This is a genomic window from Mesorhizobium sp. B2-6-1 (assembly GCF_006440475.1).
Taxonomy (GTDB): Bacteria; Pseudomonadota; Alphaproteobacteria; order Rhizobiales; family Rhizobiaceae; genus Mesorhizobium.
Genome location: NZ_VFUH01000004.1, coordinates 399030 through 452231 on the forward strand (window position 1 = coordinate 399030; position 53202 = coordinate 452231).

General features: G+C 63.8%; 48 protein-coding genes. 29 read left to right on the forward strand and 19 right to left on the reverse strand.

Features of this window, described 5'->3' with window-relative positions:
* Positions 1–44: 44 nt before the first annotated feature.
* Positions 45–1154, reverse strand: coding sequence for a TRAP transporter substrate-binding protein (locus FJ443_RS12250; protein ID WP_140501135.1), 1110 nt, complete (start codon positions 1152–1154; stop codon positions 45–47).
* A gap of 244 nt (positions 1155–1398) precedes the next feature.
* On the opposite strand from FJ443_RS12250, the gene FJ443_RS12255 reads away from it, so the two are divergent.
* Positions 1399–2190, forward strand: a complete 792-nt coding sequence (locus FJ443_RS12255; protein ID WP_224647246.1) for a gamma-glutamyl-gamma-aminobutyrate hydrolase family protein — start codon at positions 1399–1401, stop codon at positions 2188–2190.
* On the opposite strand, the gene FJ443_RS12260 is transcribed toward FJ443_RS12255, so the two are convergent.
* From FJ443_RS12260 to FJ443_RS12280, 5 genes are all read right to left on the reverse strand, one after another.
* A complete protein-coding gene (locus tag FJ443_RS12260; protein ID WP_140501137.1) occupies positions 2191–2595 on the reverse strand; it encodes a hypothetical protein in 405 nt (134 codons plus the stop codon). It abuts the gene before it with no gap.
* An 86-nt stretch (positions 2596–2681) separates the two neighbouring features.
* On the reverse strand, positions 2682–3665 hold the full coding sequence (locus FJ443_RS12265; RefSeq protein WP_140664201.1) for a 2-hydroxyacid dehydrogenase: 984 nt from the start codon (positions 3663–3665) through the stop codon (positions 2682–2684).
* Positions 3662–4684, reverse strand: a complete 1023-nt coding sequence (locus tag FJ443_RS12270; RefSeq protein ID WP_140501249.1) for a LacI family DNA-binding transcriptional regulator — start codon at positions 4682–4684, stop codon at positions 3662–3664. Before FJ443_RS12270 ends, FJ443_RS12265 begins: the two co-directional genes overlap by 4 nt.
* 66 nt (positions 4685–4750) lie before the next feature.
* The gene (locus tag FJ443_RS12275; RefSeq protein WP_181172188.1) at positions 4751–5635 is read right to left on the reverse strand and encodes a DMT family transporter; all 885 of its coding nucleotides are present in this window, start codon (positions 5633–5635) and stop codon (positions 4751–4753) included.
* A gap of 172 nt (positions 5636–5807) precedes the next feature.
* Complete coding sequence (locus FJ443_RS12280) at positions 5808–6215, reverse strand: DUF2000 family protein (protein ID WP_140664203.1); 408 nt, start codon at positions 6213–6215, stop codon at positions 5808–5810.
* Positions 6216–6264: 49 nt separating this feature from the next.
* Between FJ443_RS12280 and FJ443_RS12285 the strand changes: the two genes are divergently transcribed.
* Entirely contained in the window at positions 6265–7134 is an 870-nt protein-coding gene (locus FJ443_RS12285; protein WP_140664206.1) for an AraC family transcriptional regulator, read from the forward strand.
* A 16-nt stretch (positions 7135–7150) separates the two neighbouring features.
* Here FJ443_RS12285 and FJ443_RS12290 read toward each other — a convergent pair whose 3' ends face one another.
* Positions 7151–7621 (reverse strand): MarR family transcriptional regulator, encoded by a 471-nt coding sequence (locus FJ443_RS12290; RefSeq protein ID WP_140525594.1) that lies wholly within the window; start codon positions 7619–7621, stop codon positions 7151–7153.
* A gap of 411 nt (positions 7622–8032) precedes the next feature.
* On the opposite strand from FJ443_RS12290, the gene FJ443_RS12295 reads away from it, so the two are divergent.
* From FJ443_RS12295 to FJ443_RS12315, 5 genes are all read left to right on the forward strand, one after another.
* On the forward strand, positions 8033–9082 hold the full coding sequence (locus FJ443_RS12295) for a GTP-binding protein (RefSeq protein WP_140580609.1): 1050 nt from the start codon (positions 8033–8035) through the stop codon (positions 9080–9082).
* Between the two features lie 119 nt (positions 9083–9201).
* Positions 9202–10176, forward strand: coding sequence for a WD40 repeat domain-containing protein (locus tag FJ443_RS12300; protein ID WP_140664209.1), 975 nt, complete (start codon positions 9202–9204; stop codon positions 10174–10176).
* 98 nt (positions 10177–10274) lie between these two features.
* Positions 10275–11648, forward strand: coding sequence for an aspartate aminotransferase family protein (locus FJ443_RS12305; protein WP_140664212.1), 1374 nt, complete (start codon positions 10275–10277; stop codon positions 11646–11648).
* 47 nt (positions 11649–11695) lie between these two features.
* Complete coding sequence (locus FJ443_RS12310; RefSeq protein WP_140664249.1) at positions 11696–13081, forward strand: glutamine synthetase family protein; 1386 nt, start codon at positions 11696–11698, stop codon at positions 13079–13081.
* A complete protein-coding gene (locus FJ443_RS12315; RefSeq protein WP_224647248.1) occupies positions 13078–13815 on the forward strand; it encodes a UdgX family uracil-DNA binding protein in 738 nt (245 codons plus the stop codon). The genes FJ443_RS12310 and FJ443_RS12315 overlap by 4 nt, the downstream gene beginning before the upstream one ends.
* Positions 13816–13824: 9 nt before the next feature.
* Here the strand turns inward: FJ443_RS12315 and FJ443_RS12320 are convergent, their stop codons facing one another.
* The 4 genes from FJ443_RS12320 to FJ443_RS12335 all read right to left on the reverse strand — a co-directional run bounded on the left by FJ443_RS12320 (position 13825) and on the right by FJ443_RS12335 (position 18404).
* A complete protein-coding gene (locus tag FJ443_RS12320) occupies positions 13825–15090 on the reverse strand; it encodes a glycerate kinase (RefSeq protein ID WP_140525599.1) in 1266 nt (421 codons plus the stop codon).
* A gap of 184 nt (positions 15091–15274) precedes the next feature.
* Positions 15275–15781, reverse strand: a complete 507-nt coding sequence (locus FJ443_RS12325) for a heme-degrading domain-containing protein (RefSeq protein ID WP_140664215.1) — start codon at positions 15779–15781, stop codon at positions 15275–15277.
* An 89-nt stretch (positions 15782–15870) separates the two neighbouring features.
* Entirely contained in the window at positions 15871–17184 is a 1314-nt protein-coding gene (gene guaD / locus FJ443_RS12330) for a guanine deaminase (RefSeq protein WP_140664218.1), read from the reverse strand.
* A 2-nt stretch (positions 17185–17186) separates the two neighbouring features.
* Positions 17187–18404, reverse strand: a complete 1218-nt coding sequence (locus FJ443_RS12335) for a urate hydroxylase PuuD (protein ID WP_140501161.1) — start codon at positions 18402–18404, stop codon at positions 17187–17189.
* A gap of 138 nt (positions 18405–18542) precedes the next feature.
* On the opposite strand from FJ443_RS12335, the gene FJ443_RS12340 reads away from it, so the two are divergent.
* The 3 genes from FJ443_RS12340 (at position 18543) to FJ443_RS12350 (ending at position 21808) form a co-directional block, all read left to right on the forward strand.
* Positions 18543–19463 (forward strand): LysR family transcriptional regulator, encoded by a 921-nt coding sequence (locus tag FJ443_RS12340; RefSeq protein ID WP_140558761.1) that lies wholly within the window; start codon positions 18543–18545, stop codon positions 19461–19463.
* 108 nt (positions 19464–19571) lie between these two features.
* Complete coding sequence (locus FJ443_RS12345) at positions 19572–20555, forward strand: LLM class flavin-dependent oxidoreductase (protein WP_140558762.1); 984 nt, start codon at positions 19572–19574, stop codon at positions 20553–20555.
* Positions 20552–21808, forward strand: coding sequence for an LLM class flavin-dependent oxidoreductase (locus tag FJ443_RS12350; RefSeq protein WP_140558763.1), 1257 nt, complete (start codon positions 20552–20554; stop codon positions 21806–21808). Before FJ443_RS12345 ends, FJ443_RS12350 begins: the two co-directional genes overlap by 4 nt.
* Positions 21809–21821: 13 nt before the next feature.
* Here the strand turns inward: FJ443_RS12350 and xdhC are convergent, their stop codons facing one another.
* The 4 genes from xdhC to uraH all read right to left on the reverse strand — a co-directional run bounded on the left by xdhC (position 21822) and on the right by uraH (position 27096).
* On the reverse strand, positions 21822–22829 hold the full coding sequence (xdhC, locus tag FJ443_RS12355) for a xanthine dehydrogenase accessory protein XdhC (protein ID WP_140664222.1): 1008 nt from the start codon (positions 22827–22829) through the stop codon (positions 21822–21824).
* A 62-nt stretch (positions 22830–22891) separates the two neighbouring features.
* Positions 22892–25237 carry a xanthine dehydrogenase molybdopterin binding subunit gene (gene xdhB, locus FJ443_RS12360; protein ID WP_140658494.1) on the reverse strand — a complete coding sequence of 782 codons (2346 nt, stop codon included), beginning with the start codon at positions 25235–25237 and terminating at the stop codon, positions 22892–22894.
* Entirely contained in the window at positions 25237–26718 is a 1482-nt protein-coding gene (gene xdhA / locus FJ443_RS12365; protein WP_140658467.1) for a xanthine dehydrogenase small subunit, read from the reverse strand. The genes xdhB and xdhA overlap by 1 nt, the downstream gene beginning before the upstream one ends.
* A 3-nt stretch (positions 26719–26721) precedes the next feature.
* Positions 26722–27096, reverse strand: a complete 375-nt coding sequence (uraH, locus tag FJ443_RS12370; RefSeq protein ID WP_140501174.1) for a hydroxyisourate hydrolase — start codon at positions 27094–27096, stop codon at positions 26722–26724.
* A 201-nt stretch (positions 27097–27297) separates the two neighbouring features.
* On the opposite strand from uraH, the gene puuE reads away from it, so the two are divergent.
* The 14 genes from puuE (at position 27298) to FJ443_RS12440 (ending at position 43367) form a co-directional block, all read left to right on the forward strand.
* Positions 27298–28722 carry an allantoinase PuuE gene (gene puuE / locus FJ443_RS12375; RefSeq protein WP_140658468.1) on the forward strand — a complete coding sequence of 475 codons (1425 nt, stop codon included), beginning with the start codon at positions 27298–27300 and terminating at the stop codon, positions 28720–28722.
* Positions 28723–28732: 10 nt separating this feature from the next.
* Complete coding sequence (locus FJ443_RS12380) at positions 28733–29596, forward strand: bifunctional allantoicase/(S)-ureidoglycine aminohydrolase (RefSeq protein ID WP_140664225.1); 864 nt, start codon at positions 28733–28735, stop codon at positions 29594–29596.
* A complete protein-coding gene (locus FJ443_RS12385; RefSeq protein WP_140512809.1) occupies positions 29593–30096 on the forward strand; it encodes an ureidoglycolate lyase in 504 nt (167 codons plus the stop codon). The genes FJ443_RS12380 and FJ443_RS12385 overlap by 4 nt, the downstream gene beginning before the upstream one ends.
* A complete protein-coding gene (locus FJ443_RS12390; RefSeq protein ID WP_140501182.1) occupies positions 30096–30689 on the forward strand; it encodes a nucleoside deaminase in 594 nt (197 codons plus the stop codon). Before FJ443_RS12385 ends, FJ443_RS12390 begins: the two co-directional genes overlap by 1 nt.
* A 92-nt stretch (positions 30690–30781) precedes the next feature.
* A complete protein-coding gene (locus tag FJ443_RS12395) occupies positions 30782–32767 on the forward strand; it encodes a CocE/NonD family hydrolase (RefSeq protein WP_140658474.1) in 1986 nt (661 codons plus the stop codon).
* A 153-nt stretch (positions 32768–32920) separates the two neighbouring features.
* Positions 32921–34507 (forward strand): ABC transporter substrate-binding protein, encoded by a 1587-nt coding sequence (locus FJ443_RS12400; RefSeq protein WP_140512805.1) that lies wholly within the window; start codon positions 32921–32923, stop codon positions 34505–34507.
* Positions 34508–34522: 15 nt separating this feature from the next.
* Positions 34523–35482, forward strand: coding sequence for an ABC transporter permease (locus tag FJ443_RS12405; RefSeq protein ID WP_140512803.1), 960 nt, complete (start codon positions 34523–34525; stop codon positions 35480–35482).
* A gap of 11 nt (positions 35483–35493) precedes the next feature.
* Positions 35494–36318 carry an ABC transporter permease gene (locus FJ443_RS12410; protein ID WP_140512801.1) on the forward strand — a complete coding sequence of 275 codons (825 nt, stop codon included), beginning with the start codon at positions 35494–35496 and terminating at the stop codon, positions 36316–36318.
* Complete coding sequence (locus FJ443_RS12415) at positions 36318–37973, forward strand: ABC transporter ATP-binding protein (RefSeq protein ID WP_140501254.1); 1656 nt, start codon at positions 36318–36320, stop codon at positions 37971–37973. The genes FJ443_RS12410 and FJ443_RS12415 overlap by 1 nt, the downstream gene beginning before the upstream one ends.
* A gap of 114 nt (positions 37974–38087) precedes the next feature.
* Positions 38088–39671 (forward strand): ABC transporter substrate-binding protein, encoded by a 1584-nt coding sequence (locus tag FJ443_RS12420; RefSeq protein WP_140558767.1) that lies wholly within the window; start codon positions 38088–38090, stop codon positions 39669–39671.
* An 81-nt stretch (positions 39672–39752) separates the two neighbouring features.
* A complete protein-coding gene (locus FJ443_RS12425; RefSeq protein WP_140558768.1) occupies positions 39753–40592 on the forward strand; it encodes an alkaline phosphatase family protein in 840 nt (279 codons plus the stop codon).
* Between the two features lie 126 nt (positions 40593–40718).
* Positions 40719–41285, forward strand: a complete 567-nt coding sequence (locus FJ443_RS12430; RefSeq protein ID WP_140512795.1) for a sigma-70 family RNA polymerase sigma factor — start codon at positions 40719–40721, stop codon at positions 41283–41285.
* Positions 41282–41950, forward strand: a complete 669-nt coding sequence (locus FJ443_RS12435; RefSeq protein ID WP_140558770.1) for an anti-sigma factor — start codon at positions 41282–41284, stop codon at positions 41948–41950. Before FJ443_RS12430 ends, FJ443_RS12435 begins: the two co-directional genes overlap by 4 nt.
* Positions 41940–43367, forward strand: a complete 1428-nt coding sequence (locus FJ443_RS12440) for a S8 family serine peptidase (protein ID WP_140658482.1) — start codon at positions 41940–41942, stop codon at positions 43365–43367. Before FJ443_RS12435 ends, FJ443_RS12440 begins: the two co-directional genes overlap by 11 nt.
* 74 nt (positions 43368–43441) lie before the next feature.
* On the opposite strand, the gene FJ443_RS12445 is transcribed toward FJ443_RS12440, so the two are convergent.
* The 3 genes from FJ443_RS12445 to FJ443_RS12455 all read right to left on the reverse strand — a co-directional run bounded on the left by FJ443_RS12445 (position 43442) and on the right by FJ443_RS12455 (position 46221).
* Entirely contained in the window at positions 43442–44788 is a 1347-nt protein-coding gene (locus tag FJ443_RS12445) for an FAD-binding oxidoreductase (protein WP_140664228.1), read from the reverse strand.
* A gap of 169 nt (positions 44789–44957) precedes the next feature.
* On the reverse strand, positions 44958–45980 hold the full coding sequence (locus FJ443_RS12450; protein WP_140501204.1) for a substrate-binding domain-containing protein: 1023 nt from the start codon (positions 45978–45980) through the stop codon (positions 44958–44960).
* Positions 45981–45996: 16 nt separating this feature from the next.
* Entirely contained in the window at positions 45997–46221 is a 225-nt protein-coding gene (locus tag FJ443_RS12455; RefSeq protein WP_140501206.1) for a hypothetical protein, read from the reverse strand.
* A gap of 122 nt (positions 46222–46343) precedes the next feature.
* Here FJ443_RS12455 and FJ443_RS12460 point away from each other — a divergent pair, with 122 nt between their 5' ends.
* From FJ443_RS12460 to ugpC, 5 genes are all read left to right on the forward strand, one after another.
* The gene (locus tag FJ443_RS12460) at positions 46344–47699 is read left to right on the forward strand and encodes an ABC transporter substrate-binding protein (protein ID WP_140501208.1); all 1356 of its coding nucleotides are present in this window, start codon (positions 46344–46346) and stop codon (positions 47697–47699) included.
* A 263-nt stretch (positions 47700–47962) separates the two neighbouring features.
* Positions 47963–48976, forward strand: coding sequence for a sugar ABC transporter permease (locus tag FJ443_RS12465; protein WP_140501210.1), 1014 nt, complete (start codon positions 47963–47965; stop codon positions 48974–48976).
* Position 48977: 1 nt separating this feature from the next.
* Positions 48978–50132: a carbohydrate ABC transporter permease gene (locus FJ443_RS12470; RefSeq protein ID WP_140501212.1), complete on the forward strand. Its 1155-nt coding sequence runs from the start codon at positions 48978–48980 to the stop codon at positions 50130–50132.
* A gap of 4 nt (positions 50133–50136) precedes the next feature.
* Positions 50137–51801 (forward strand): alpha-glucosidase, encoded by a 1665-nt coding sequence (locus FJ443_RS12475; RefSeq protein ID WP_140512788.1) that lies wholly within the window; start codon positions 50137–50139, stop codon positions 51799–51801.
* A gap of 25 nt (positions 51802–51826) precedes the next feature.
* Positions 51827–52939, forward strand: coding sequence for a sn-glycerol-3-phosphate ABC transporter ATP-binding protein UgpC (gene ugpC / locus FJ443_RS12480; protein ID WP_140501216.1), 1113 nt, complete (start codon positions 51827–51829; stop codon positions 52937–52939).
* 87 nt (positions 52940–53026) lie between these two features.
* Here ugpC and FJ443_RS12485 read toward each other — a convergent pair.
* A partial coding sequence (locus tag FJ443_RS12485; protein ID WP_140664231.1) for a DUF680 domain-containing protein occupies positions 53027–53202 on the reverse strand: 176 nt, incomplete at its 5' end.

Here is a 53202-nt window from a genome sequence, read left to right on the forward strand (position 1 = left end):
CCGGACTACCGAGTCCGGGGTCTTCGAAATAAGGCAGAAAAACCTTACAGCTTGCCGTTGCGCTGCTGGACCATCATGAAGGTGTCGTAATTGTACTCGGCCACCTGCGCCCAGAGATAGTGCTCCTTACGGAAGCCCTTGATCGAGTCCCAGATCTTCTTGAACGGCGCGTTCGAGGCTTCCATTTCGGCGTAGACCTCATTGGCCTTCTCGAAGCAGGCGGACATGATCTCCTGGCTGAACGGACGCAGTTTGGCGCCGCCGGCCACCAGCCGCTTCACCGCCGCAGGATTGAGATAGTCGTATTTCTGCAGCATGTTGGCATCGGCGGCTTGCGCGGCGGTATGCAGCAGCGACTTGTAAGTCGGCGAAAGTTCTTCGTATTTCGCCTTGTTGAACATCAGGTGGACGGTCGGGCCGCCTTCCCACCAGCCTGGATAATAGTAGTAGGGCGCGACCTTGTAGAAGCCGAGCTTCTCGTCGTCATAGGGGCCGACCCATTCGGCTGCGTCGATGGTGCCCTTTTCAAGCGCCGGGTAGATGTCGCCGCCGGCGATCTGCTGCGGCACGACGCCGAGCTTCTGCACAACCTTGCCGGCGAAGCCGCCGATGCGCATCTTGAGGCCGGAAAGGTCGGCCACCGTGTTGATCTCCTTGCGGAACCAGCCGCCCATCTGCACGCCGGTATTGCCGCCAGGCAGGCCGAACAAGCCTTGCGTGGCGAGAAATTCGTTGAACAGGTCGATGCCGCCGCCATGATAGTGCCAGGCATTCATGCCGCGCGCGTTGAGCGAGAACGGAACCGCCGCGCCCAGCGCCCAGGTCGGATCCTTGCCCCAGTAATAATATGCCACCGTGTGGCAGGCCTCGACCGTGCCGGCGGTCGTGGCGTCGGCCGCCTGAAGGCCGGGCACCAGTTCGCCAGCGGCGAAGACCTGGATCTGGAAATTGCCGTCGGTGGCTTCCGAAAGCATCTTTGAGAAGACCTCGGCGCCGCCATAGATCGTGTCGAGCGATTTGGGAAAGGACGACGCCAGCCGCCAGGTCACCTTTGGATTGGACTGGGCTATGGCCGGCGCGGCGAGCGTGGCGGCGGCCGCGGCGGCGCCAACGCCGGTCGTCCCGGCCTTGCGGATGAATGAACGACGATCCATGAAGTCCTCCCTTTTGGATCAACAAACCGACGTGCGGCGCATGCTCGATGTCCCGCACGGCTGGGCGAAACAATACACGGGCAAGGAGTCGAGTCCAGCGTGGCGGCCTGATTTGACGGCGTGTGCGCAGGGCCTTGCAACTATAGTCTAACGGGCCGTTTGGTGGCCCATCCGACAGACCGAAACTTGTCATGGAAAAATGTGCTGGGATCGCCTATTTTGAAGGCAGGATTCCCCGGCCCAGATGGAAAACAAAGCCAAAATGCAGCAGCCGCTCGTCGCCATATCGACCGACGTCCGTCAATTCGACAACTACACCTGGCATGCCGCTCCACAGCAATATCTGGAGGCGGCGATAGCCGGCGCCGGCGTGTTTCCGGTGCTGGTGCCTTCGTTCGGCGAGCGGCTCGATTTCGATGAGCTGCTGTCGTCGGTCGACGGCGTCATGCTGACCGGCTCGAAATCCAACGTCGACCCCTCGCTCTATGGCGGCGATGCCAGCGAGGCGAACGGCCCGTATGATCCGGCACGCGACGCCACCACCTTGCCGCTGATTCGCAAGGCGATCGAGCGTGGCGTGCCGCTGCTTGCCATCTGCCGCGGCATCCAGGAGATGAACGTGGCGCTGGGCGGCACGCTGGGCACCGAAATCCAGGAGCGTGAAGGCTCGCTCGACCACCGCGCGCCGGTGAGCGACAATCAGGACGAACGTTTCGCGATTCACCAGACCGTTTCGATCAAGGCGGGCAGTTGCCTGGCCGGTGTGTTTGGGGCCGGCGACATGAAGGTCAACTCGTTGCACCGCCAGGCAATCGGCCGGCTTGGTTCGAAGCTGCAGATCGAAGCCGTGGCCGACGACGGCACCGTCGAGGCGGTCTCTGTAAAGGATGCCCGCGCTTTCGCGGTCGGCGTCCAGTGGCATCCCGAATACTGGGTCAAGTCGGATAGTAACTCGGCCAAGATCTTCCGGGCCTTCGGCGACGCGGTTCGCCTGCATGCGGCTGCCAAAGCCGGCGCCCGCGCGGCGGCGGAGTAATCAGTCGTCGGTGCTCGGGTCCCCGGCGGCCGCCAGCGACAGCAGCGGCAGTGCGGGAGCGTAGGATTCGAATCCGTCGCCATCGGCGACCGCGAAGGTGACGATCGGATCGACGCCGTTGACGCTGAAGGCGACCGTGCCGTCCTCCTGCTCGCGCCAGAATTTCGCCCGCTCGATGCCTGGCATGAGTCGGCTACAGTTCGGAGCCACCGTCAAAAGCGACAGGCCGTCCGAGACGGTGGCGCCGCGTTTGATTGCGCAAACCCCCTCATCACCATTGGCGACCAGCCTGTAGGTGTCGGGCGGCGCGGCCTCTTCAGCGACGCTTTCACCAGTGCCGCCATGAAACAGCTGAACGCCGCCAAACAGGGCGGCGGCTCCGATCAGTACGGAAAGCGTTTTCATGGTGATCCTCATCCATGCGTACGGACAGGATGAAGAATGATTTCAAAGGGTTAAGCTGACGTTAATAAATATGGCAGCCCGACCGCTCAGCAGCGCGCCTTCACATGCGCGGTCTCGGGCACAGGTGTGATCGACCGGCGCTCGCTGAACCAGGACACCAGATTGTCGACGCACAGATCCGCCATGGCGCGACGTGTGTGCTCCGACGCCGAACCGACATGCGGCAACAGACTGGCATTGGTCGCGTCAAGCAGCGCCCGCGGCACGTTCGGTTCGTCGGCGAAGACATCGAGCCCGGCGGCGGCGATAGTGCCCTTGGCGAGGGCTGTCGCAAGCGCCGCCTCGTCGACCGTGCTGCCGCGCCCGATATTGACGAAGACGCCGTTGGCGCCAAGCGCCGACAGGATCTCGGCATCGACCGCCTTTTCCGTCGAGGCGCCGCCCGGGACCACCGAAATCAGCGTGTCGACTGCTTCGGCGAGGCCCTTCAGCGTCGGATGATAGGGATAGGACAGGCCCTCGACCCGGCGCCGGTTGTGATAGGCGACGGGCAATCCGAACGCCTCCAGCCGGCGGGCAATAGCGAGCCCGATGCGGCCCATGCCGAAAATGCCGGCGCTGCGGCCGCGCAAGGTAAGCCGGCTCAAGGGATAGTTGCCCTTGCGCTGCCAGCTGCCGTCGCGCAGCCAGGTTTCGGCGCGCGGCAGGTCGCGCACGGTGTTGATCAGCAGGCCGATGGCGGTGTCGGCGACCTCCTCGGTCAGCACATCCGGCGTGTTGGTGACCATGATGCCGTGATCGCCAGCGTGGCGGGCATCGACCGAATCATAGCCGACGCCGAAACTGGCGACGATCTCAAGCTTCGGCAATGCATCCATGAAGGCCGCGCTGATGCCGCCGAACGAGGCGATGGCGCGCACGTTGTCGCGCATATCATCGGTGACCAGGGACGGCTCGGCGCGCTCGATCCCGACACGCCTGAATGTCCGGTCGATGCGCTCGACCGCGTGGTCGTTGAAATGCCCCGGCACCAGGATGGCGACGGTTTGCAGTTGCTCGGGCCTCGTCATGCACGCTCCACCGGCTTGCCGGTCGACTGTCGCACATGCAGTTCCGGCTTGATCAGTTCCTGAGAGGGCCGCACCGTCTGCCCGTTCAGCTTGTCGAGCAGGGCGCTGGCGGCGCGGCGGCCAACCTCGCGCTGACCGTTCCACACGGTGGTCAGCGCCGGCGTGGCGATTGCCGCCTCCTCGAGATCGTCGTAGCCGGTGACCGATATGTCTAGGCCGGGCACCAGGCCGGCGCGCGCGATGCCGTTCATCAGGCCGATGGCGACGAGGTCGTTCCAGCAGCAGGCGGCTGTCGGCTTGTCCTTCAGGGCCAGAAACTGTCCGGCGGCCTCGAAGCCAGCCTGCTTGGTGCGCGGGCCGGGGATGCGCCAGGCCGGCCGCACTTCCAGCCCGGCGGCCTCCATGGCGTTGACATAGCCCTGGTAGCGATCGCGGCCGGTCGAGGTCTGGTCGGTGCCGCCGATCATGGCGATGCGCTTGTGGCCGAGCGAGATCAGGTGATTGGTGGCAAGCCCCGTGCCATAGGCATCGTCGCCGCGAAAAACCGGCACGTCGGCGCCCTCGACGGTGCGCGCGATCAGCACCGCCGGCAGGCCGTTTTCCTCGGCCATCAGAATATCCGAGGCCGGAGTGCCGATGGCCGGCGACATGATGACGCCGTCGGCGCCGAGCTGCAAAAGCGTGTCGATGAAAGTGCGCTGCTTCTCGAGCTGGTCGTAGTGATTGGACAGGATGAAGGTCTGGCGGCTGCGGTCGAGCTCGCTTTCGATCGAGCGCAGGATCTCGGCGAAGAACGGGTTCATGATGTCATGCACGACGACGCCGACAATGCCCGAACGCGAGGTACGCAGGCTGGCGGCACGGCGGTTGTAGATGTAGCCGATGGCGCGGGCATGTTCCTTGATGCGGTCACGGGTGCCGCCTGCCACCAGCGGGCTGTCGCGCAGCGCCAGCGATACCGTGGCCGTGGACACGCCGAGCGCATCCGCGATCGTCGACAGCTTGATCTTCTGTGCCAGCCTTCCCCTCCCCCGTCGTTTTTTAAACTGTTTAAAGGCGGCCTTATGCCACCCTTCGAGGCTAAATCAAAGTTTTTTTGCCAGCGCTTCCGCCTCGACGTCCAGCACCGCACGATTGCGCAGGCGCAGCCGGTGCTCGCGATGGACGATGTAGAGACCGCTGGCGACGATGACGGCGGCGCCGACGAGCGTCCAGCGGTCGGGGAACTGCTTGAAGACGATGAGCCCGGAAAGGATCATCCACACCATCTGCGAATAGGGATAGGGGGCGAGCGCGGTGGTGGTGGCCATGCGATAGGCCTGCACCAGAAGCCAATGACCGACGCCGCCAAAGACGCCGAGCATGAGCAGGATGAACCAGTGCCAGCCATCATGCGGCAGGGAAAACGAGAACGGCAGCATGGGCAGGAGCACCACCGCCGGGGCCAGTGCCGAAAACAGGATGAGGCTTTCCGATGTCTCGGTCGCCGACATGCGTCGGGTCATGATCACATAGAAGCAGTTCGACAGCATCGAGCCGAGCGCGAACAAATGACCGATGCCGAAAACGCCGACCCCCGGCCTTGTGATGATCAGAACCCCGGCGAACGCGGCCAGGATCGCCAGCCACCGCCGCCAGCCCGCCCATTCGCCAAGCAGCGGGCCGGCAAGCGCGGTGATGACCATCGGCCCGAAGAAATAGATCGATGTCGTCTCGGCCAGTTGCAGGGACCGCAGCGCCAGCACGTTGCAAATGGTCGAGCCGAACAGGAACAGCCCGCGCAGGACATGAGCCGGCAGGTTGGCCGGACGGAACCGCGCCGGTTCGCGCCAGCCGCGCAACAGCGCGCCGACCAGCACGACATGCACGGTAAAGCGCACCCAGGCGACGACAAGCGCGGAGACGCCGGCTAGGACGAGGTATTTGCTGCTGGTGTCGAGAAAGGTGAAGAAGACATAGGTGGAAAGCATGCACAGGATCGCCACCGGCGGCGTCGCGCTTTCTGAAGATGTTTGGGGAGCACTCACTTGCAGGCCGAATGGAAAGCTGGGCTGAGGCCCACCTTTGCGGCAATTGCGGGCGTGCGGCAAGCCAAAAGCGGCTGGCACAACAAGAGCTGCGGACAGGCTCAGGCCCGGGTCGTCAGGGATGCATGCGAGCGCCCTTGGTGATCTTGTCGACCGTCTTCTTGTCGGCGCGCAATGCGATGCCGACCACCTTGGCGTCTTCCGGCGCGAATTCGGCGAAGACGGCGCGGTTGGCGGCGTCGAACCCGGTCGAGAACATCTCCTCGATATAGAGCGAGCTCGTTACTCCGCGCTCCAGGGCGCGGCTGTGGATTGCGCCGAGTGTCGCCTGGTCGGCGGACAGCACGATGACGGGCTGGATCGACAGCGGGTTGTAGACATTGCCGGCGCGGTCACGATAGGGCTCGCCGATGATATCGGGGAACTGCGCGACGACGCCGCTGGTCAGGAATGCGGTGACGTTGAGCTTTTGCCAGACCGGCAGATCATCCCTGAGCACGATTGCAAATTTCGTATCGAACATGAGACAGTGACCATTCGGGGTTGTGCCCCTTTCAAGGCGAAAGGAAGCGATGTCGCTCGATCTAGGCAGCCAGGCGTTCCAGGGTCTTGGACGTTTGTGCGCGGAGGCTGCGGAAAACTGCATCATTGCCGCCCGCGACCCCGCCGGCATGGAGCGCATCGAGGCGCGATTCCACGGCAGCGCCTTCGACCTGCATCGCCACGACACCTATGCGATCGGGGTGACGCTGCAAGGCGTGCAGAGCTTTCGCTATCGCGGGGCCGCGCGGCATAGCCTGCCCGGCCAGATCATCGTCCTGCATCCCGACGAACTGCATGATGGCGGCACGGGAACCGAGGACAGGCTGCGCTACAGGATCCTCTATCTGGAACCGTCGCTGATGCTGGACTGCCTCGGTGGCGCATCGTTGCCTTTCGTCAGGCAAGCCGTGGTGGCGGACGAACGCCTGCGCGCGACCTTGCTTTCGGCGCTGGGTCCACTGGAGGAGGAACTCGACGAGCTGTTCGTCGCCGACTTCCTGGCGCAACTGCTGCAAGGGCTCGCCCGCCATGCCGGCCAGCCGGCGAGAGCGGTGCCGGGAACGGCCTGGCGGGCGGCCGCTCTGGCGCGCGACTATCTCACGGAAAACTCTGCCCGGCCCGTGCGATCCGACGAGTTGGAGGCGGTTACCGGGTTCGACCGCTATGCCTTGTCCAGGCATTTCCGCGCCGCTTTCTCCACCAGCCCGCATCGTTTCCTTTTGATGCGCCGGCTTCAGCGCGCGCGGCGCATGATCGCCGCCGGCGAGCCGCTGGCACAGATCGCGGCCGAGGCCGGTTTCAGCGACCAAAGCCACTTCAACAGGCAATTCAAGAAGGCATTCGGCATGACGCCGGGACGCTGGTCTTCGCTGATCCGTGGGTCCGCCGCGGTGGCCTGATCACCGCAACCGGCGGTCAGTCGTCCGACTCGGCGTCGTCGTCGATCAAGGCCAGGTCTTCGTTCGAAAGATTGGCCTCGATGCGGGCAAGAAATTTGAACAGTGCCTTCTGGTCCTTCTTGTCGAGGCCCTTCAGCGCCTGCTTTTCGGTCTTCTTCACCGACTTTTCGATGGCGCGGATGGTCTCGCGACCGGTGTCGGTGAGAAAGATATGCGCCTGGCGGGCATCGGCGTCGGAGGCGCGCTTTTGCAGAAAGCCCTGTGCCTGCAGCCGATTGATGGTTTTGGTGATGGTGGGCGGGCGCACGCCGAGCCGGCCAGCCAGATTGCCCGGGGTCTGGCCGTCCTCGCGGTCGAGCGCCAGCATGATCTGGTCCTGGCCGGCATAGAAGCCATGCGCCAGCAGCCGTGCCGCAAGCGCTGTTCTTGCCAGCCTTGCCGCCGAATGCAGCCGGCTCATTGTCGCAGTCTTGTCCGCCTTGGCCATGGTCATCCCTCTTCGGCCATACCGGTGCGGGCAGCATAGACGCAGCCGGCCGGTTGGCAATCGACGATCAAAAAAGATTCCGGCGCCTGAAACAGCTTTGCCGGCAAGCATTGCGGTACCCGCCGTGGCTAATGCCAGATGATTATTTCAGTTAGATGACAAACGACTTTTCGCGAAAGCGATTGCGGTGGATCGGCCCGCCGTGGCCGTCCACAGGCTCTTTTTGCGCACCGGTACTGCATGGCCTGCAGGGCGCCGCCAGCCGCCTAGTTCGACGAGACGCTGGCCTATGGATTGGACCGCAGCCATTCGCGGTTTGCCTCGTGCAAAAGCCCGCCGCGCATCCTATATGGAGCCGACAATCCCTTTCGAGGCCGAAATCTTTCAAGGCCCATCCATTCGAGGCAAGCCATGAGCGACGCACAGACGCAGATCCCCGTAACCGTTCTGACCGGCTATCTCGGCGCCGGCAAGACGACGCTGCTCAACCGCATCCTGTCGGAAAACCACGGCAGGCGCTACGCCGTCATCGTCAACGAATTCGGCGAGATCGGCATCGACAACGACCTGATCGTGGAATCCGACGAGGAAATCTACGAGATGAACAATGGCTGCGTCTGCTGCACGGTGCGCGGCGACCTGATCCGCGTCGTCGAGGGCTTGATGCGCCGGCCCGGCCGCTTCGACGCCATCGTGGTGGAGACCACGGGTCTCGCCGATCCGGTGCCGGTGGCGCAGACCTTCTTCATGGACGACGACGTGCGCTCCAAGACCAAGCTCGACGCCGTGGTGGCGCTGGTCGACGCCAAGCACCTGCCGCTCAGGCTGAAGGATTCCAAGGAAGCCGAGGACCAGATCGCCTTCGCCGACGTCGTCGTGCTCAACAAGACCGACCTCGTCACACCAGAAGAACTCGCCAAGGTGGAAGCGACGATCCGCGCCATCAACCCGGCCGCAAGGATCCATCGCACCACCCGCGCCGGCGTGGCGCTGTCGGAAGTGCTCGACCGCGGCGCCTTCGACCTGTCCAGGGCGCTGGAGAACGACCCGCATTTCCTCGAGGCGCATGACGACCACCATGATCATCACCACCACGATCATGACGGGCACGATCATGACCACGATGGGCACCACCATCACGCGCACCCATCCGACATCCATGACGTCACGGTGCAGTCGGTTTCGCTGCGCGGGGGCGAGATGGATCCGAAGAAATTCTTCCCCTGGATCGAGAAGGTCACCCAGATGGAGGGGCCGAACATCCTGCGCCTGAAAGGCATCATCGCCTTGAAGGGCGACGACGAGCGTTACGTCATCCAGGGCGTGCACATGATCATCGAGGGCGACCACCAGCGCGCCTGGAAAGACGGCGAGAAGCATGAGAGCCGGCTGGTGTTCATCGGTCGCGAACTGGACGCCGAACGGCTGAAGAAGAGCTTCGAGGCCTGCCAGGCCGCTTGATTTCCGGACTTTATGGCGGTAGCGCTGCCCGCTCTTCCTTCTCCCCTCGCGGGAGAGGGTGGGGCCTTGCTGGCGGCTCCCGAGACGACCAGCAACAATCTGGAATGGACCTGTCCTACATGCCGACCGTCGCCCCGCTTGATCTCGAAGGCCATTGCCTTGCCGCCGTCTTCCTCGGCGACGTGCCGCATTTCGCGCTGGCCGACGGCACCGTCCATCGGCTCGACAATGGCCACAAGACGGTGCAGGCCAATGACGGGCTGCTCGCGGCCTTCCACGATGCCGCCAATGACCGGCTGCTCACCGGCGGCGAAGACGGCAAGGTGTTTGCGGTGAAAGCGGGCGGCGAGGCCAAGGAATTGGCGAGCGCGGGCAAGAAGTGGGTCACCAGCGTCGCCGCTGGCCCGCAAGGTGCCATCGCCTACGCTACAGGCAAGACCGCCTATGTGCGCTTTGCCGACGGCCGCACAAAAGAGTTCGCCCATCCGCGTTCGGTCGAGGGGCTGGCATTTTCGCCCAAGGGCATGCGCTTCGGCGTAGCGCGCTACAATGGCGCGACGCTGCATTTCCCGGCCGCCGAGGGCAAGCCGGTGGAGCTCGAATGGGCCGGCGCCCATACCGGCATCACCTTCTCGCCGGATGGCGCCTTCCTGGTCACCACCATGCAGGAAAACGCGTTGCACGGCTGGAAGCTGGCGGACGGCAAGCACATGCGCATGAGCGGCTATCCCGCCAAGGTCAGAAGCCTGTCATGGAGCGTGAAAGGCAAGTGGCTGGCGAGTTCCGGCGCGCCGGCGGCGATCGTCTGGCCGTTTTCAGGCAAGGACGGGCCAATGGGCAAGGCGCCGCTGGAACTCGGTACGCGCGGCAATGCGATGGTGACCTCAGTCGCCTGCCATCCGAGCCAGGATGTCGTCGCCATCGGCTATGAGGACGGCATGGTGATGGCGGTGCGTTTTTCCGACGCCAAGGAAGTGCTGTTGCGCCGCCCCGGCAAGGGCGCCATCACCTCGATGATGTGGGACAGGGAGGAACGGCGCATCGCCTTCGGCAGTGCCGCCGGCGACTGCGGCGTTATCGACATCACGGGTTAGGGGAGTAGGGGAGTAGGGCAATATGGGAGCGGGTTTAGAGCATCCGGGCCGTTGAGCGCCTACCCCACTACTCCACTACTGCGCCAAAGAGGGGTTTCATGCACAGCGCCCACACGTCCATTGGCGGCGTCAGCCGCGACCGCATTGCCGCATTGCGGGATACCGAAGGCGCCAGCTTCCGCAAGGCGCGGCCGAAATCGCAGGCCAAGGCCGGCAACGGCCTGCCCGGCTTCTTCGGTGGCGTGCCGATGCACTGGATGAACGACTGGCCGACGCCGTTTCCGATCCTGGTCGAGAGCGCCAAAGGCGCTACGATCACCGACATCGACGGCAACAGGCTCGACGATTTCTGCCTCGGCGACACCGGATCGATGTTCGGCCATTCGCCGCCGGCGATAGCGCGCGCCATCCGCCGGCAGGCCGGACGCGGCCTGACATACATGCTGCCTTCGGAAGATGCGCTCGCCATTGGACCGCTGCTGCAACAGCGCTTCGGCCTGCCGTTCTGGCAGATCGCCACGACGGCGACCGATGCCAACCGCTTCGCGCTGCGCGTTGCCCGCGCCGTCACCGGGCGAGAAAAGATATTGGTTTTCAACGGCTGTTATCACGGCTCTGTCGACGAGACGATGGTGCGGCTGATCGACGGCAAGCCGGCCAACCGGCCCGGATTGTCCGGAGAATTCCGCGACCTGACCCGCACGGCCAAGGTCATCGAGTTCAACGACGTTGCCGCGCTGGAGGCAGCGCTCAGGGACAAGGATGTCGCCTGCGTCATCGCCGAACCGGTGCTGACCAATTCCTGCATGGTGCTGGCCGATCCCGGTTTCCACGAGGCGCTGCGAAAGCTGACCCGCGCGGCCGGCACGCTGCTTCTGATCGACGAGACGCATACGATCTCGACCGGACCGGGCGGCTATTCCGCGAAATACGGGCTGGAGCCGGACCTGTTCGTGCTAGGCAAGCCGATCGCCGGTGGTGTACCGGCAAGCGTATGGGGCATGAGCGAAGAGGTTGCCTCGCGCTACGCCGACTACAACAGGACGAAAGAGCCGGGTTATTCCGGCATGGGCACGACGCTCTCGGCCAATCCTCTGCAATTCGCCGCGATGCGCGCCGCGCTCGAAGAAGTGATGACGGCCGAGAACTACGACCGCATGGATCATCTGGCGCGGCGGCTCGATGCCGGGCTGACCACGGTCATCGACCGCTACCGCCTGCCATGGCATGTCGCCCGCGTCGGCGCCCGCGTCGAATTCATCTGCGCGCCGGGCCCGCTGCGCAATGGGGCGGAGGCGGAGGCCGCGCACGCGCCGGAACTCGAAGCCGCCATCCATGTCGCGCTGGTCAATCGCGGCGTGCTTATCGCGCCCTTCCACAATATGATGCTGATCTCTCCGGCGACCACTGGCGCCCAGGTCAACCGGCTGATCACCGCCTTCGGCGCAGTTGCGGCGGAGCTTGCGGCATGAGACAAGCCACCCAACAGACAGGCGCGCAAGCCAGGCCGGGCTCCATCATGACTTCACCTTCGGGCTCGACGCCCACCGAGGCGCAGGCCTTTCTCGACGCCCATCCTGAGATCGAAGCCTTCGATATCGTGCTGACCGATGCCAACGGCGTCGGCCGTGGCAAGATCGTGCGCCGGCACGAGCTGAAAGCCATCTTCGAAGGCGGCCGGCACATGCCGATCTCGATCCTCGGCCTCGACATCACCGGCGAGGACGTGCACGAGACCGGGCTGATCTGGACCACCGGCGACGGCGATCTGCGCGCCTGGCCGATTCCTGGCACGCTGGTGCCGCTCCACGGGACCAACCCGCCGCGCGGCCAGGTGCTGATGGCGATGTATCATCTCGACGGCGCGCCGATGTCATCGGACCCGCGGCTGGCGCTGGCAAGGCAGGTCGACATATTGGCGGCCAAGGGGCTGTACCCGGCCGGCGCCTTCGAGCTCGAATTTTTTCTCCTCGCCAATGAGCGCGACAGCGACGGCAAGGTGCAGCCGGCGCACGCCGTGCTGGATGGCCGCGTCTCGGGCAAGACCGAGGTCTACTCGGTCGACCATCTGCACGGCATGGAGCCGCTGTTTACCGACATCTATGCCGCGGCCAAGGCACAGGGCATTCCGGCCGAGACCGTGATTTCCGAATATGCGCCCGGCCAGTACGAATTGACGCTGAACTACCGCAAGGATGTGATGCGGGCGGCCGACGACCTCGTCATGCTGAAGCGGCTGGTTCGGGCGCAGGCGCGCCGCCATGGCGTCACCGCTTGCTTCATGGCCAAACCGATCGAGAAATATGCCGGCTCCGGCATGCATTTCCACGTCTCGCTGCAGGACAAGGCTGGCCGAAACGTTTTTTCGGAGGCCGGTGGCGAGAGTTGGTCGCTGCCACTGCTGCGCGGGCTGGGCGGCCTGATCCAGACCATGGCGGAATCGATGCTGGTGTTTGCGCCGCACGCCAATTCCTGGCGGCGCTTCGTCTCCCAATCCTATGCACCGGTGGCGCCGACCTGGGGCGTCAACAACCGGTCGGTGGCGCTGCGCGTGCCGGCGGGCGACGCCAGGAACCGGCGCATCGAGCATCGGCCGTCGGGCGTCGACGCCAACCCCTATCTGATCGCGGCAACCGTGCTTGCCGGCATCGTCAAAGGGCTCGACGAAGGCCTCGACCCCGGCCCCGAGACGACCGGAAACGGCTATGAGGCGGCGGTGACGCGCACGACCATGCCGGTCGACTGGCGCGCGGCGATCGAGGCGGCCAGAGCGTCCAGCTTCCTCAAAGCCGCGCTTGGCGAAGACCTGCACCGCACCTTCGTGGCGATCAAGCAGTCCGAATACCTGCGCGTGGCGCGCACGGTCAGCGAGCTGGACTATCACCTCTATCTGCACGAGGTCTGAGCCCTCGGAGGAACCATCGCCCTTCCCGTCCATTTCAGTGTCAGAACCGACAGGACAGGATGATGGCGACCACAGGCCAAACGCATGAAGCGAAGAGGCCGGCCAGGCGCATTTCCGGGCCGTCCGACGAGCCACTGCCAGATGTCACCTCGATCTCGGAGCTGCGTGAGGTAGCGAAGGCTTGCCACCGCTGCCCGCTGTGGCGCGATGCGACGCAGACCGTGTTCGGCGAAGGGCCTGACGGCGCCAAGGTGATTTTCGTCGGCGAGCAGCCCGGCGATCAGGAAGATCTCGCCGGCGCTCCCTTCGTTGGCCCGGCCGGCAGGGTGTTCGACGCCATACTGGACGACGCCGGGGTCGACCGCCAGAAAGTCTACGTCACCAATGCGGTCAAGCACTTCAAGTTCGAGCCGCGCGGCAAGCGTCGCATTCATTCCAAGCCGAACGCCGGCGAGATTCAGGCGTGCCGCTGGTGGCTCGACCAGGAATTCGGACTGATCAAACCGAACCTTGCCGTGGCGCTTGGCGCAACGGCGGCATTGTCGCTGCTCGGCAAGGCGGTTCCGGTGACGAAGATGCGCGGCCAGGCGATCGAGCGGGAAGATGGCATGCGTGTGTTCATCACCATCCATCCATCCTTCATCCTGCGCATCCGTGACCGTGCGGACAAGGAGGCCGAGCGAGAACGGTTCCTTGACGACATGAAGCAGGTGAAGCGGCTGATGGCTGCCTGATCCAAACGATTAGCGAATCAGGATGGCCCTGAGATCGTTGACATTGGTGCCGGTCGGACCGGGCACGAACAGATCGCCGACCGCGTTGAAAGCCGTCCAGGCATTGTTGCCTGCCAGCATCGCCTTGGCGTCGATGCCGGCCGCGCGCATGCGCGCGACCGTGGAACCATCGGCGAAGGCGCCGGCATTGTCCTCCGAGCCGTCGATGCCGTCGGTGTCGGCGGCCAGGGCGTGAATGCCCTTCACATCATTGATGCCGATGGCGAAGGCGAGCAGGAATTCGGAGTTGCGGCCGCCTTTCCCCTTGGCACGCAGCGTCACCGTGGTCTCGCCGCCGGACAGGATCAGCACCGGCTTTGAGAAAGGCCGATTGCGTGTCGCTACTTCGCGCGCGATGGCCGCGTGAACCCCGCCCACCTCGCGGGCTTCGCCCTCGATGGCATCCGAGAGAATGACAGCTTCCATGCCCTGTCGGCTCGCTTCCGCTGCGGCTGCTTCGAGCGACACGCCGGCGGAGGCGATCAGATGCACCTCGTTGCGCGAAAAGCGCTCATCCCCGGGAATTGGTGCATCGGCGGCCGGTGAATTGATATGCGCCATGACCGAGGCCGGCAGGTTCATGCCGTAGGCTGATATCGACGCCAGCGCATCCGCCCGGCTGCCGGTGTCGGGAACGGTCGGGCCGGATGCGACCAGCGCCGGATTGTCACCGGGAATATCGGAGACAACCAGCGACACCATTTTGGCCGGCCAGGCGGCGGCGGCCAGCCGGCCTCCCTTGATGGTGGAAAGATGCTTGCGGATGGTGTTCATCGCCGCGATCGGCGCGCCCGACGCCAGCAGCGCCTCGTTGACGGCGATCTCGTCGGCCAATGTCAGGCCGGTTGCCGGTGACGGCAGCAGCGCCGAACCGCCGCCGGAAATCAGCGCCACCACCAGATCGTCGGCGGTCAGCCCTTGCACCTTCCCGAGCAGCCGCCGCGAAGCCTCGAGCCCGGCGGCGTCCGGCACCGGATGCGCCGCCTCGATGATCTCAATGCGCTCACATTTCGCGTCATAGCCGTAGCGGGTGACGACCAGTCCTTCGAGCGGGCCGTCCCATGCTTTCTCGAAGGCCGCCGCCATCTGCGCCGAGCCTTTGCCGGCGCCGATCACGATGGTGCGGCCCTTGGGCCTGACCGGCAAATGATAGCGGATGGTCTTTTCCGGATCGGCGGCGGCGACGGCGGCGTTGAAGATGGAGGTGAGGAAGGATTTGGGATCGAGAATGGTCATATCCGGCAGCCAGCAGCGTTTCGCGCATTCTTGCAGAGCTGACGTTGCGCCTCACCCCGACCCTCTCCCCGTGAAGAACGGGCATAGGGGGATAGCCAGCGGTGGAGCGTTTCACTTCCACCCGCAGCAGCTACAGCGCAGCTGCTGCGAAGGACGGGCAGGCGGATGAGGGGCGGCGCCGATGTCACGATTTTTCTTCCGGCGGCAATACCAGTTCGCGCTTGTCGAGGCCCAAATGATTACACAGCGCATCGACCACCACGCCGTGATCCTCGCGCTCCGGCAACCCGGAGACGGCGATGACGCCGATGACCCCGACACCCTTGACCGTGACGGGAAAGCCGCCGCCGGCCAGCACGTAGTCAGCAATATCCAGGCCCTCGCCGATCTTGAAAGTGCGGTCGGGGCGCTGCTGTTCCAGCACCATGCGGTAAGTGCTTTTCAGGAACCGCTTGACGACGTTGATCTTGCGCCGCGCCCAGTCGGGATTGGAAGCGTTCGAGCCCGGCATGGCGGCGTAGAACAGCGGCCGGTCGAAGGTCCTGATGTCGACTATGACCGGGAGATTCTCGGTGAGCGCCCTGTCGCGGATCGCGGACCCGACACTGAACGCAACCGCCTCGTCGAAGGCGGGAAAGACAAGGGCTTCCTCCTGTCTCTTGATCAGAGCGATGTCTTCGGCAACGGCCATGTCGTTCCCCTTTCAACGTCGCCGCACGCTTTGACGGATGGTTGCCGCTGGGTCAAGCCCGGGTCAAGCAAGGAACGCGCCGTCACGTTCTAAATTGCCAGATCGGTTTTTGCCGGCCGACCCGCCACATAGACCTCGCGCACGGCGCGATCATCGCCCAGCGTCTGCAAGAGAAAGAGTTCCTGCGCCAGCGTCTCGACGGTCTCCATCCTGAGCCGCATCGACGACGTCGCCCTGGCGTCCAGCACGACGATATCGGCATCGGTGCCTTCCTCCAGCGTGCCGATCCTTTGCGCCACCGACAGCGCCTCGCCGTTGCCGCGCGTGACCTGCCAGAAGGACTGGAACGGGTTCAGCTTCTCGCCGTTCAGCGCGATCACCTTGTAGCCCTCGTCCATGGTGCGCAGCATGGAATAGTTGGTGCCGCCACCGACATCGGTGGCGGCGGCGATGCGGAGGGCTTTATCGCGGGTGCGGTAGCGCTGATAATCGAACAGGCCGGAGCCGAGGAAAAGGTTCGAGGTCGGGCAGAACACGGCTACGGAGCCGCTGTCCGAAAGCGCGTCCGCTTCCCGCTCCGACAGATGGATGCAATGGCCGAGCAGGCTCTTTCTACCCAACAGCCCGTAATGCTCATAGACGTCGGTGTAATCGCGCGACCACGGATAAAGCTCCTGCGTGAAGGCGATCTCGGCATGGTTTTCCGACAGATGCGTCTGGATGTGCAGGTCGGGGTATTCGCGGCATAGCGCGCCGGCCATCTCCATCTGCTCCGGCGACGAGGTGATCGCGAAGCGAGGGGTGATGGCATAAAGCTGCCGGCCCTTGCCGTGCCACTCCTTGATCAGCGCCTTGCTGTCGTCATAGCCCGATTGCGGCGTGTCGAGCACGCCATCGGGCGCGTTGCGGTCCATCATCACCTTGCCGGCGATGTTGAGCATGTTGCGGTCATGCGACTCGGCGAAGAAAGCTTCTGCGGAGGCCTTGTGCACGGAACAGTAGGCGGCAACCGTCGTGGTGCCGTGGCGCACCATCTCGTCGAGGAATAGCCGCGCGACGCGCCGGCCATGCTGCGCATTGGCGAACTTCGTCTCCTCCGGGAAAGTGTAGGCGTTCAGCCAATCGAGCAGTTCCGCGCCGTAGGAGGCGATGATCTGCATCTGCGGGAAATGCACATGGGCATCGATGAAGCCCGGAAGCAGCAGATGCGGCCGGTGATCAATCCTTCTCGTTGTCTCGCCTGCCTTCCTTTCAACATCGACGTAAGCGCCCGCAGCGACGATCCCGCCGTCGTGGATCAGCAGGCCGCCATCCTCCTCGTAGCGCCAGGCGGAATGATCATCGATGCTTTCAGGCCAGCGCACGAAGGACAGCGTGCGGCCACGCAGAAGTGTCGATGTCATGCTTATTTCCCCGCGCCTTCGAACCAGGCCACCAGCAGCGCCCGCTCCTTGTCGGTGATCTGGCTGACATTGGCGGGCGGCATGGCATGGCTGCGGCCGGCCTGCAGATAGATCTCGCGGGCATGCTCGGCGATGCCGGCGTCTGTATCCAGCATCACGCCCTTGGGCGCATGGTAGATGCCCTCGTAGACCGGCTCCTGTGAATGGCACATCGAGCAGCGGCCGAGCACGGTGTCGCGCACGGCCGGGAAATGGGCCGAAGCGATATAGACTTGCGCCGAGGCGGACGCCTTCGGTTCGCCGGTCAACACCTTCGGCACGGTGGACAACCAGACGATGATGAGGAACAGGACAAGGGCGCCCAGCCAGGTCCAGTGCGGGTTGCCGGCGCGCTTGTGCACGGTGTTGAAGTAGTGGCGGATCAACACGCCGATGATGAACACCAGGGAGGCGATGATCCAGTTGAACTCAGTGCCGAACGCCAGCGGGTAATGGTTCGACAGCATCAGAAACAGCACCGGCAGCGTCAGGTAATTGTTGTGGAGCGAGCGCTGCTTGGCGATCTTGCCGTATTTCGGATCCGGCTTGCGGCCGGCGATGAGGTCGGCAACGACGATCTTCTGGTTGGGGATGATGACCATGAAGACATTGGCCGACATGATCGTGGCGGTGATGGCGCCCAGATGCAGGAAAGCGGCGCGGCCGGTGAACAGATGGGTCAGTCCCCAGGCGATGAACACCAGCACGCAGTAGAGCACCAGCATCAGGCCTGTATCGCTTTTGCCCAGCGGCGAACGGCAGAGCAGGTCATAAACCACCCAGCCGACGCCGATCGTCGCCATCGACAGGACGATCCCGACCGGCACAGACATCGGCAGCACGTTGGGATCGATCAGGAACAGGTCGGCCCCGGCATAGTAGACCACGCACAGCATGGCGAAGCCGGACAGCCAGGTGGCGTAGGATTCCCATTTGAACCAGGTGAGGTGTTCCGGCATCTCGGCCGGCGCGACCAGGTATTTCTGGATGTGATAGAAGCCGCCGCCATGCACCTGCCACTCCTCGCCGAAGGCGCCGACAGGCATGCCCGGTCGCTGGCGCAAACCGAGATCAAGCGCGACGAAATAGAAGGACGAGCCGATCCAGGCGATGCCGGTGATGACGTGCAGCCAGCGCACGGCAAAGCTCAGCCAGTCCCAGAAAATAGCGAAATCCATCATTGAAGTCGTCCCTGCCGATGAAGCGACTTTACGGTGTGGCGCGCAAACGGAAAGAGGCGAGGTGTGCGATGACTTTCAAAAAAAATTGGAAAATACTAGGTTGCTCGCACACAGCTTGATTGAAAGCCCCTGAACCGCATGGCCTATCTCGACAACATCGCCGTCTTCGTCCGCGTGGTCGAGCTCGGCAATCTGTCGGCGGCCGGGCGCGACATGCGCATTTCGCCGGCGGTTGCTTCCAACCGAATCAAGGAGCTGGAGAAGCACCTTGGTGTGCGGCTGTTCAACCGCACGACACGACAATTGATGCCGACCGAGCATGGCACGGTGTTCTACACCGGCGCCAAGCAGGTGCTGGAAGCGATCACCGAGGCGGAGGCCGCGGTTTCGGCCCTTTCCGGTCAGCCGCGCGGCACCATCCGCGTGACCGCGCCGCTCGGCCTCGGCCGCCGCCTGGTCGCCTCGGGTATTCCCGATTTCCACGACAAATATCCTGATATCGAAGTGCGGCTGAGGCTCTCGGATCACAATGTCGATATCATGAAAGAGGGCATCGACGTCGCCTTCCGACTCGGTATCATCGAAGATTCCAGCCTCAGGATGCGCGGCATCATGGAATGCGAGCGGGTGCTGGTGGCGGCACCCAAATATCTGGAGGCGCGCGGAGAGCCGGCCGAGCCGCAGGAACTGATCAGCAGGAAGCACGATTGCCTGATGCTGCGCTATTCCGGCGCGCGCGAATATGTCTGGACCTTGCAGACGCCGAACGGACCGCAGAAATTCGAGGTGCACGGGCCCTATGATACGGACGATGGCGACGTGCTGACCGGCTGGGCGCTGTCGGGGCGCGGCATCATCAACAAGCCGCGCTTCGAGGTCGAGCCGTTCATCCGCGACCGGCGGCTGAGGATCATCCTGGCCGGCACGCCGCCGACGCCGGTGCAGTTCGCCGCCGTCTATCCGCACAAGAAGCTGCAGGACCCGAAGGTGCGCCTGCTGCTGGATTTCATGGCCGAGCGCTGCCAGCGGCTGATCAAGGACATACTGGTCGGCAAGTGAGCGGCTCCTGGCCCAGTCGCAAGGGTTGCCTTGCGCGAAGGCGAACTTAGGTTCGCGGATGCCGCCTCATGGCCGATGGGCTTTGCGCCGACTGACGAGCTAGCCACAATGCATCTCACCGTTTCGCTCAACATTGCCTCCACGGCCGGGCAGGCCGGCGCGCTCACCTTCAGCGACTTGGCCGGCTTCGCGCAGCGGGCGGAAGCGGCCGGGCTGGACATGATTGTTCTCGACGATGCGCCGCCGGGCAGGGCCGGGTCGGGCAACCCGTTCGAAGCGACGACCCTGCTTGCCGCACTGGCGACCGTGACGAGCAGGATCGGGCTGGTCGCCACCGCGTCGATGGTTGCCCACCAGCCCTACAATCTGGCGCGCCGGTTCGCCTCGCTCGATATCATCAGCCACGGTCGCGCCGGATGGAACGCAACGATGGCGCAGGCGCCGAGCGAGGCGGCCAATTTCAGCCGGCCGGATGGATTTTCCAGCGACGAGTTTCGCCGCCGCTCCGAGGAATACATCGGCATCGTCCAGGGCTTGTGGAATGGCTGGGAGGCGGACGCGCTGTTGTTCGACAAAGACAGCGGCCGCTTTCACGATCCCGGAAAAATGCACCAACTCGACCACAAGGGCGAATTCTTCGCCGTGCGCGGACCGCTGAACGTGGCGCGCTCGCCGCAGGATACGCCGGTTCTGGTCCTGTCCGGCCTGGCGGCAGGCGACCTCGACATTGCCGCGCGCACAGCCGATGTCATCCTGCTGGACGAAAGGCAGGCAGCGCGGCGCAGGGCACGCCATGACGAATTCAGGCGCCGCGTTTCCGCGTCCGGGCGCGAACCGGATGCCGTGAGAATATTGGCTGACATATCCCTCGCCGCCAACGGCGTCGCCGGGCTGGCCGACAGGATGGAGGAAGAATTCCGGGCGAACAATTGCGACGGATTCAACATCCGGCTGTCCGCGCACATTTCAGCGCTCGACGATTTCACCAATCGCGTTCTGCCGGAGCTGCGGCGGCGCGGCGTGATTCGACAGAGCCATGGGGGCACAACGCTGCGCTCGCATCTGGGACTCAGCGGCGGAGGCGACCGATGACCGCGCGCCAGATGAAGCTCGGCGTCTTTCTGTGGGCGACGGGCCACCATATCGCCGCCTGGCGGCATCCCCAGGCCCATGTGAAGGCCGGGATCGACATCGATCATTACGTCGCGCTGGCGCGCACGGCGGAAGCGGCGAAATTCGACCTGTTGTTCTGCGAGGATGCGGCCGGCCTGCGCGAAGCCGATGTCAGCATCGCCAGCCAGACCTCGCGTTCGATCGGCTTCGAGCCGATCAGCCTGCTTTCCGCACTCGCTGTCCAGACCAGCCGCATCGGCCTCGTCTCCACGGCTTCGACCAGCTACAACGAGCCTTACGGGCTGGCACGAACCTTCCTTTCGCTCGACCAGCTGAGCGGCGGGCGCGCCGGCTGGAACCTGGTCACGTCGGCCAGCCCGATCGAGGCCGCCAACTTCGGCGCAACGGGTCTCAGACCCCACGCCGATCGTTATGAACGGGCACGAGAATTCGCCGAAGTCGTCACCAGGCTTTGGCACGGCAAGCTCGGCGCCTCCGGCCATGACGGCCAGAGCTTTTCGGTGTGCGATCCACTCGATTTGCCGCGTTCGCCGCAGGGCGCCCCGGTCATGGTTCAGGCCGGCGCCTCGGATGTCGGCCGCGATCTCGCCGCTCGCACCGCCGATGTGGTGTTCACCGCCGCGCAGACTTTCGCGGAAGCGAAGGCTTTCTACGACGATCTCAAGGGCCGTCTGGCGGCCTATGGACGCGAACCGGACGACATCAAGATCATGCCCGGCGTCGCCCCGGTGGTGGCGGAAACCGAAGCGGAAGCGCGGGCGAAATACGAGGAGCTGCAGGAGCTGATCCCCGATGACGTCGGCGTAGCGCTGCTGTCCAGCTATCTCAGCATCTCCGATCTTCGGCGCTATCCGCTCGACGGGCCGCTGCCCGAATTGCCGGAGAGCGAAGGCATGAAAAGCCGGCAGGCCCTGGTCATCGAGCAATCGCGCCGCGACGGCCTTTCCATCCGCCAGCTTGCCCGCCATTTCGCCGGCGCACGCGGCCATTGGCGCATCGTCGGGACCGCGGTGCAGATCGCAGACGAACTCCAGGCCCGGTTCGAGGGCGGTGCGGCGGACGGCTTCAACGTCATGCCGTCATATTTCCCCGGCGAACTCGATGCCTTCGCCACCCTAGTTGTGCCGGAGCTGCAGCGGCGCGGCCTGTTTCGCAGGGAGTATGAGGGCCGCACACTGCGCGATCATCTGGGCTTGAAGCAACCGGTATAGCCGCGACGTGACCTTACCCGGCCAACGTCCTATCATGCGGCATCTGACGTCCGGCATTTGACGCGGCGCCGTGATTGACCAGCGCCGTCATGATCTCGGCGGCCGCTAGCGCGGCAATGACGGATGGGCGCTTGTCTTTCACGGCGTCACCGCCAATTGGGGAAACGAGGCGGGCAAACTGCGCTTCCGTACCCTCCGCCGATTTCAGCAACCAGTTCCTGAACGTCGCTTTCTTGGTCTTCGAGCCGATCATGCCGACATAGGCGGTGTCGCCACGCTTCAGGGCTTCGGCGACAATCAGGAAGTCCAGCGCATGATCATGGGTGAGGATGGCGAAGGCGCTGCCTGCAGGCGCGTTGCGCACCTCGGCTTCAGGCATCGGGGTCAGCCGCGTCTCGACGGCTTCCGGCATTCCGTCTAGCGCGTCGGCCCGTGTTTCGATGACAACGGCACGCACAGGGAGAAGCGCTACCGCGGAGGCCAGCGCCTGCCCGACGTGGCCGCCGCCGAAGATGTAGACATAAGGCAGTTCAGCCTGCTCGATTTCCGCGGCCGAAATCAGCTCCTGCGCCAACGTCGCATCGACGAGGCGGATCGACACCTCGACGCGCCCGCCGCAGCATTGGCCGATCTCCGGACCGAGCGCCACGTCGAGGATCACGTGGGCGTCGGGGCGGGTCTCTTCACCCTCCCCCTTGTGGATAGGGTTGGACGACGTCGTCGTCGAGGGATCTGTGAACGCCGCTCCCCCGCCCCGTTTCGCTGACGCCGCTTCGCGGCGTCCGCTCGCCGACCCTCCCCGCAAGGAGGAGGGTAAAGAGCCCAGCATCTGCCGTGCCTTGTCGATGGCCATATATTCCAGTTGGCCGCCGCCGATCGTGCCCGATGTCGCTGCTTGCGAGACGAGCATGAAGGCGCCCTTCTCGCGCGGCGTCGAGCCCTTCGTCGCCGCGACCTCGACGAGCGCGACCCGGCCGGTTTGGCCAAGAAAGGCTTTCAGGCTTTGCACAGTCGTGTTCATTTTTTACATTCCCTGTCGGGAAATATAGGCCTTTTCGGCCTGTTTTGCACGTTTTGCCGGAGTCAGGTCTTCGCCTCTTTCTTCAGCCGCTCGATCGCCATCAGCACGCGTTCCGGTGTCGCAGGCGCATCGAGACGTGGACAGATCCTGTGGTCGGCGACGCTTGCCACCGCGTCGGACAGGGCATGCAGCACCGACATGCCGAGCGGGAAGGGCGGCTCGCCGACCGCCTTGGAGCGATGGATCGTCGGCTCACCGGCCTCCGGCCAATCGGCCAGTGTCACGTTGAAGATCTTAGGCCGGTCCGACGCCAGCGGGATCTTATAGGTCGAGGGCGCATGCGTGCGCAGCCGGCCCTTGTCATCCCACCACAGTTCCTCGGTCGTCAGCCAGCCCATGCCCTGGATAAAGCCGCCCTCGACCTGGCCGAGGTCGATGGCGCGGTTCAGCGAGCGGCCCGTCTCGTGCAGGATGTCGGTGCGTTCGACCATGTATTCGCCGGTCAGCGTGTCGACCGAGACTTCCGAGCAGGAGGCGCCATAGGCGAAATAATAGAAAGGACGGCCCTCGCCCTTGTCGCGGTCCCAGTGGATCTTCGGCGTCTTGTAAAAGCCGGCCGCCGAAAGCTGGATGCGGGCCATATAGGCCTGCTTGACGAGGTCGGCGAAAGGTATCTCCTGGTTGCCGATTCGCACCCTGTTGGGCAGGAACAGCACCTGGTCGCGTGGCACCTGGTATTTCTCGGCGGCGAAATCGGTCAGCCGGTCCTTGATCTGGCGGGCGCCATTCTGCGCCGCCATTCCATTGAGGTCGGTGCCGGACGACGCGGCGGTGGCCGAGGTGTTCGGCACCTTGCCGGTGGTCGTCGCGGTGATCTTCACCTGGTCGAGATCGATCTGGAACTCTTGCGCCACCACTTGCGCCACCTTGACGTTGAGGCCCTGCCCCATCTCGGTGCCGCCATGGTTCAGATGCACCGAACCGTCGGTGTAGACATGCACCAGCGCGCCGGCCTGGTTGTAATGCGTGGCGGTAAACGAGATGCCGAATTTGACCGGCGTCAGTGCGAGGCCTCGCTTGATGAAGCGGCTGTTGTTGTTGAAGGCCGAGATTTCGCGCCGGCGCCTTGCATAGCTGGCGCTTTCTTCCAGTTCCGCGACGATGCGGTGGATGATGTTGTCCTCGACCGCCTGGTGGTAGGGCGTGACGTTGCGGTCGGCGGTTCCATAGAAATTCCGCTTGCGGATCTCAAGCGGGTCCTTGCCGACGGCAAACGCCACCTCGTCGATGATACGCTCGGCGCCGACCATGCCTTGAGGGCCGCCGAAGCCGCGAAAGGCGGTGTTCGAGACCGTGTTGGTGTAGAGCGGCGCCGACTGTGCATGCACAGCCGGCCAGAAATAGGTGTTGTCGCAGTGGAACAGCGCGCGGTCGGTGACCGGGCCTGAAAGGTCCGCAGAAAAGCCGCAGCGCGCCGCGAACATGAAGTCGACGCCGAGAATATTGCCCTCATCGTCGAAGCCGGCTTCGTAGTCGATGAGGAAATCGTGCCGCTTGCCGGTGGCGATCATGTCGTCATCGCGATCGGGCCGGATTTTCACTGCCCGATGATGCTTCTTGGCTGCGATCGCGGCCAGCGCTGCAAACTGGTTGCCCTGCGTTTCCTTGCCGCCGAAGCCGCCCCCCATGCGACGCATTTCCACGGTAATGGCGTTGCTCGGCACGCCGAGTGCATGACCAACCATGTGCTGGACTTCGCTCGGATGCTGCGTCGAGGAATAGATGGTGACGTCCTGATCCTCGCCGGGAACCGCCATCGCGATATGCCCTTCGAGGTAGAAATGCTCCTGGCCGCCGACGCGCATTTTTCCTTTCAGCCGGCGGGGGGCCTGACGGATCGCAGCAGCCGCGTCGCCGCGCTTCAGCGTCAGAGGCGGCGTGACGAGTTTGTCCTTGCTCGGATCAAGCGCGCCGATGTCGGTGACGAAAGGCAATTCCTCGTATTCGACCCTTGCCAGCCTCGTGGCGCGCCGCGCCTGCTCGCGCGTCTCGGCAATCACGCAAAAGATCGGCTGGCCGAAAAACTGTACCTTGCCGTCGGCGAGTACCGGCTCGTCATGGCGCCCGGTCGGCGAAATGTCGTTCTCGCCCGGCACATCCTTTGCCGTGAGCACGTCGATCACGCCGGGGGCGGCGCGCACCGCCGACAGGTCCATTTTGGCGATGGCGGCATGCGTGGCCGTGGCCAAGCCGAGGCAGCCATGCAGCGTGCCCGCCGGTTCGGGCATATCATCGATGTAAACGGCGCTGCCGCTGACATGCTTGTGCGCGGAATCATGGCGCTGGTCTGTGGCGACGCCGCCGACGATCTTTTCGGCCTTTAAATTGGCGCTGGCGTGCTTGTTCATCATGCCGCCTCGTTGCGCGACACCTGGAACGGTGCCCTGGTGCCGGTGGTTTCGACAAAGAAACGCAGCAACAAGTTTTTCGCCGCCAAAGCCCGATATTCAGCGCTTGCCCGCATGTCGGTGAGCGGCGTGAAATCCGTTGCGTATTCGGTCATCGCCGCCTCGACTGTTTCTTCGGTCCAGGGTTTGCCGAGCAGAGCTTTCTCGACCGCCGCAGCCCGCTTCGGCGTCGCCGCCATGCCGCCATAGGCGATGCGGATATCGGCCACGGTGCCGTCCCTGGCCAAGGTCAGAAAAAACGCGCCGAGGGCGGCGGTGATATCCTCGTCGCGGCGCTTGGTGATCTTGTAGACGCCGAACTTCGTTTCGTTTGCCGGAACCGGCACATGCACGGCCTCGACGAACTCGCCGGCCTGCCGGTCCTGCTTGCCATAGGCGATGAAGAAATCCTCGAGCGGGATCGTGCGCCGCTTGCTTCCACGGCGCAGCGTCAGCCGCGCGCCGAGCGCGATGAATGGCGGCGGTGTGTCGCCGATCGGCGAGCCATTGGCGATGTTGCCGCCGATCGTGCCCATGTTGCGCACCTGTTCGCCGCCGATGCGATCGAACAATGGCCCGAGCGCCGGGATGCGTTTCGACAGCATCGCGAAGGCATCGGAATAGGTGACGCCGGCGCCGATCGAGATCACGTCCTTGTCCTCGGCAATGGCGCACAGCCCGTCGAGATTGCCGATGAAGATGACAGGCGAAATATCGCGCATGTGCTTGGTCACCCAGAGACCGACATCGGTCGAGCCGGCGACGATGGTGGCGCCCGGTTCCTTGTCGAGCACGGCGGCGAAATCGTCAACGTCAGCCGGCACGACGAGCCGCGCCTTGCCGGCGCCGATCTCGATCCGTGCGCCGTCGCCCATCGCCTCGAGTCTGGCCATGATCGACTGACGCTCCAGCGCCAGCGGATCCTTCTGTGCTTTGCCGTAGCTGGAGATGGCGCGAGCCGCGCGCATGATCGCCTCATAGCCGGTGCAGCGGCAGAGATTGCCCTGCAAGGCCTTTTCGATGGCCGCGTCCGACGGTTCCGGTGATTTCATCCACAAGCCGTAAAGCGACATGACGAAACCTGGCGTGCAGAAGCCGCATTGCGAACCGTGGAAATCCACCATCGCCTGCTGCACCGGGTGCAACTGGCCCGGCGTTCCACGGAGATGCTCGACCGTCACGACATGGGTGCCGTCCAACGAACCCAGAAAGCGGATGCAGGCGTTGACACTTTCATAGACCAGTTCGCCGGCGGAAAGCCTGCCGACCAGCACGGTGCAAGCGCCGCAATCGCCCTCTGCGCAGCCTTCCTTGGTGCCGCGCAGCGATCGGTCGAGCCGCAGCCAGTCGAGCAAGGTCGCGTCAGGCGCCACGGATGACAGCACGACATCCCTGCCGTTGAGGATAACACGAATATCGTTACGGATCTTGACCTCGGCCACGTCTCAGCTCCCCCTGTAAGTCGAATAGCCGTAGGGCGAGACGAGCAGCGGCACATGATAGTGCACGGCATCCGCCATGCCGAAGCGGATCGGCACGGTGTCGAGGAAGGCCGGCTCGGGCAGTTTCGTTCCCTGGCGCCGCAGATAGTCGCCAGCGGCGAAAACCAGCTCGTATTCGCCGGTCTGGAAATCCGCGTCGGCCAAAAGCGGTGCGTCGCAACGGCCATCGGCGTTGGTGGCGACCGTCTTCAGATGCGTCCTGGCCGGGCCATCGATCCGGTAGAGCGCGATCGACAATCCCGCCGCGGGCTTGCCGGTTGCCGTATCCAGGACATGGGTCGTCAGACGCCCGCCATCGATTTTCGACGTTTCTGCCATTGTCCGCCTCCCATTCCAATACGAACAAACCGGCCGGTACAGCCAAACATTGCTGATGAATTGTGCGCCAATTAAAGGCGATGCATAAGTCCCGGTCGAGCGGAGTGCGACAAAAACACTTTCAAAAATTTTCGGGGGAATGCGAGAAGCACCCTTTCGATATCCTGATCATACTTCGGGCGATGCCCCGTGGGAGGGACGATGCGTTACACCAGAGACATGCGCGGCTACGGAGCCAATCCGCCGGATCCCAAATGGCCCGGTGGCGCGCATGTGGCCGTGCAATTCGTCGTCAATTACGAAGAAGGCGGCGAGAACTGCGTCCTGCATGGCGACAAGGCTTCGGAAGCCTTCCTGTCGGAAATCGTCGGCGCGGCTCCCTGGGCGGGCCAACGCCATTGGAACATGGAATCGATCTACGAATATGGGGCGCGGGCAGGCTTCTGGCGGCTGCTTCGCCTGTTCACCGAGGCCGAGGTGCCAGTGACCTGTTACGGCGTCGCCACCGCACTCGCCCGCTCGCCCGATCAGGTGACGGCGATGCAGGATGCCGGCTGGGAGATCGCCTCGCACGGGCTGAAATGGATCGACTACCGCGACCACAGCGCCGAGGACGAGCGCCGCGACCTCAAGGAGGCGATCCGGCTGCACTACGAAGTGACAGGCACGCGCCCGACGGGCTGGTACACCGGCCGGACGTCGGTCAACACCGTGCGGCTGGTGGCGGAGGAAGGCGGCTTCGACTACGTCTCCGACACTTATGACGACGAACTGCCCTACTGGTTCGCGGATGACGGGACCGACAGGCCACAGCTCATCATCCCCTACACGCTCGATGCCAACGACATGCGCTTCGCCACGCCGCAGGGCTTCAACTCGGGCGACCAGTTCTTCGCTTATCTGAAGGACAGTTTCGACACGCTCTATGCCGAAGGCAAGGCTGGGCGGCCGCGCATGATGAATATCGGCCTGCACTGTCGCCTCGTCGGGCGGCCGGGGCGGGTGGCGGCGCTGAAGCGCTTCGTCGACTATGTGAAGTCGCACGACAAGGTCTGGCTGGCGCGGCGTATCGACATCGCCAGGCATTGGCGCGAGACCCATCCATACAAGCAGCCGGTGCTGCGCCCTTCGAGGATGGAATTCGAGGCCTTCGTGCATGCTTTCGGCGGCGTTTTCGAACATTCGCCGTGGATAGCCGAGCGCGCCTACGAGCTGGAACTTGGCCCGGCGCACGACAGCGCCGGCGGCCTGCACAATGCGCTCTGCCGCGTTTTCCGCGCCGCAAGCGAAACGGAGCGGCTGGGCGTGCTCAACGCCCATCCAGACCTTGCCGGCAAGCTGGCAAGGGCCAGGCGGCTGACGGCGGAATCAGCCAGGGAACAGGCTTCGGCCGGCCTCGATGCGCTGACCGACAAGGAGCGCGAGCTGTTTTCCAAGCTTAACGCCGCCTACGTCACCACCTTCGGTTTCCCGTTCATCGTCGCGGTGAAGGGCAAGACCAGGCAAGAAATCCTGGCGGAGTTCGAAAGGCGCATCGGCAACAGCCGCGGCGTCGAATTCGAGACCGCCTGCAAACAGGTCGAGCGCATCGCGCTCTTCCGCCTCAAGGACATGCTTCCGCAATAGGTTTGAACCCATGGATACGATCAGGATGCCCGAGCGAACCTATTATGCTCCACATGGCGGCCATTCCGGCCAGAGTGAGCTTCTGACCGGCCGCGCCGTCTTCACCGAGGCCTATGCCGTCATCCCCAAGGGCGTGATGCAGGACATCGTCACCAGCGCCCTGCCATTCTGGGACAAGACCCGCGTCTGGATATTGTCGAGGCCGCTGTCGGGCTTTGCCGAGACGTTTTCGCAGTACATCGTCGAGATCGCGCCCGGCGGTGGCAGCGACCGGCCGGAACCCGATGCCGGCGCCGAGGGCGCCTTGTTCGTGGTCGAAGGCGAACTGACCGTCCTGCTTGCCGGCGAAAGACATGTCTTGCGGCCGGGCGGCTTCGCCTTCCTGCCGCCGTCGAGCGGCTGGACTGTTCGCAACGAAAGCAATGCGGCTGTCCGCTTTCACTGGATACGCAAGGCTTATGAGTCCGTCAGCGGCCTCGAGGTCCCGCAAGCCTTCTTCACCAACGAGCAGGACATCGGGCCGACGCCGATGCCGGGTACCGACGGCCGTTGGGCGACGACGCGCTTCGTCGATCCGGCCGACATGCGCCATGACATGCACATGACCATCGTCACCCTCGAACCGGGCGCGGTCATTCCCTTTGCCGAGACCCATGTCATGGAGCACGGGCTCTATGTCCTGGAAGGCAAGGCCGTCTACCGGCTCAACCAGGACTGGGTCGAGGTGGAGGCCGGCGACTATATGTGGCTGCGCGCCTTCTGTCCGCAGGCCTGCTATGCCGGCGGACCGGGAAAATTCCGCTATCTGCTCTACAAGGACGTCAACCGGCACGCCAAGCTCGGCAGTGCCGGGATCGTAGGGCGTGCGCCGTGACCCGCATCGTCGCGCGGCCGCTGACCCGCGAGGGCTTTGCCCCGTTCGGCGATGTCATCGACATGGGCGGCGACAACCACTACCCGATCAATGGCGGCAAGGCCGAGCGCTACCATGATCTGGCGACCGCCGAGGCCGTGGGGCCGAATGCGCGCGTGCTGATCTCGATGGTGCGCGGCACGCCTTACGAATTGCCGCTGGCGCTGACCATGGTCGAGCGTCACCCGCTCGGCAGCCAGGCCTTTATCCCGCTGTCGCCACGACCGTTCCTGGTCGTCGTCTGTCATGACGGCAAGGACGGTCCGGCCGAGCCGCATGCCTTCATCACCAAGCCAGGGCAAGGCATCAATTATTCACGCAATCTATGGCACGGCGTACTGACGCCATTGGGTGAGCCCCAGGATTTCCTGATCGTCGACCGTGGCGGCGACGGCTCCAATCTCGAAGAATTCCATTTTTCGCACGCCTACGAGATTCATCTCCCCGACGAGATCCTTTGATGACCGACATTTCGCTGATCGACCGCCTGCTCGACGTCATCGAGCACGACATCGTGCCGAAGACGCAGGAAGGCGTCGCCCATGGCAACAAGCTGTTCGGCGCGGCGATCCTGAAGAAAGGCGACCGCTCGCTGGTGCTGGCCGAAACCAACAACGAGATCGAAAACCCGCTCTGGCATGGCGAAGTGCACTGCCTGAAACGCTTCTACGAAATGCCCAAAGCCGAACGTGTCGACACCAAGGAGGCCATCTTCCTGGCCACGCACGAGCCCTGTTCGCTCTGCCTGTCGGCGATCACCTGGACCGGTTTCGACAATTTCTACTATCTGTTCAGCCACGAGGATTCGCGCGACAGTTTTGCCATCCCGCACGATCTGAAAATCCTGAAAGAGGTCTTCACCCTCGATCCCGGCGGTTACAATGCCGAGAACGCCTATTGGAAGAGCTTTTCGATCCGCAGGCTGGTGCGGGCGCTGCCCGAGGCGGAACGCGGGCGGCTGGAGGCGCGCATCGGCAAGATTGCAGCACTTTATGAAGCGCTCTCTGGCGACTACCAGGCCAACAAGGCCGAGAACGACATTCCGCTGAACTGAGGGCACCAAGCAGCGGCACAGGTCGCATATTCCACTGCTCCAGTCGCGAATGGCGATTGAAACTTGCCGCGCCGCGAGGCGTTATGCGCGCCATGAAAACCGTCACCGAGTTTCCCCGCAAGGTCGTCGAATTCCCTGATATGGGCATCGTTATGCCGGATGGCTGCCGGCTGTCGGCGCGGGTGTGGATGCCGGAAGATGCCGGCGACGATCCGGTGCCTGTCATCCTCGAGCACCTGCCCTACCGCAAGCGCGACGGCACCATCTTTCGCGACCAGCTGACGCATCCCTATTTCGCCGGCCACGGCTATGCCTCGATCCGTGTCGACATGCGCGGCAATGGCGATTCCGAAGGGCTGATGGACGACGAATATTCCGAGCAGGAGTTGCAGGACGCCTGCGACGTCATCGCCTGGGCGGCGGCTCAACCCTGGTGCAACGGCAATGTCGGCATGATGGGTATTTCCTGGGGCGGCTTCAACTGCCTGCAGGTGGCAGCCATGCAGCCGTCGGCGCTCAAGGCGGTCATCAGCCTGTGCTCGACCGTTGATCGCTATGCCGACGACATCCACTACAAGGGCGGCTGCCTGCTGCTGGAAAATTTCGGCTGGGCCTCGACAATGCTGTCCTATTCGTCACGGCCGCCGGACCCGCTGCTGGCGGGCGACAACAGATGGCGCGACCTGTGGCTCAGCCGACTGGAGAACCAGTCGTTCCTTTTGCCGCTCTGGCTTGGCCACCAGCACCGCGACGCCTACTGGAAACGCGGCTCGATCTGCGAGGATTTCTCCGCCGTCAAGGCCGCGGTGCTGTCGATCGGCGGCTGGCATGACGGCTACCGCAACACCATCTCGCATCTCGTCGCCAACATCGAGGCGCCGGTCAAAGGCATCGTCGGCCCCTGGATCCACAAATACCCGCATTATGCCGGGCCCCAGCCGGCAATCGGCTTCCTGCAGGAAGCGCTACGCTGGTGGGACCGCTGGCTAAAGGGCGTCGAGACCGGCGTCGAGGCCGACCCGGCCTACCGCGCCTATGTGATGGACAGCGTGCGGCCGGCGCGCTGGCATCCGGAACGGCCGGGCCGCTGGGTGGCGGAGCGGCAGTGGCCTTCGCCCGACATCAAGACGCAAACGATCGAATTGATCCCGGCGGGCGGTAAATCCGTCACCATCGCTTCGCCGCAAAGCTGTGGGCTGGCCGGCGGTGAGTATTTCCCGTTCACCTTCGGCCCGGAATTGCCGGGCGACCAGCGTCCCGACGACGCGCTGTCGGTGTGTTTCGACCAGCCGGAACTCGCCGAGGCGATCGACGTCGTCGGCGCACCGGAAGTCGACGTCCGGTTATCCTGCGACCGCCCACAGGCCAACATCGCGGTGCGGCTTTGCGACGTGCATCCCGATGGCGCCTCCGAACTGATCTCCTATGGCGTGCTCAACCTGACGCATCGCCTCTCGCACGAATTCCCGCAAGCGCTTGTCCCCGGCGAGAGCGTTTCGGCACGCGTCGTGCTCGACCAGTGCGCCTATCGCGTGCCGGCCGGCCACCATTTGCGCATAGCCGTCTCGAACGCCTATTGGCCCATGATCTGGCCCTCGCCGGAGCCGGTCCGCCTGAGCCTGTCGGCGGCGACGCTGAAGCTGCCGCTGCGCCCGCTGGCGACGGGCGACGAGGTCACGTTCGCCGCGCCGGAGGCTGCTTCCCCCTGGGCAACCGAGACGATCCGCCCGGCCAATTCGGAACGCCGCGTCGACCGCGACGAGAAGACCGGCATCGTCACGCTTTCCATAGAAGACGATTTCGGCGAGGTGCGCGATCTTGCACATGGCCTGGCGAACGGCAGCATCGCCCGCGAGACCTGGACGATCCATCCGGACGATCCGTTGTCGGCTGGGGGACGGACGCATTGGACGCAAACCCTGTCGCGAAGCGGATGGTCGGTGCGCACCGAAACATCGGCCGAAATACGCTCGGACGCCAAAAACTTCATCGTAAGCGCCCGAATTGAAGCTTACGAAGGCGAAAAACTCGTCTTCGAACGCGATTTTGAACAGGCGGTTCCGCGCTCGCTTGTTTGAGCGGCAAGGCATTGGTCCAATTGCGACGTGCCATTTACGCCACGGCATGTCGCATTCGGTCTTGCTTACCGCTTTCCCTTGCGGTCATTATTCCCCTCACAAGAAACAAGAAAACGACCACTAAGGTCGAACCAACAGAGTGAGGAACTCAAAATGTCAAACGAACTGGAATTCCTTAGCCGACGCGTCGCCTCAGGCAAGCTCAGCCGTCGTGATTTTCTCGGCCGGGCGGCAGCGCTCGGCGTCACCGCGACCTTCGCCAACTCACTGCTTTCGAGCGCGGCGCGCGCAGCCGGCCCGGTCAAGGGCGGCACGCTCAAGGCAGGCCTGGTTGGCGGCGAGTCCACCAACAGCCTGGATCCAGCCCTGTTCATGACGCAGGTGCCGTTCGCCTTCGGCAAGATGTGGGGCGAACTGATCGTCGAGCTTTCCCCAGAGGGCAAGCTCGAGAACCGCATCGCCGAGGAGATCGGCTCGTCCGACGATGCCAAGGTCTGGACTCTGAAGATCCGCGACGGCGTCGAATTCCACAATGGCAAGACGGTGACCGCCGAAGACGTCGCCGCCACGCTCGAGCGTCATTCGGACGAGAAGTCGAAGTCCGGCGCGCTCGGCTACATGAAAGGCATCGAAAGCATCAAGGCCAGCGGCAAGGAAGTGGTGCTGACGCTGAAGGAGGCCAATGCCGATCTGCCCTACCTGCTCAGCGACTACCACCTGATCGTCCAGCCCAATGGCGGCAAGGACAAGGCCGATGCCGGCATCTCGGCGGGCCCTTACAAGGTCACCACCAACGAGCCCGGCGTGCGCCATGGCGGCGAGCGCTTCGCCAATTACTGGCAGGGCGACAAGATGGGCCATGCCGACCAGATCGAGATCATCGTCATCAACGACGCTACGGCCCGTACGGCCGCCCTGCAGGGCGGCCAGGTCAACATGGTCAACCGCGTCGAGCCGAAGATCGTCGACCTGATCAAACGCGTGCCGGGCGTCACCATCCGCAACCATGCGGGACCGGGCCACTACGTCTTCATCATGCACTGCAATACGGCTCCGTTCGACAATAACGACCTTAGGATGGCACTGAAGCTGGCGATCGACCGCGAAGAAATGCTGAAGAAGGTGCTGCGCGGTTACGGTTCGCTCGGCAATGATTTCCCGATCAATGCCGCCTACCCGCTGTTCACCGAGATCGAGCAGCGCACATACGATCCGGACAAGGCCAAGTTCCACTACAAGAAGTCGGGGCATGACGGTGCGGTGCTGCTCAGGACCTCCGACGTCGCCTTTCCCGGGGCCGTCGACGCGTCCCAGCTTTTCCAGCAGAGCGCGGCCAAGGCCGGCATCCAGATCGAGCTCAAGCGCGAGCCGGGCGACGGCTACTGGAACGAGGTCTGGAACAAGCAGCCCTTCTGCGCCTCCTATTGGGGCGGACGCTCGACCCAGGACCAGATGTATTCGACCGCCTACCTGTCGACCGCCGACTGGAACGACACGCGTTTCAAGCGCCCGGATTTCGACAAGATGGTGCTGGCGGCGCGCGCCGAGCTGGACGAGGCCAAGCGCAAGGCGATGTATCACGACATGGCCGTCATGGTGCGCGACGAAGGCGGCCTGATCCTGCCGATGTTCAACCAGTTCATCGACGCCACCGGCGCCAAGGTGGGCGGCTGGGTGGACGATCCGCACCAGGAGTTGATGAATGGCTATGCCCTGGCAAAGTGCTGGCTCGAAGCCTGAGCCGGCCTTGCCCAGATGTCCTCACCCATCGTGAAACTGGTGGCCCAGCGCGTTGCGCTGGGCATCCTCCTTTTGTTGGCCGTCTCGGTCCTGATTTTCGCCGGCACACAGATCCTGCCCGGCGACGTCGCGCAAGCCATCCTGGGGCAGTCGGCGACACCGGAATCGCTCGCCAATCTGCGTGAGCAGCTTGGGCTCAACGATCCGGCCTATATCAGGTATTTCCGCTGGCTCGGCGGTGTTTTGACCGGCGATCTCGGGACCGCCATGTCGAGCGGACAGGACATCGCGACATCGATCAAGGGCCGGCTGTGGAACACGCTGTTCCTCGCCTTCTGGGCGGCGATCGTGGCCATTCCACTGGCCATAACGCTTGGTCTGATCGCGGTGCGCTACCGCAATGGTTGGGTCGACAAGCTGATCTCGGGACTGGCGCTCGCCTCGACCTCCTTCCCGGAATTCTTCATCGGCTACTTGCTGGTCTTCTACTTCGCGGTTCAGCATCAGTGGTTCCCCGCCATCTCGACCGTCTATGACGGCATGCCTTTCGGTGAACGCATGCAGGCGATCGCGCTGCCGGCGGCGGCGCTGACGCTGGTGGTGCTTGCCCATATGATGCGCATGACGCGCGCGGCGATCCTAAACGTCATGCAATCGGCCTATGTGGAGACTGCCGAGCTCAAGGGGCTCTCGGCTTTCGCGGTCATCCGCAAACATGCCTTCCCGAACGCCATCGCGCCGATCATCAACGTCGTCATGCTCAACCTCGCCTATCTGATCGTCGGCGTGGTCGTGGTCGAAGTGATCTTCGTCTATCCCGGCATGGGGCAGTATCTGGTCGATCACGTCACCAAGCGCGACGTGCCGGTGGTGCAGGCGGTCGGACTGATCTTCGCCGCCGTCTATATCGGCCTAAACATCATCGCTGATATAGCGGCAATCGTCGCCAATCCGCGCCTGAGGCATCCCAAATGAAGAGGGCGGGCATGCTCGACATCAAACGCATCCCCGTGCCCGCGCTGGTCGGCCTGGTGCTGACGGCCCTGTTCGTGCTGGCGGCCATCTTCGCGCCGTGGCTTGCGCCGCACGGCAATGGCGAGATCGTCGGCGACGTCTGGGAGCCGATGTCGGCCGCGCATTGGCTGGGCACCGACAACCTTGGCCGCGATCTGCTGTCGCGCATGATCTATGGTGCGCGCATCACCCTGTTCATCGCAGTGCTCGCCACGGCGTTGTCCTTCTCGCTTGGCGCCATTCTCGGCTTTTCGGCGGCGGTGTTCGGCGGCTGGTTCGACACGCTGCTGTCGCGCCTCGTCGATCTCCTGATGTCGATCCCGACGCTGATCATGGGCCTTGTCGTGCTCTCGGTGCTGCCGACAAACCTGGTGACGCTGATCCTGGTGATGGGCATTCTTGACTCGACCCGCGTCTACCGCCTGTCGCGCGCGGTGGCCGTCGACATCAACGTCATGGACTATGTCGAAGCCGCCAAGCTGCGCGGCGAAGGCAGCGCCTGGATCATCTTCCGCGAGATCCTGCCCAATGCGCTGTCGCCGCTGGTCTCGGAACTCGGCCTGCGCTTCATCTATGCCGTGCTGTTCCTGTCGACGCTCTCCTTTCTTGGCCTCGGCGTACAGCCGCCGGATGCCGACTGGGGCGGCATGGTCAAGGAAAACAAGGACGGCATCGTCTTCGGCATTGCCGCGGCGCTGATACCGGCGGCCGCGATCGCGGCGCTTGCGATCTCGGTCAATCTCGTCGCCGACTGGGTGCTCAACCGCACGACAAGCCTGAAGGGAGGACGCGGATGATGGCCGACAGCAAAGCGAAATCCAGCCCGCTCCTCGATATCCGCAACCTGCGCATCGAGGCCATGGTCTACCCACCGGGCGAAGCGCCAAAGACCATCACGCTCGTCCATGACGTCTCGCTGACCCTGGAAAAGGGCAAGGTGCTCGGCCTGATCGGCGAATCCGGTGCCGGCAAGTCGACCATCGGCCTGTCTTCGATGGGTTATGGGCGCGGCGGCGTGCGCATCACCGGCGGCGAGGTGCTCCTCAACGGCCGCGACATCCTCAAGGGCGGCAAGGAAGGTTTCCGCAGGCTGCGCGGCCGCGAGGTCTGCTATGTCGCGCAGTCGGCGGCAGCGGCGTTCAACCCGGCGCACAGGCTGATGGACCAGGTTGTCGAAGCCACCCTCCTGCACGGCAGGGCGACGCGCGCGGAGGCCGAGAAACGCGCCGTCGCGCTGTTCAAGAAGCTGAGCCTGCCCAATCCCGAAACCATCGGCGAGCGTTTCCCGCACCAGGTCTCCGGAGGCCAGCTGCAGCGTGTGATGACGGCGATGGCGCTGTGCTCGGAACCGGACCTGATCGTCTTCGACGAGCCGACGACGGCGCTCGACGTGACGACGCAGATCGACGTGCTGTCGGCGATCAAGGACGCCATCCGCGACACGCATGTGGCCGCGCTCTACATCACCCACGACCTCGCCGTCGTCGCCCAGGTGTCGGACGAGATCATGGTGCTGCGCCACGGCCGGCTGGTCGAATGGGGCGGCACCCGCCAGATCATCAAGGAGCCGCGCCAGGAGTACACCAACGCTCTGGTGTCAGTGCATGAGATCGAACACGCCGAGCAGAAACCCGGCGTCTCGCCATTCCTGTCCGTGAAGAACGTCACCGCCGCTTATGGCGGCGGTCATGTCAAGGTGCTGAAGAACGTCTCCGTCGATATCTATCCCGGCCAGACGCTGGCGGTGGTCGGCGAGTCCGGCTCCGGCAAGTCGACGCTGGCGCGCGCCATCACAGGGCTCCTGCCGCCCGAACAGGGCACGGTGACCTTCGACGGGCGCCCGCTTGCCAACCGGCTTGCCGACCGGCCGAAGGAGGATCTGCGGCAGCTGCAGATGATTTACCAGATGGCCGACGTGGCCATGAACCCGCGCCAGACCGTCGGCACCATCATCGGCCGGCCGCTGGAGTTCTATTTCGGCATGCGGGGACGTGAGCGCGACCGGCGCGTCGCCGAATTGCTCGACGAGATCGAGATGGGCAAAGGCTTCCTCGACCGCTATCCGGCGGAGCTGTCGGGCGGCCAGAAGCAGCGCGTCTGCATCGCCCGCTCGCTCGCCGCCAAACCGAAGCTGATCATCTGCGACGAGGTGACCTCGGCGCTCGACCCGCTGGTGGCCAACGGCATTCTCAAGCTTTTGTTGAACCTGCAGCAGCACGAGAAGGTCGCATATCTCTTCATTACCCACGACCTTGCGACGGTAAGGTCGATCGCCGATTCGATCGCGGTGATGTATCGCGGCGAGGTGGTCCGTTACGGTTCCAAAAGCAAGGTGCTCACACCGCCTTTCGATGCCTATACCGACCTCCTGCTGTCCTCGGTTCCGGAAATGGAGATCGGCTGGCTGGAAAAGGCGATCAAGGGGCGACGCATGGCGAGCGCCGGGAACTAGCCAGCGGTTCGCCAGTCAAGGAGATGACGAACGTCATCCGGATGCAACACTGGAGGGCCAGACGTCCTTCGGACGGCATCGCCTGTGTGCGGTTGTTTCAAAAAGGGGTAGGACATGAAGACTGAACTCGACCATCTCGCTGAACTCGCCGGCCAAGGCCGGATATCGCGGCGTGACTTTCTCGGGCGCACCGCGGCGCTGGGCATGTCGGCGGCGCTGGCAACGACGCTGGCCGGGAAAGCCTTCGCGCAGACGCCGGTCAAGGGCGGCATTCTCAAGGCCGGCCTGCAGGGCGGCGAATCGACCAACAGCCTCGATCCGGCGCTGAACCTCAGCCAGGTCACCTTCAGCTTCGGCAAGCAGTGGGGCGAATATCTGGTTCGCCTCACCCCCGACAACAGGTTGGTCAACCTGATCGCCGAGGACATCGGCGCTTCCCCGGATGCCAAGACCTGGACGATCAAGATCCGCGACGGCATCGAGTTCCACAATGGCAAGACGGTCGGCGCGGAGGATGTCGCGGCCACCATCGAGCGCCACGCCGACGAGAAGTCGAAGTCGGGCGCACTCGGCATTCTCAAGAACATCAAGGGCATCAAGGCCAACGGCAAGGAGGTCGTCGTCACGCTTGCCGACGCCGATGCCGACTTCCCCTATCTGATGGCCGACTATCATCTCGTCATCCAGCCCAATGGCGGCAAGGACGATCCGAACGCGGGCATCAGCGCCGGCCCCTACAAGGTGACCGTCAACCAGCCCGGCGTGCGCCATGGCGGCGAGCGCTTCGCCAATTACTGGCAGGGCGACAAGGCGGGCCATGCCGACCAGGTCGAGATCGTCGTCATCAACGATGCGACGGCGCGGCTGGCGGCCCTGCAAGGCGGCCAGGTGCACATGATCAATCGCGTCGAGCCGAAGGTGGTCGATCTCGTCAAGCGCATCCCCGGCGTCAGCATCGAGAACGTTTCGGGCAAGGGCTATTACCCGTTCAACATGTTCTGCGACACCGCGCCCTTCGACAACGGCGATCTCAGGATGGCGCTCAAGCTCGCCATGGACCGCGACGAGATGCTGGAAAAGATCCTGCGCGGCTACGGTTCGGTCGGCAATGACTTCCCGATCAACGAGGCCTATCCGCTGTTTTCGGCCATCGAACAGCGCAAGTTCGACCCGGAAAAGGCTGCAGCGCTCTACAAGAAGTCGGGCCACAGCGGCTCGATCCTGCTGCGCACCTCCGACGTCGCCTTCCCCGGGGCCGTCGATGCGGCACAGCTCTATCAGCAGAGTGCCGCCAAGGCCGGCATCAAGATCGAGATCAAGCGCGAGCCTGGCGACGGCTATTGGTCGGAGGTCTGGAACAAGCAGCCTTTCTCGCTGTCTTACTGGGGCGGGCGTGCCACGCAGGACCAGATGTATTCCACCGGCTATGTGTCGAACGCCGACTGGAACGACACGCGTTTCAAGCGGCCCGAGTTCGACAAGATGCTGTTTGCAGCGCGCGGCGAGCTCGACCAGGACAAGCGCAAGGCGATCTATCACGACATGGCCGTGCTGATGCGCGACGAAGGCGGATTGATCGTGCCTTTCTTCAACCAGTTCATCGACGCCGCCACCAACAAGATCGGCGGCTTCGCCAAGAGCCCGATCGGCGAGATGATGGACGGCTACGCGCTCGCCGAATGCTGGCTGAACGCCTGACATCAAGTTCCTGCCGAGCACGCCGCGTGTCCGTGCGACACGCGGCGTGCTCGTTCCCCCCACAATCGCATGGAGCAGCTCGTGGCGCTCAAGACCAAACTGTTGCTGATCATCCTCGACGGCGTGCCTTACCGGAACTGGCGCCGGCTGATGGGCAACCTCGAAGGCTGGGTGCAGTCGGGCGAAGCGCGGGTATGGAGGATGCGCTCGGTGCTGCCGTCGACCTCGGCCTGCTGTTATGCTTCGATCCACACCGGGGTGCCGCCGCAGGCGCATGGCATTCTTTCCAACGAGAACCGCTTCCGCGTCAGCCAGCCCGACATCTTCTCGGAGGTCACCGGGGCCGGGGGAATAACCGGCGCGGTCACCCACTCCTACTGGTCGGAGTTCTTCCGTTCCTACCCGTTCGACCTCGTCGAGGACATGGAGTATGACGAGCCGGGCGGGCCGATCACGCATGGCCGCTTCCACACCATGACCGGCTACAACGCGCGCAACCAGATGACGCCGAGCGACGTCGACCTGTTCGCCACGCTGACCATGCTGAGCAGCCGCCACGGCATCGATTACGGCATCCTGCACACTTGCACGCTGGACTCGATGGGCCACCGTTTCGGCCATGACTGTCACGAGATGGACCATGCGTGCTACGCGATGGACGGCATGCTGGCCGCTTTCCTGCCGCGCTGGCGCGACGCCGGCTATGAAGTGATCGTCACCGCCGATCACGGCCAGACCGACCGCGGCCACCATGGCGGCCATGATGAGGAGATGCAGGATTTCGCGCTGTATTATTTCGGCGCCGGCAAGGGACCGGATGCCGACACACTGCTCGACCAGCTGCAGCTGGCGCCAACGGTTCTAAGCCGACTGGGGGTGTCGGTGCCGGCGACGATGAAGGCGAAGCCTTTCCTGAGCTAGCTTCCCCTTCACCCACTGGCAAGGCTCATCTTCTTCGGTTAGCCTCCGCAAATTCCTTGGCGGAGGATGAACCTTTTTGAGCCGATCAGCGACAGAGCAGGCAGGAGCCAGGCGGCTCGATCGGTCATGACCGGCGCGATGGAGACCGATCGCGCGCTTGTCGAGCGGGTCGCGAAGGGCGACCGGGCCGCCGTGCGGCTCCTGTTCATGCGCCACCACGCGCGGATATACCGCTTCGTGGCGCGCCAGACGGGATCGGAAATGATGGCTGACGACATCGCGAACGAGGTGTTCCTCGAACTGTGGCGCCAGGCGCCGGGTTTCGAGGGACGTTCCGAAGTCTCGACATGGCTGCTCGGCATCGCCCGCTTCAAGGCGCTGTCCCTGTTGCGCAAGAAAAAGGAAGACTGGATCGACGACGAGGCCGCAGCCGCGGTGCCCGACGGCGCCGATACGCCCGAGATCGTTGCCATGAAGGAGGACAAGAGCACTGCCTTGCGCCGCTTCATCGATGCCTTGCCGCGCGAGCATCGCGTGGTCATCGATCTCGCCTATTATCAGGGGCAATCGGTGACCGAGATCGGCGAGGTGCTCGACATCCCGGTCGCGACCGTCAAGACCCGCATGTTTTATGCCCGCAAGAAACTCGGCGAAGCCCTCAAGGCCGCCGGTTACGACAGGGGGTGGCCATGAGCGCCGCTGAAAAGATGTCGCGCCGCGACGAAATGGAAACGTTGCTGCCGTTCTACCTGAACGGTTCGCTGGAAGGCTCGGAACTGGAGGCCGTCGAGGAATGGCTGGCCAGCGATCCGACGGCGATGGCCGCCCTTGGCGAGGCGGAGGCTGAATTCTCCAGCACCGCAGCCGCCAATGAGGCGATCCGTCCGCCGGCCGACGCGCTGAGCCGCTTTTCCAGGGCGCTCGATGCGGAGGCTGGCCCGGCGCGCGCCGCCGCCGGTTCGTCCTGGCTGGCGCAGGCCTGGGGCCGTTTCATGGCGCTGCCGGTCGGCGTCGCCTGGGCGGCGGCCGCGGCTCTGCTGGCGCTGGTCATGGTGCAGTCGTTCGTGCAGCCCGGCGGCAAGGACGGCAATTTCGAGATCGCGGGCGCGCAGGACGAGATGGCGAAGATGCCGTTCGCCCTGGTCAAGTTCAAGCCCGACGCGAAAATGTCCGACATCGCCGCCTTTCTCGGCAGCAGCGGCCTGAAGATCCTGGACGGACCGACCGCCGGGGGCGTGTTCCGGCTCGGCATTCCGGCCGCCAACGCGGCCGACTACACCAGGCAACTCGGCCTTGTTGCCGCCCAGCCTTTCACCGACACCGTGATCGAGGGAAGGAAACCGGCCGATGGCGGCTGAGGCGGTCATCCGATTTGCGGCAATTCTTGCGGCAGCGATGACGATCGCCACCGGGCCTGCGTCGGCGCAGGGCAACGACGCCAATGCCAACCGGGGAAAGATCGACTGCCGCAACGGCACCGATGCGGCGGGCGCCGACTGTGGCAAGGACGGCAAGAGCATCAGTGACGGCGCGGCCGGTGCCGTGTTTCTTCCCGCCCTGATCGTCGACCTGTTCCCCAATCCGGCCGCTCCCGCGGCACCGGTGCCGACGCCACGGCCGGACCCGGTGGCGCCGCCCGCCGGCACGCAGGCCGGACTGCCTTCGGGCGGGCCGATCGTCTCGCCAAGCGATCTCATCGCCGTTCAGCCGCCACGCGCCGTGGCCGGCGATTTCGTGCCCGACGAGGTGCTGGTGACCGTCGATGGCGATGCGGGCGCCGTGCAGCAGATCGCCGCTTCCTTCGGCCTCGATGTGCGCTCGCAGCGGCAATCATTTTTGCTCGGCACCACGCTTGTGCGCTTCGGCATTCCCGACGGTCGCCCCGTCGGCGTGGTGCTGGCGCAGCTTGCCGCCGACAGCCGCACGCAGCGGCGTGAGCCCAACCATATCTATTCGCTTCAGCAGGCGGCGGGCATCGTCAACTATGCGTTCGAGCGCATCGCGCTCGACGCCAACCATGCGAGCGGCGAGAACGTCCGCGTCGCGGTAATCGATACCGGCGTCGACGACACCAATCCGACGCTGGCCGGGGTCATTGCCGGCCAGTTCGACGCCATGCCCGACGTGCCGGTCGAAAAGCGCGACCATGGCACCTCAATCGACGGGCTGATCGCCGGCGTCGGCGCGCTCAAGGGCATGGCGCCCGGCGCCAGGATCTATCACGCACGTGCCTTCGAAGGCGGCAAGTCGACAATGGACGTCATCCTCGCTGCGCTCGACTGGGCGGCCGAGCAGGACGTGCGCATCATCAATATGAGTTTCGTCGGTCCGAAGAACGACCTGCTCGGCATCGCCTGCCGCAATGCACGCGCGCTCGGCATGGTTCTTGTCGCCGCCGCCGGCAACAACGGGCCCAAGGCGCCCTATGGCTACCCGGCCGCCTTCGACGGCGTCATCGCGGTGACCGCCACCGACGCCAGGGATGGGCTAATGCCGCAGGCCAATCGCGGCGCCTATGTCTTCATCTCGGCGCCGGGCGTCGAGATGGTGGCGCCGAGCGGAGCCGGCTCGGATGTCGTCACCGGCACATCGTTCGCCGCCGCGATCGTCTCGGGCGCCATCGCCAATCTCATCCACGCCGCGCCGGACCGCTCGGCCGTCGCCATCGAAAAGGCGCTGGCCGCAACGGCCCGGGATCTCGGTTCGAAAGGGCGGGACGATGATTTCGGCTACGGGCTGCTGGACATCAAGGCCGCCGAGACGGCGAAGGAATGATCCTTGGCAACATGCTCCTAAATTCAGTCGGCTATTTGCGATGGCCGAGACGGGACGAATGCTGGACTAAACATCTAGAGGGCCGGACCCAACCGAACGGCGCTTCCATCATAGAAGCGTGACAGCCGAAAGCGGCTGAGATCATGCCCACTCGCGTTACCCTGAATCAGGTCGGAAACGACGCGACCGATTCCAGGTCCGATACCGAAGCCGTGACCACTCATTCCCGTGGCCACGAAAAGACCGACGACTGCCCGGGCGTGATCCACGACGGGGACGACATCGGGCATGGCGTCAATCATGCCTCCCCAGCCTGCCTTCAAGCGAACTGTTTCGAACTGTGGAAAAAGGCGTCTGAAATTGCGCTCTACAGAACGGAGGCCGGAGCGTTCAGCGGCCGGGTTGAGCACCCGCATTCTTTCGAAAGGACTCTGGGAATCCGGGGTCCAATCGCGCGGGGTCGACCAGCTATCAGGGTAACCCGATGGAGCGCACGGAAAGTAGCGGGTTCCGAGCGGATTGGCCATGAGGGCGGGAAGATACTTGGTGGCGTGCCGGAATGCGTCAGGCCCCAGGTAAAGCAAATTACTACCTCCCGGGGCGAGCGTGTATCCGCCATCCTGTCGGCGCCTGAAAGCGATGTGTTCGTCCGCTGCCGCACCTGCATACATTTCAGGCATAGGCTCCGTTGCGGCTACGGTTACCCTGACGCTGAGTTGGGGAATGGAGACGCCGTGTCTTCTCAGGAACAGGGACGACCAGGCGCCGCCCGCGACCAGTACGCTGGAGCTTTCAATGTATCCCGCCTCGGTCCACACTCCTCTGATCCTGCCGGCTGAGATTTCGAGGGTTCGCGCTGCGCAATTCTCTATGATCTTGGCGCCTTTTCGGACGGCAAGACGAGCAAGCGCAGGTACCGCCAACCAAGGCTCCGCGCGCATGTCGGAGGGCGTCGTCATCGCGCCCTTGAACTTGCGCGACATGCCCTTGATGAGTTTCGCGGTTTCGTCCGCGTCCAGGAGGCGAGTGTCGAGCCCATGGATGGCGGCGATCTTCATGAACTCTTCGAAACCGGCCATGTCCTTGTCGGAGTTCGCCAGATAGGTCACACCTGTCTGGTCCAGCCCGATGTCTTCGCCGCATTCCTCAGCAAGTTGCCGCCATAGGCGAAAAGCCTCGATGACAATTGGCAGTTCATCTGCGTCGCGCCCCTGCTTTCGAATCCAGCCCCAATTTCGGGACGATTGTTCGGCCGCAACGCGGCCTTTTTCCAGCAGCGTGACCGGAATGTTCCGCTCCGCCAGGAAAAGAGCCGTCGTTACGCCGATAATGCCGCCACCAATGATGACCACCTCCGAACGCTTCGGCGGTGGGCCAGGATGTTGGATTGGATCCATTTCGGAGAACGGGAATATGGGCAAATTGGGCATCCAGGAGGGCTGGTTGATGGCTTTGGCTTACTGGTTGCCACCCTCTGAAAGCCAAAGCAAGCGCGGTGCAGGCAGACCACTATCCATGACACTGCAATCGATCTTCCGGCAACGCCCGCAAGCGGTCGAACTCGGCCCCTCGGAGCGATTGGCTCTAACCCTAGGCAGGCGCTCCGGCAACCGACCCCCTGATCACCAGGTCGACCGGCCAGACCTCGCCGCGCGGGCCCTCCTCCAGGCCCGATATCCGTGCGGCCAGACGCTCGGCGATGCGGGCGCCGGCGAGCCGGATCGAGGAGCGCGTCGTCGACAGCGGTACGGAGAAATTCTCCGGCTTCAGCCATGGGAAGACGTCGTCATGTGCAATTAATGAGATGTCGCCGGGGATGCTCAGGCCGAGGTCGCGCACGGCGCGCACGACGCCGAGCGCCATGATCAGGCTGGAGCAGGCGATCGCGGTCGGCGCGCCGTCCTGTTCGAGCAGGCGCCGGGCGGCGCGATAGCCGTTCTCCTCGGTCATGGCAACGGAGCAGACATGGCGGTCGCCCAAGGTCAGGCCGCTCGCGGCGAGCGCCCGGCGCACGCCTCGCTCGCGATGCACGGCGAAGGTTTCGCGGTCATCGCCATTGATCAGCGCCAGCCGCCGGTGGCCGAGCTGGACGAGCAGCCGTGCCGCCTCGTGAAAGGCGCCCTCATTGTCGATGTCGAGATAGGGATAATCGAAATCGAAACCTTCGCTGCGGCCATGGATGATGAAGGGTATGCCGAGCGTGTTGACCAGCGCCACGCGCCGGTCGGCCGGCGTCGGCGAGGAGATGTAGACGGCGTCGACCTGGCGGTTGGCGACGATGCGCCGGTAAGTCGTCTCCTGGTCGTCGGCGTCGGCGGGAGACAGCACCAGGTCGAGCTCGTGCGAGCGCGCATAATCGCCAAGGCCGGACAGGAATTCGACGAAGTGTGGGTCGATGTCGACGGCAGCACCCGTCGGCAAGACATAGCCGATCATTCCGGACTTGCCGGTCGCAAGCCGGCGTGCGCTCGGATTGGGGCGATAGCCATGGCGCTTGGCGGCGTCCATGACGCGCCGGCGCGTCTCTTCGTTGACCTCGGGATAGCCGTTCAGCGCCCGGCTTACCGTGGTCTGCGAAAGCGCCAGCATGTGCGCGAGTTGCTTCAGGTTCACGAGAGGCCTCCATGCCTCAAAGCGCTTTTAGATTGAATCGACCCAAGCCCTGCGGCAGGCCCGTCATATCATGGCGACCATAGGCAGGCTTGGTGCAGGTTTGAAACATAAATTGCTGCTGCACTGCCAAAAAAGCATGCTGCAGCGCGATTTTCCAGGCGCCAGACTCCGGAATTAAATCGATTAAGTTAGCACGCCTCTTGACTTCTGGACGATTCAATGGCGAGATCGAAATAGCCAAAGCGCTTTGGAAGACTCTTCGAAAGGTTGCGGTTCCTTTCCGACTGAGTCACAGTCCTGCGGCGTCGGCGGGCGGAATGGAGGTTCCGTCCGGTGTTTGTGACCCACTGGGAGGGAATACCGATGAAGAAAATGCTTTTGCTGGGCGCCGCGCTTGCCGTGCTCGCCCTCGGCGCGCCCGCGCAGGCCGAACTGAAATTCAAGCCGGGCGACGACAAGCGTTTCAACTGGGCAAACTACGAAGAGCTCAAGAAAGTCGACCTCAAGGGGGAGACCCTGTCGATCTTCGGGCCATGGCGCGGCGAGGACGAGACCCTGGTGCGCGGCGTACTCGATTATTTCTCGGAAGCCACCGGCGCCGAGATCAAATATTCCTCCTCGGAAAATTACGAGCAGCAGATCGTCATCGACACGCAGGCCGGCAGCCCGCCCAACATCGCCGTTCTGCCGCAACCCGGCCTGATCCAGGACCTTGCTTCCAAGGGTCTCTTGACGCCGCTCGGCGACGATACCGCCAAATGGGTCAAGGACAATTACGGCGCCGGCCAGTCATGGGTCGACCTCGGCACCTTCAAGGACAAGGACGGTAAGCCGGGCTTCTTCGCCTTCCCCTACAAGGCCGACGTGAAGTCGCTGGTCTGGTACTCGCCGGACAATTTCGAGGAAGCCGGCTACAAGGTGCCGAAGACGCAGGAAGAACTCGCCGATCTCGAGAAGAAGATTATCGCCGACGGCGGCACGCCGTGGTGCATCGGGCTCGGCTCGGGCGGCGCCACCGGCTGGCCGGCGACGGACTGGGTGGAAGACCTGATGCTGCGCACGCAGTCTCCGGAAACCTACGACAAATGGGTCAAGAACGAGATCCCCTTCAACGACCCGGCCGTGGTCAATGCAATCGACATCTTCGGCAAGATCGCGACCGACGACAAGATGGTCGATGGCGGCGCCAAGGCGGTCGCGGCGACCGATTTCCGCGACAGCCCCAAGGGCCTCTTCGCGGTGCCGCCGAAATGCTACCTGCACCATCAGGCGTCGTTCATCCCGACTTTCTTCCCGGAAGGCACGAAAATCGGCCAGGACGCGGACTTCTTCTACTTTCCGCCCTATGCGTCCAAGCCCGAACTCGGCACTCCCGTGCTCGGCGCCGGAACGCTGGCGATGATCACCAAGGACTCGAAGGCCGCCCGCGCGTTCATCGAATTCCTTAAGATGCCGCTGGCCCATGAGATCTGGATGGCCGAAGGCGGTTTCGTGACGCCGTTCAAGGCGGTCAACAAGGATGCCTATGCCAGCGATGCGCTGCGCAAGCAGGGCGAGATCCTGGCCAATGCCTCGACTTTCCGTTTCGACGGGTCGGACTTGATGCCGGGCAAGATCGGCGCCGGCGCCTTCTGGACCGGCATGATCGACCTGGTCGGCGGCAAGTCGGCGCAGGACGTCGCCACCGACATCCAGAAGAGCTGGGACGCGATCAAGTAAGAGCCGCACCCGCGGAGGCCTAGGCTTCCACCTCCCGAGCGGATCCGGGCCAGTTGGCCCGGATCCGACCGGCCCCATCGCAACATCCCAGCCCGGCCAACCGGGACGGGTCAGATCCAGTCGTGACAGCGTAGACATTCCGGCATGCGGCGGGCACGGAGCCACACGCTTCCCTGCCTGCCCGCGCTCAACAACGAGATCGGCGCGCGGCGCAATCGCAAGGATCGTTTCCATCCTGGCGGGTCGTGCAGGGAGAGGGACCCATGGCGGCTCAGATTTTCTCGGCCATATTCGTCATCATCATCGGCGTCGGCGGCTGCGTCGCCTATTTCTGGGGCGCCAACAAACTGCTCGATGTCACCTTTCCCTCGCGCGGCGTCTCGGGTGCCGCCGCCGTCGACAATCTGCGCCGGCAAGGGCTGATCCGGCCCTGGCTGTTCGTCGGTCCGGCGATGATCATCCTGACCATCTATCTCATCTATCCGGTGGTCGAGACGCTGCGGCTGTCCTTCCTCGATCGCGGCGGCGCCAATTTCGTCGGCCTGGCCAATTATCAATGGGCTTTCGGCGACCGCGAGTTTCGCAATTCGATCCTCAACAATGTGCTCTGGCTGGCCGTAGTGCCCGCCGCCTGTACCTTCCTTGGCCTGATCATCGCCGTGCTTACCGACAAGATCTGGTGGGGCACGATCGCCAAGAGCCTGATCTTCCTGCCGCTGGCGATCTCCTTCGTCGGCGCCAGCGTCATCTGGAAATTCATTTATGAGTATCGCGGCGAAGGCCAGACGCAGATCGGAATCCTGAACGCCATCATCCAGCATTTCGGCGGCCAGCCGCAGGTCTGGATATCGCTGCCGTTCTGGAACAATTTCTTCCTGATGGTGATCCTGATCTGGATCCAGACCGGCTTTGCCATGGTCATCCTGTCTTCGGCGCTGCGCGGCATTCCGGAAGAGACGCTGGAAGCCGCCGTCATCGACGGTGCCAATCCGTTCCAGATCTTCTGGAAAATCATGGTGCCGCAGATTTGGGGCACCATCGCCGTGGTCTGGACCACAATCACCATCCTGGTGCTCAAGGTATTCGACATTGTCCTGACCATGACCAACGGCCAATGGAACAGCCAGGTGCTGGCCAATCTGATGTTCGACTGGATGTTCCGTGGCGGCGGTGATTTCGGCCGCGGCGCGACAATCGCCATCATCATCATGATCGCGGTCATTCCGATCATGGTCTGGAACATACGCCAGGCCAACAAAGAGACGGGAGGACATTGAGATGACCGTCGCGACCGGAAACTCCTTCGCCAGCCGCTTCGGCGTTCACATCGCCGTCCTGGTCTTCGTTGCGATCTGGACCATGCCGACGCTCGGCATCCTGGTATCGTCGCTGCGCGACAAGGACCAGATCATCGCCTCGGGCTGGTGGAACTCGTTCGCCAGTTCGACCCAGACCGAAGCTGGACGCCTGCCGCCCGCCTCGGCGCAGGTCGAGAAGGACGGCAAGTTCGTCCTCCAGGGCAACATTTTCGGCGATGGCGCCAAGCGCGAGATCAGCGCCTTCGGCGTCAAGTCGGCGGCACCGACGCAATATCCGGCCGGCACATCGGCCGATCTCGGCGACGGCGTTACCTTGCAGCTCAATGCCGACGGCAGCTTCGTCATGACCTCGCCCAAGGCGTTCGAGGGCGACCGCGGCCAGCGCGTCTACTATGCCTCCTCGGCGCCGCCGAAATTCACCACCGACAATTACAGGACCGTGCTGTTTTCGGAAGGCATCGGCCGCTCCTTCATGAACTCGCTGACCGTCACTATCCCGGCGACCGTCATCCCGATCCTGATCGCCGCCTTTGCGGCTTACGCTCTGGCCTGGATGCGCTTTCCCGGGCGCGCGCTTCTGATCGCGGTCATCATCGGCCTGCTGGTGGTGCCGCTGCAGATGTCGCTGATCCCGCTGTTGAAGCTCTATAACGGCGTCGGCGCCTTCTTCGGCGTGCCCTCCAAGACCTATCTCGGCATCTGGCTGGCGCATACCGGCTTCGGACTGCCCTTCGCCATCTACCTCTTGCGGAGCTACATTGCCGGCCTGCCGCGCGAGATCATGGAATCGGCGCGCATCGACGGCGCCAGCGATTTCGAGATATTCGTCAAGATCGTGCTGCCGCTGTCATTTCCCGTGCTGGCGTCCTTCGCCATCTTCCAGTTCCTGTGGGTATGGAACGATCTCCTGGTGGCGATGGTTTTCCTTGGCACGGAGGCGGATCAGATCGTGCTGACCGCCAAGCTCAATGCCTTGCTCGGCTCGCGTGGCGGCGACTGGGAGATCCTGACGACGTCGGCTTTCGTGACCATCATCGTGCCGCTGATCGTGTTCTTCTCTTTGCAGCGCTATTTCGTCCGCGGGCTGCTCGCAGGCTCGGTGAAAGGAGGCTGAAACCATGCAATCCGCTTTGAAAGCCAGTTCGAGGCCCGATCTCGCCGTCGATAGCGACTGGTGGCGAGGTGCCGTGATCTACCAGATCTATCCGCGCAGCTACCAGGACTCGAATGGCGACGGCATCGGCGACCTCAAGGGAATCATCGGGCGGCTGCCCTATATCGCCGCGCTCGGCGCGGACGCCATCTGGATCTCGCCCTTCTTCAAATCGCCGATGAAGGATTTCGGCTACGACGTCTCGGATTACTGCGACGTCGACCCGATGTTCGGCACGCTGGCCGATTTCGACGCGCTGACGGCGGAGGCGCACAGGCTGGGGCTGAAGGTGATGATCGACGAGGTGCTGTCGCACACCGCCGACATCCATCCCTGGTTCAGGGAAAGCCGATCGAACCGCAGTAATCCGAAAGCCGACTGGTACGTCTGGGCCGATCCCAGGCCGGACGGCACGCCGCCCAACAACTGGCTGTCGATCTTCGGCGGATCGGCCTGGCAATGGGACACCAGCCGCCAGCAATATTACCTGCACAACTTTCTCGCGGAACAGCCGGACCTCAATTTCCACAACGGCGAAGTCCAGGACGCGCTGCTCGACGTGACCCGCTTCTGGCTGGAGCGCGGTGTCGACGGGTTCCGCCTCGACACCATCAATTTCTACTTCCACAGCCAGGGGCTGGAAAACAACCCGCCGCTGCCGCCGGAGCAGCGCAACGACCAGACCGCACCCGCGGTCAATCCCTACAACTACCAAGACCACATCTACGACAAGAGCCGTCCGGAGAACCTCGGCTTCCTCGAACGCTTCCGCGCCCTGCTCGACGAATATCCGGCAACGGCCGCGGTCGGCGAGGTCGGCGATTCACAGCGCGGACTGGACGTTGTCGCGGCCTATACAGCCGGCGGCAAGCGCGTGCACATGTGCTATTCCTTCGACTTCCTGGCGCCGGAAAAGATCAGCGCCGCCAAGGTCCGTTCGGTGCTGGAAACCTTTGGCAAGGTTGCCAGCGACGGCTGGTCGTGTTGGGCCTTCTCCAACCATGACGTGATGCGCCCGGCCTCGCGCTGGGCCGCCAACGAAGCCGACCCGACCGCGTATCTCAAGGTTATCTCGGCATTGCTGATGTCCTTGCGCGGCTCGGTCTGCATCTATCAGGGCGAGGAACTGGGGCTCGGCGAAGCCGAATTGCGGTTCGAGGATCTGCAAGATCCCTACGGCATCCGTTTCTGGCCGGAATTCAAGGGTCGCGACGGCTGCCGCACGCCGATGGTGTGGGACGGCAGCGCCAGGAACGGCGGCTTCTCCCAGGCAAAGCCGTGGCTGCCGGTGCCGGCCAAGCACCTGTCGCAAGCCGTCAATGTCCAGCAAGGCGACGAGCATTCGCTGCTCGAACACTACCGGCGCTTTCTCGGCTTCCGCCGCGCCCATCCGGCGCTGGCCAAGGGCGATATCAGTTTCATCGAGAGCCAGGGCGACACTGTCGCCTTCACGCGCCGCGCCGGCAACGAGCAGATCGTCTGCGTCTTCAACCTGGGATCCGGGCCAGCGGAGGTTGACCTTGGCGGTCGATCGCTGCAACCTTTGCCCGGACACGGATTTTCGGGACAGCAGAGCTCCGGCTCCATCCGCCTCGGCGGCTACGGCGCCTGGTTCGGGCGCATCGACTGAATTCTAGGGACCACTGGAGGGAAACATGGCCGATGTCACGCTGAGGCAAGTGAAGAAATCATACGGCAATCTCAACATTCTGCACGGCATCGACCTCGACATCAAATCGGGCGAGTTCATCGTCTTCGTCGGGCCGTCGGGTTGCGGCAAGTCGACATTGCTGCGCTCGATCGCAGGGCTTGAGGAGATCACCTCGGGCGAGCTCAGAATAGCCGGCGAGGTGGTCAACGACGTGCCGCCGTCGAAACGCGGCATCGCCATGGTGTTCCAGTCCTACGCGCTCTATCCGCATATGACGGTCTACGACAACATGGCGTTCTCGATGAAGATCGGCAAGGAAAGCAAGGCCGAGATAGACAAGCGCGTGCGCCAGGCGGCAGAGATCCTGCAGCTGACCAACTATCTCGACCGCCTCCCCAAGGCGATGTCGGGCGGCCAGCGCCAGCGCGTGGCCATCGGCCGCGCCATCGTGCGCAACCCGAAAGTGTTCCTGTTCGACGAACCGCTGTCGAACCTCGACGCCGCGCTACGCGTCGCCACCCGCATCGAGATCGCCAAGCTCAAGGAATCGATGCCCAACACCACCATGATCTATGTCACCCACGACCAGGTCGAGGCGATGACGCTGGCCGACCGCATCGTGGTGCTGAAGGAGGGCCATATCGAGCAGGTCGGCACGCCGATGGAACTCTACAAGAAACCCGGCAATCTGTTCGTTGCTCAGTTCATCGGCTCGCCGGCCATGAACATCCTGCCGGCGACCATCGACAAATCGGGCAATCCGACCGTCATCAGTCATGTCGGCGGCCGCAAGGCTACGGTGCCGATCGCGACGCCGGCCTCGGCCAAGGGCGCGTCGGTGAGCTTCGGCGTGCGGCCGGAGGACCTGACGATCGCCGGCGGCACGGACTATCTGTTCGAAGGAACGGTGGATTATGTCGAGCAGCTCGGCGAGGTGCAACTCGTCTATGTCGACATCGGCCGCGCCGACCTGCCGCTGGTGACCAAGCTGCCGGGCAATGTCGAGGTCAAGCGCGGGGCGACACTGCGGCTGAGCGCCGACGCCGGAGACCTTCATATCTTCGACGCGGATGGACGATCCTTCGCGCTGCACGAGACGGAAGCGAAAGCGGCCTGAGAGCAGGCCATGAATTAATTGCCGGTCACGCAAAAACAGGAGCGGCGGGCAAAGCCCGCCGCTCCTGTTTGGTGTCAGCTTCGGCTGTTAGTGGCCGAAGAGATTCCGGTCACTGCCCTGAGGGGCGGACTTGTGTACATCGCCCGACGAATTGAGCAGCTTGTAGACGGGCGAGCCGCTGTCGCGGATCGAAGCCGTGTGCGCATTGTCGACCGAGGTGACGGCAGGCTGGTTGGCGCCATTGGAGCCATAGTTGTCGCTGC

Bases quoted from the DNA above. Each gene is read 5' to 3' on its own strand.
- FJ443_RS12420 (WP_140558767.1), top strand. From the start codon at position 38,088: ATGAAGACTGAACTCGACCATCTCGCTGAACTCGCCGGCCAAGGCCGG.
- FJ443_RS12380 (WP_140664225.1), top strand. From the start codon at position 28,733: ATGGATACGATCAGGATGCCCGAGCGAACCTATTATGCTCCACATGGC.
- FJ443_RS12325 (WP_140664215.1), bottom strand. From the start codon at position 15,781: ATGGCCGTTGCCGAAGACATCGCTCTGATCAAGAGACAGGAGGAAGCC.
- FJ443_RS12415 (WP_140501254.1), top strand. From the start codon at position 36,318: ATGGCCGACAGCAAAGCGAAATCCAGCCCGCTCCTCGATATCCGCAAC.
- FJ443_RS12265 (WP_140664201.1), bottom strand. From the start codon at position 3,665: ATGACGAGGCCCGAGCAACTGCAAACCGTCGCCATCCTGGTGCCGGGG.
- FJ443_RS12310 (WP_140664249.1), top strand. From the start codon at position 11,696: ATGACTTCACCTTCGGGCTCGACGCCCACCGAGGCGCAGGCCTTTCTC.
- FJ443_RS12350 (WP_140558763.1), top strand. From the start codon at position 20,552: ATGACCGCGCGCCAGATGAAGCTCGGCGTCTTTCTGTGGGCGACGGGC.
- FJ443_RS12285 (WP_140664206.1), top strand. From the start codon at position 6,265: ATGTCGCTCGATCTAGGCAGCCAGGCGTTCCAGGGTCTTGGACGTTTG.
- xdhC (WP_140664222.1), bottom strand. From the start codon at position 22,829: ATGAACACGACTGTGCAAAGCCTGAAAGCCTTTCTTGGCCAAACCGGC.
- puuE (WP_140658468.1), top strand. From the start codon at position 27,298: ATGCGTTACACCAGAGACATGCGCGGCTACGGAGCCAATCCGCCGGAT.
- FJ443_RS12340 (WP_140558761.1), top strand. From the start codon at position 18,543: ATGGCCTATCTCGACAACATCGCCGTCTTCGTCCGCGTGGTCGAGCTC.
- FJ443_RS12410 (WP_140512801.1), top strand. From the start codon at position 35,494: ATGCTCGACATCAAACGCATCCCCGTGCCCGCGCTGGTCGGCCTGGTG.
- FJ443_RS12255 (WP_224647246.1), top strand. From the start codon at position 1,399: ATGGAAAACAAAGCCAAAATGCAGCAGCCGCTCGTCGCCATATCGACC.
- FJ443_RS12400 (WP_140512805.1), top strand. From the start codon at position 32,921: ATGTCAAACGAACTGGAATTCCTTAGCCGACGCGTCGCCTCAGGCAAG.
- FJ443_RS12275 (WP_181172188.1), bottom strand. From the start codon at position 5,635: ATGCTTTCCACCTATGTCTTCTTCACCTTTCTCGACACCAGCAGCAAA.
- FJ443_RS12460 (WP_140501208.1), top strand. From the start codon at position 46,344: ATGAAGAAAATGCTTTTGCTGGGCGCCGCGCTTGCCGTGCTCGCCCTC.
- FJ443_RS12345 (WP_140558762.1), top strand. From the start codon at position 19,572: ATGCATCTCACCGTTTCGCTCAACATTGCCTCCACGGCCGGGCAGGCC.
- xdhB (WP_140658494.1), bottom strand. From the start codon at position 25,237: ATGAACAAGCACGCCAGCGCCAATTTAAAGGCCGAAAAGATCGTCGGC.
- FJ443_RS12440 (WP_140658482.1), top strand. From the start codon at position 41,940: ATGGCGGCTGAGGCGGTCATCCGATTTGCGGCAATTCTTGCGGCAGCG.
- FJ443_RS12470 (WP_140501212.1), top strand. From the start codon at position 48,978: ATGACCGTCGCGACCGGAAACTCCTTCGCCAGCCGCTTCGGCGTTCAC.
- FJ443_RS12335 (WP_140501161.1), bottom strand. From the start codon at position 18,404: ATGATGGATTTCGCTATTTTCTGGGACTGGCTGAGCTTTGCCGTGCGC.
- ugpC (WP_140501216.1), top strand. From the start codon at position 51,827: ATGGCCGATGTCACGCTGAGGCAAGTGAAGAAATCATACGGCAATCTC.
- FJ443_RS12390 (WP_140501182.1), top strand. From the start codon at position 30,096: ATGACCGACATTTCGCTGATCGACCGCCTGCTCGACGTCATCGAGCAC.
- FJ443_RS12405 (WP_140512803.1), top strand. From the start codon at position 34,523: ATGTCCTCACCCATCGTGAAACTGGTGGCCCAGCGCGTTGCGCTGGGC.
- FJ443_RS12435 (WP_140558770.1), top strand. From the start codon at position 41,282: ATGAGCGCCGCTGAAAAGATGTCGCGCCGCGACGAAATGGAAACGTTG.
- FJ443_RS12295 (WP_140580609.1), top strand. From the start codon at position 8,033: ATGAGCGACGCACAGACGCAGATCCCCGTAACCGTTCTGACCGGCTAT.
- FJ443_RS12465 (WP_140501210.1), top strand. From the start codon at position 47,963: ATGGCGGCTCAGATTTTCTCGGCCATATTCGTCATCATCATCGGCGTC.
- FJ443_RS12250 (WP_140501135.1), bottom strand. From the start codon at position 1,154: ATGGATCGTCGTTCATTCATCCGCAAGGCCGGGACGACCGGCGTTGGC.
- FJ443_RS12305 (WP_140664212.1), top strand. From the start codon at position 10,275: ATGCACAGCGCCCACACGTCCATTGGCGGCGTCAGCCGCGACCGCATT.
- guaD (WP_140664218.1), bottom strand. From the start codon at position 17,184: ATGACATCGACACTTCTGCGTGGCCGCACGCTGTCCTTCGTGCGCTGG.
- FJ443_RS12280 (WP_140664203.1), bottom strand. From the start codon at position 6,215: ATGTTCGATACGAAATTTGCAATCGTGCTCAGGGATGATCTGCCGGTC.
- FJ443_RS12290 (WP_140525594.1), bottom strand. From the start codon at position 7,621: ATGGCCAAGGCGGACAAGACTGCGACAATGAGCCGGCTGCATTCGGCG.
- FJ443_RS12395 (WP_140658474.1), top strand. From the start codon at position 30,782: ATGAAAACCGTCACCGAGTTTCCCCGCAAGGTCGTCGAATTCCCTGAT.
- FJ443_RS12430 (WP_140512795.1), top strand. From the start codon at position 40,719: ATGACCGGCGCGATGGAGACCGATCGCGCGCTTGTCGAGCGGGTCGCG.
- FJ443_RS12320 (WP_140525599.1), bottom strand. From the start codon at position 15,090: ATGACCATTCTCGATCCCAAATCCTTCCTCACCTCCATCTTCAACGCC.
- FJ443_RS12475 (WP_140512788.1), top strand. From the start codon at position 50,137: ATGCAATCCGCTTTGAAAGCCAGTTCGAGGCCCGATCTCGCCGTCGAT.
- FJ443_RS12260 (WP_140501137.1), bottom strand. From the start codon at position 2,595: ATGAAAACGCTTTCCGTACTGATCGGAGCCGCCGCCCTGTTTGGCGGC.
- FJ443_RS12300 (WP_140664209.1), top strand. From the start codon at position 9,202: ATGCCGACCGTCGCCCCGCTTGATCTCGAAGGCCATTGCCTTGCCGCC.
- uraH (WP_140501174.1), bottom strand. From the start codon at position 27,096: ATGGCAGAAACGTCGAAAATCGATGGCGGGCGTCTGACGACCCATGTC.